The sequence below is a fragment of the Mesorhizobium sp. P2_F7 genome, from assembly GCF_056403695.1.
Genome location: NZ_JBFUFA010000011.1, coordinates 55,724 through 109,836, shown reverse-complemented (window position 1 = coordinate 109,836; position 54,113 = coordinate 55,724). Strand labels below are relative to the sequence as shown.

60 protein-coding genes and 2 tRNA genes (2 of these 62 running past the window's edge) are annotated in these 54,113 nt (G+C 62.2%); 42 read left to right on the top strand and 20 right to left on the bottom strand.

Features of this window, described 5'->3' with window-relative positions; translation table 11 throughout:
- From AC1DZ8_RS26780 to AC1DZ8_RS26770, 3 genes are all read left to right on the top strand, one after another.
- On the top strand, positions 1-522 hold the 3' portion of the coding sequence (locus AC1DZ8_RS26780) for a DinB family protein (RefSeq protein ID WP_477301855.1). Its footprint begins 6 nt before the window's first position; the window shows 522 of its 528 coding nt (coding positions 7-528); its start codon lies beyond the left edge, outside the window; it ends in the stop codon at positions 520-522.
- Positions 523-1,114: 592 nt separating this feature from the next.
- Positions 1,115-1,492, top strand: a complete 378-nt coding sequence (locus AC1DZ8_RS26775; RefSeq protein ID WP_477301853.1) for a hypothetical protein — start codon at positions 1,115-1,117, stop codon at positions 1,490-1,492.
- A 348-nt stretch (positions 1,493-1,840) separates the two neighbouring features.
- Complete coding sequence (locus tag AC1DZ8_RS26770; RefSeq protein WP_477301851.1) at positions 1,841-2,437, top strand: glutathione S-transferase family protein; 597 nt, start codon at positions 1,841-1,843, stop codon at positions 2,435-2,437.
- A 227-nt stretch (positions 2,438-2,664) separates the two neighbouring features.
- On the opposite strand, the gene AC1DZ8_RS26765 is transcribed toward AC1DZ8_RS26770, so the two are convergent.
- Positions 2,665-3,315 (bottom strand): outer membrane protein, encoded by a 651-nt coding sequence (locus tag AC1DZ8_RS26765; protein ID WP_477301849.1) that lies wholly within the window; start codon positions 3,313-3,315, stop codon positions 2,665-2,667.
- A 413-nt stretch (positions 3,316-3,728) separates the two neighbouring features.
- Between AC1DZ8_RS26765 and AC1DZ8_RS26760 the strand changes: the two genes are divergently transcribed.
- The 6 genes from AC1DZ8_RS26760 (at position 3,729) to AC1DZ8_RS26735 (ending at position 8,925) form a co-directional block, all read left to right on the top strand.
- Entirely contained in the window at positions 3,729-4,493 is a 765-nt protein-coding gene (locus tag AC1DZ8_RS26760; RefSeq protein WP_477301847.1) for an SDR family oxidoreductase, read from the top strand.
- Positions 4,490-6,559, top strand: coding sequence for an excinuclease ABC subunit UvrC (uvrC, locus tag AC1DZ8_RS26755; protein WP_477301845.1), 2,070 nt, complete (start codon positions 4,490-4,492; stop codon positions 6,557-6,559). Before AC1DZ8_RS26760 ends, uvrC begins: the two co-directional genes overlap by 4 nt.
- A 175-nt stretch (positions 6,560-6,734) precedes the next feature.
- Positions 6,735-7,331 carry a CDP-diacylglycerol--glycerol-3-phosphate 3-phosphatidyltransferase gene (pgsA, locus tag AC1DZ8_RS26750; protein ID WP_097573323.1) on the top strand — a complete coding sequence of 199 codons (597 nt, stop codon included), beginning with the start codon at positions 6,735-6,737 and terminating at the stop codon, positions 7,329-7,331.
- 1 nt (position 7,332) lies between these two features.
- The gene (gene moaD, locus AC1DZ8_RS26745) at positions 7,333-7,590 is read left to right on the top strand and encodes a molybdopterin converting factor subunit 1 (protein ID WP_477301843.1); all 258 of its coding nucleotides are present in this window, start codon (positions 7,333-7,335) and stop codon (positions 7,588-7,590) included.
- 4 nt (positions 7,591-7,594) lie between these two features.
- Positions 7,595-8,071: a molybdenum cofactor biosynthesis protein MoaE gene (locus AC1DZ8_RS26740; RefSeq protein WP_477301841.1), complete on the top strand. Its 477-nt coding sequence runs from the start codon at positions 7,595-7,597 to the stop codon at positions 8,069-8,071.
- Between the two features lie 86 nt (positions 8,072-8,157).
- Complete coding sequence (locus tag AC1DZ8_RS26735) at positions 8,158-8,925, top strand: YbaY family lipoprotein (protein WP_477301839.1); 768 nt, start codon at positions 8,158-8,160, stop codon at positions 8,923-8,925.
- Positions 8,926-8,928: 3 nt separating this feature from the next.
- On the opposite strand, the gene AC1DZ8_RS26730 is transcribed toward AC1DZ8_RS26735, so the two are convergent.
- Positions 8,929-9,405, bottom strand: a complete 477-nt coding sequence (locus AC1DZ8_RS26730; RefSeq protein ID WP_477301837.1) for a cupin domain-containing protein — start codon at positions 9,403-9,405, stop codon at positions 8,929-8,931.
- A 63-nt stretch (positions 9,406-9,468) separates the two neighbouring features.
- Between AC1DZ8_RS26730 and AC1DZ8_RS26725 the strand changes: the two genes are divergently transcribed.
- Positions 9,469-9,924: a MarR family winged helix-turn-helix transcriptional regulator gene (locus AC1DZ8_RS26725; protein WP_477301835.1), complete on the top strand. Its 456-nt coding sequence runs from the start codon at positions 9,469-9,471 to the stop codon at positions 9,922-9,924.
- A gap of 86 nt (positions 9,925-10,010) precedes the next feature.
- Here AC1DZ8_RS26725 and ndk read toward each other — a convergent pair whose 3' ends face one another.
- On the bottom strand, positions 10,011-10,433 hold the full coding sequence (gene ndk, locus AC1DZ8_RS26720) for a nucleoside-diphosphate kinase (protein ID WP_023701900.1): 423 nt from the start codon (positions 10,431-10,433) through the stop codon (positions 10,011-10,013).
- 268 nt (positions 10,434-10,701) lie between these two features.
- Here ndk and AC1DZ8_RS26715 point away from each other — a divergent pair, with 268 nt between their 5' ends.
- The gene (locus AC1DZ8_RS26715) at positions 10,702-10,854 is read left to right on the top strand and encodes a hypothetical protein (protein WP_477301833.1); all 153 of its coding nucleotides are present in this window, start codon (positions 10,702-10,704) and stop codon (positions 10,852-10,854) included.
- Between the two features lie 6 nt (positions 10,855-10,860).
- On the opposite strand, the gene bluB is transcribed toward AC1DZ8_RS26715, so the two are convergent.
- Both bluB and AC1DZ8_RS26705 read right to left on the bottom strand, forming a co-directional pair.
- The gene (bluB, locus tag AC1DZ8_RS26710; protein ID WP_477301831.1) at positions 10,861-11,496 is read right to left on the bottom strand and encodes a 5,6-dimethylbenzimidazole synthase; all 636 of its coding nucleotides are present in this window, start codon (positions 11,494-11,496) and stop codon (positions 10,861-10,863) included.
- 90 nt (positions 11,497-11,586) lie between these two features.
- The gene (locus AC1DZ8_RS26705) at positions 11,587-12,285 is read right to left on the bottom strand and encodes a glutathione S-transferase family protein (protein ID WP_477301829.1); all 699 of its coding nucleotides are present in this window, start codon (positions 12,283-12,285) and stop codon (positions 11,587-11,589) included.
- A gap of 70 nt (positions 12,286-12,355) precedes the next feature.
- Here AC1DZ8_RS26705 and AC1DZ8_RS26700 point away from each other — a divergent pair, with 70 nt between their 5' ends.
- The 7 genes from AC1DZ8_RS26700 to AC1DZ8_RS26670 all read left to right on the top strand — a co-directional run bounded on the left by AC1DZ8_RS26700 (position 12,356) and on the right by AC1DZ8_RS26670 (position 20,261).
- Positions 12,356-12,868, top strand: coding sequence for a DinB family protein (locus tag AC1DZ8_RS26700; protein WP_477301827.1), 513 nt, complete (start codon positions 12,356-12,358; stop codon positions 12,866-12,868).
- Positions 12,869-13,370: 502 nt separating this feature from the next.
- Positions 13,371-14,015 (top strand): hypothetical protein, encoded by a 645-nt coding sequence (locus AC1DZ8_RS26695; protein ID WP_477301825.1) that lies wholly within the window; start codon positions 13,371-13,373, stop codon positions 14,013-14,015.
- A 276-nt stretch (positions 14,016-14,291) separates the two neighbouring features.
- Positions 14,292-15,077 (top strand): GGDEF domain-containing protein, encoded by a 786-nt coding sequence (locus tag AC1DZ8_RS26690; RefSeq protein WP_477301824.1) that lies wholly within the window; start codon positions 14,292-14,294, stop codon positions 15,075-15,077.
- Between the two features lie 420 nt (positions 15,078-15,497).
- Positions 15,498-16,637, top strand: a complete 1,140-nt coding sequence (locus AC1DZ8_RS26685; RefSeq protein WP_477301822.1) for a C-type lectin domain-containing protein — start codon at positions 15,498-15,500, stop codon at positions 16,635-16,637.
- 659 nt (positions 16,638-17,296) lie between these two features.
- A complete protein-coding gene (locus AC1DZ8_RS26680) occupies positions 17,297-18,388 on the top strand; it encodes an acyltransferase family protein (protein ID WP_477301821.1) in 1,092 nt (363 codons plus the stop codon).
- Positions 18,389-18,466: 78 nt separating this feature from the next.
- Positions 18,467-19,210, top strand: coding sequence for a class I SAM-dependent methyltransferase (locus AC1DZ8_RS26675; RefSeq protein WP_477301819.1), 744 nt, complete (start codon positions 18,467-18,469; stop codon positions 19,208-19,210).
- 223 nt (positions 19,211-19,433) lie between these two features.
- The gene (locus AC1DZ8_RS26670; protein WP_477301817.1) at positions 19,434-20,261 is read left to right on the top strand and encodes a sterol desaturase family protein; all 828 of its coding nucleotides are present in this window, start codon (positions 19,434-19,436) and stop codon (positions 20,259-20,261) included.
- A 33-nt stretch (positions 20,262-20,294) separates the two neighbouring features.
- On the opposite strand, the gene AC1DZ8_RS26665 is transcribed toward AC1DZ8_RS26670, so the two are convergent.
- Positions 20,295-20,597: a DUF982 domain-containing protein gene (locus AC1DZ8_RS26665; protein ID WP_477301815.1), complete on the bottom strand. Its 303-nt coding sequence runs from the start codon at positions 20,595-20,597 to the stop codon at positions 20,295-20,297.
- Between the two features lie 167 nt (positions 20,598-20,764).
- Positions 20,765-22,846: an ATP-dependent helicase gene (locus tag AC1DZ8_RS26660; protein ID WP_477301813.1), complete on the bottom strand. Its 2,082-nt coding sequence runs from the start codon at positions 22,844-22,846 to the stop codon at positions 20,765-20,767.
- A gap of 486 nt (positions 22,847-23,332) precedes the next feature.
- On the opposite strand from AC1DZ8_RS26660, the gene AC1DZ8_RS26655 reads away from it, so the two are divergent.
- Positions 23,333-25,171: a BTAD domain-containing putative transcriptional regulator gene (locus tag AC1DZ8_RS26655; protein WP_477301811.1), complete on the top strand. Its 1,839-nt coding sequence runs from the start codon at positions 23,333-23,335 to the stop codon at positions 25,169-25,171.
- Between the two features lie 25 nt (positions 25,172-25,196).
- On the opposite strand, the gene AC1DZ8_RS26650 is transcribed toward AC1DZ8_RS26655, so the two are convergent.
- Positions 25,197-25,358, bottom strand: coding sequence for a hypothetical protein (locus AC1DZ8_RS26650; protein WP_477301809.1), 162 nt, complete (start codon positions 25,356-25,358; stop codon positions 25,197-25,199).
- A 137-nt stretch (positions 25,359-25,495) separates the two neighbouring features.
- Here AC1DZ8_RS26650 and AC1DZ8_RS26645 point away from each other — a divergent pair, with 137 nt between their 5' ends.
- Positions 25,496-25,654 carry a hypothetical protein gene (locus tag AC1DZ8_RS26645; RefSeq protein WP_477401873.1) on the top strand — a complete coding sequence of 53 codons (159 nt, stop codon included), beginning with the start codon at positions 25,496-25,498 and terminating at the stop codon, positions 25,652-25,654.
- A 28-nt stretch (positions 25,655-25,682) separates the two neighbouring features.
- Here the strand turns inward: AC1DZ8_RS26645 and AC1DZ8_RS26640 are convergent, their stop codons facing one another.
- On the bottom strand, positions 25,683-27,197 hold the full coding sequence (locus AC1DZ8_RS26640) for a cupin domain-containing protein (RefSeq protein WP_477301807.1): 1,515 nt from the start codon (positions 27,195-27,197) through the stop codon (positions 25,683-25,685).
- A 381-nt stretch (positions 27,198-27,578) separates the two neighbouring features.
- Positions 27,579-28,547, bottom strand: coding sequence for a LysR substrate-binding domain-containing protein (locus AC1DZ8_RS26635; RefSeq protein WP_477301805.1), 969 nt, complete (start codon positions 28,545-28,547; stop codon positions 27,579-27,581).
- 111 nt (positions 28,548-28,658) lie between these two features.
- Here AC1DZ8_RS26635 and AC1DZ8_RS26630 point away from each other — a divergent pair, with 111 nt between their 5' ends.
- From AC1DZ8_RS26630 to AC1DZ8_RS26595, 8 genes are all read left to right on the top strand, one after another.
- Positions 28,659-29,492 (top strand): hypothetical protein, encoded by an 834-nt coding sequence (locus AC1DZ8_RS26630; protein WP_477301803.1) that lies wholly within the window; start codon positions 28,659-28,661, stop codon positions 29,490-29,492.
- Between the two features lie 49 nt (positions 29,493-29,541).
- Positions 29,542-30,465: a DMT family transporter gene (locus tag AC1DZ8_RS26625; RefSeq protein WP_477301978.1), complete on the top strand. Its 924-nt coding sequence runs from the start codon at positions 29,542-29,544 to the stop codon at positions 30,463-30,465.
- Positions 30,458-30,676, top strand: a complete 219-nt coding sequence (locus tag AC1DZ8_RS26620; protein WP_477301801.1) for a hypothetical protein — start codon at positions 30,458-30,460, stop codon at positions 30,674-30,676. Before AC1DZ8_RS26625 ends, AC1DZ8_RS26620 begins: the two co-directional genes overlap by 8 nt.
- A 169-nt stretch (positions 30,677-30,845) precedes the next feature.
- Complete coding sequence (locus AC1DZ8_RS26615; RefSeq protein WP_477301799.1) at positions 30,846-31,292, top strand: Ros/MucR family transcriptional regulator; 447 nt, start codon at positions 30,846-30,848, stop codon at positions 31,290-31,292.
- 138 nt (positions 31,293-31,430) lie between these two features.
- Positions 31,431-33,308, top strand: a complete 1,878-nt coding sequence (locus tag AC1DZ8_RS26610; protein WP_477301797.1) for an ABC-F family ATP-binding cassette domain-containing protein — start codon at positions 31,431-31,433, stop codon at positions 33,306-33,308.
- Positions 33,309-33,589: 281 nt separating this feature from the next.
- Positions 33,590-33,886 (top strand): hypothetical protein, encoded by a 297-nt coding sequence (locus AC1DZ8_RS26605; RefSeq protein ID WP_477301795.1) that lies wholly within the window; start codon positions 33,590-33,592, stop codon positions 33,884-33,886.
- 17 nt (positions 33,887-33,903) lie between these two features.
- Entirely contained in the window at positions 33,904-34,101 is a 198-nt protein-coding gene (locus AC1DZ8_RS26600; protein WP_477301793.1) for a hypothetical protein, read from the top strand.
- Between the two features lie 42 nt (positions 34,102-34,143).
- Entirely contained in the window at positions 34,144-36,252 is a 2,109-nt protein-coding gene (locus tag AC1DZ8_RS26595) for a molybdopterin-containing oxidoreductase family protein (RefSeq protein WP_477301791.1), read from the top strand.
- Positions 36,253-36,313: 61 nt separating this feature from the next.
- Here the strand turns inward: AC1DZ8_RS26595 and AC1DZ8_RS26590 are convergent, their stop codons facing one another.
- Positions 36,314-36,820, bottom strand: a complete 507-nt coding sequence (locus AC1DZ8_RS26590) for an Lrp/AsnC family transcriptional regulator (protein ID WP_477301789.1) — start codon at positions 36,818-36,820, stop codon at positions 36,314-36,316.
- A 74-nt stretch (positions 36,821-36,894) separates the two neighbouring features.
- On the opposite strand from AC1DZ8_RS26590, the gene AC1DZ8_RS26585 reads away from it, so the two are divergent.
- The 6 genes from AC1DZ8_RS26585 to AC1DZ8_RS26560 all read left to right on the top strand — a co-directional run bounded on the left by AC1DZ8_RS26585 (position 36,895) and on the right by AC1DZ8_RS26560 (position 42,835).
- A complete protein-coding gene (locus AC1DZ8_RS26585; protein ID WP_477301787.1) occupies positions 36,895-38,103 on the top strand; it encodes a diaminopropionate ammonia-lyase in 1,209 nt (402 codons plus the stop codon).
- On the top strand, positions 38,100-39,326 hold the full coding sequence (locus tag AC1DZ8_RS26580) for an allantoate amidohydrolase (protein WP_477301785.1): 1,227 nt from the start codon (positions 38,100-38,102) through the stop codon (positions 39,324-39,326). The genes AC1DZ8_RS26585 and AC1DZ8_RS26580 overlap by 4 nt, the downstream gene beginning before the upstream one ends.
- Positions 39,327-39,340: 14 nt before the next feature.
- Positions 39,341-40,513, top strand: coding sequence for an amidohydrolase (locus AC1DZ8_RS26575; RefSeq protein WP_477301783.1), 1,173 nt, complete (start codon positions 39,341-39,343; stop codon positions 40,511-40,513).
- Positions 40,514-40,621: 108 nt separating this feature from the next.
- The gene (gene speB / locus AC1DZ8_RS26570; RefSeq protein WP_477301781.1) at positions 40,622-41,425 is read left to right on the top strand and encodes an agmatinase; all 804 of its coding nucleotides are present in this window, start codon (positions 40,622-40,624) and stop codon (positions 41,423-41,425) included.
- 63 nt (positions 41,426-41,488) lie between these two features.
- On the top strand, positions 41,489-42,271 hold the full coding sequence (gene dapB, locus AC1DZ8_RS26565; RefSeq protein ID WP_477301779.1) for a 4-hydroxy-tetrahydrodipicolinate reductase: 783 nt from the start codon (positions 41,489-41,491) through the stop codon (positions 42,269-42,271).
- A gap of 321 nt (positions 42,272-42,592) precedes the next feature.
- A complete protein-coding gene (locus AC1DZ8_RS26560) occupies positions 42,593-42,835 on the top strand; it encodes a DUF680 domain-containing protein (protein WP_477301777.1) in 243 nt (80 codons plus the stop codon).
- Positions 42,836-43,130: 295 nt separating this feature from the next.
- On the opposite strand, the gene AC1DZ8_RS26555 is transcribed toward AC1DZ8_RS26560, so the two are convergent.
- The 4 genes from AC1DZ8_RS26555 to purM are packed head-to-tail and all read right to left on the bottom strand — an operon-like array spanning position 43,131 to position 45,806.
- Complete coding sequence (locus AC1DZ8_RS26555; protein ID WP_477301775.1) at positions 43,131-43,646, bottom strand: SixA phosphatase family protein; 516 nt, start codon at positions 43,644-43,646, stop codon at positions 43,131-43,133.
- Positions 43,647-43,656: 10 nt separating this feature from the next.
- Positions 43,657-43,989, bottom strand: a complete 333-nt coding sequence (locus AC1DZ8_RS26550; RefSeq protein WP_477301773.1) for a hypothetical protein — start codon at positions 43,987-43,989, stop codon at positions 43,657-43,659.
- 33 nt (positions 43,990-44,022) lie between these two features.
- A complete protein-coding gene (purN, locus tag AC1DZ8_RS26545) occupies positions 44,023-44,730 on the bottom strand; it encodes a phosphoribosylglycinamide formyltransferase (RefSeq protein ID WP_477301771.1) in 708 nt (235 codons plus the stop codon).
- Entirely contained in the window at positions 44,727-45,806 is a 1,080-nt protein-coding gene (gene purM / locus AC1DZ8_RS26540; RefSeq protein ID WP_477301976.1) for a phosphoribosylformylglycinamidine cyclo-ligase, read from the bottom strand. Before purM ends, purN begins: the two co-directional genes overlap by 4 nt.
- 179 nt (positions 45,807-45,985) lie before the next feature.
- Between purM and AC1DZ8_RS26535 the strand changes: the two genes are divergently transcribed.
- From AC1DZ8_RS26535 to hdaA, 3 genes are read left to right on the top strand one after another with little or no spacing between them, the layout of a single operon-like run.
- The gene (locus AC1DZ8_RS26535; RefSeq protein WP_477301769.1) at positions 45,986-46,543 is read left to right on the top strand and encodes a CDP-alcohol phosphatidyltransferase family protein; all 558 of its coding nucleotides are present in this window, start codon (positions 45,986-45,988) and stop codon (positions 46,541-46,543) included.
- A complete protein-coding gene (locus AC1DZ8_RS26530) occupies positions 46,515-47,720 on the top strand; it encodes an AI-2E family transporter (protein WP_477301767.1) in 1,206 nt (401 codons plus the stop codon). Before AC1DZ8_RS26535 ends, AC1DZ8_RS26530 begins: the two co-directional genes overlap by 29 nt.
- Positions 47,721-47,722: 2 nt before the next feature.
- Entirely contained in the window at positions 47,723-48,427 is a 705-nt protein-coding gene (hdaA, locus tag AC1DZ8_RS26525; RefSeq protein ID WP_477301765.1) for a DnaA regulatory inactivator HdaA, read from the top strand.
- Positions 48,428-48,632: 205 nt separating this feature from the next.
- Here the strand turns inward: hdaA and AC1DZ8_RS26520 are convergent, their stop codons facing one another.
- Positions 48,633-48,893, bottom strand: a complete 261-nt coding sequence (locus AC1DZ8_RS26520; RefSeq protein ID WP_477301763.1) for a hypothetical protein — start codon at positions 48,891-48,893, stop codon at positions 48,633-48,635.
- Positions 48,894-48,980: 87 nt separating this feature from the next.
- Positions 48,981-49,136 carry a hypothetical protein gene (locus AC1DZ8_RS26515; RefSeq protein ID WP_477301761.1) on the bottom strand — a complete coding sequence of 52 codons (156 nt, stop codon included), beginning with the start codon at positions 49,134-49,136 and terminating at the stop codon, positions 48,981-48,983.
- Positions 49,137-49,168: 32 nt separating this feature from the next.
- On the opposite strand from AC1DZ8_RS26515, the gene AC1DZ8_RS26510 reads away from it, so the two are divergent.
- Positions 49,169-49,336 (top strand): hypothetical protein, encoded by a 168-nt coding sequence (locus AC1DZ8_RS26510; RefSeq protein WP_477301759.1) that lies wholly within the window; start codon positions 49,169-49,171, stop codon positions 49,334-49,336.
- A gap of 55 nt (positions 49,337-49,391) precedes the next feature.
- Here AC1DZ8_RS26510 and AC1DZ8_RS26505 read toward each other — a convergent pair whose 3' ends face one another.
- From AC1DZ8_RS26505 to AC1DZ8_RS26495, 3 genes are all read right to left on the bottom strand, one after another.
- Positions 49,392-49,700, bottom strand: a complete 309-nt coding sequence (locus AC1DZ8_RS26505) for a hypothetical protein (protein ID WP_477301757.1) — start codon at positions 49,698-49,700, stop codon at positions 49,392-49,394.
- A gap of 163 nt (positions 49,701-49,863) precedes the next feature.
- Positions 49,864-49,940: transfer RNA gene (locus AC1DZ8_RS26500), tRNA-Pro, on the bottom strand.
- A gap of 51 nt (positions 49,941-49,991) precedes the next feature.
- Positions 49,992-51,176, bottom strand: coding sequence for a flavin-containing monooxygenase (locus AC1DZ8_RS26495; RefSeq protein ID WP_477301974.1), 1,185 nt, complete (start codon positions 51,174-51,176; stop codon positions 49,992-49,994).
- Positions 51,177-51,349: 173 nt separating this feature from the next.
- Here AC1DZ8_RS26495 and AC1DZ8_RS26490 point away from each other — a divergent pair, with 173 nt between their 5' ends.
- The 4 genes from AC1DZ8_RS26490 to AC1DZ8_RS26475 form a co-directional block, all read left to right on the top strand.
- Positions 51,350-51,655, top strand: a complete 306-nt coding sequence (locus tag AC1DZ8_RS26490) for an ETC complex I subunit (RefSeq protein WP_477301755.1) — start codon at positions 51,350-51,352, stop codon at positions 51,653-51,655.
- A gap of 71 nt (positions 51,656-51,726) precedes the next feature.
- A tRNA-Arg gene (locus AC1DZ8_RS26485) sits at positions 51,727-51,803 on the top strand.
- 367 nt (positions 51,804-52,170) lie between these two features.
- On the top strand, positions 52,171-52,530 hold the full coding sequence (locus AC1DZ8_RS26480) for an ArsR/SmtB family transcription factor (RefSeq protein ID WP_477301752.1): 360 nt from the start codon (positions 52,171-52,173) through the stop codon (positions 52,528-52,530).
- A 281-nt stretch (positions 52,531-52,811) separates the two neighbouring features.
- Positions 52,812-54,113 carry the 5' portion of an FAD-binding oxidoreductase gene (locus AC1DZ8_RS26475; protein ID WP_477301750.1) on the top strand. It continues 138 nt past the right edge of the window, so only the first 1,302 of its 1,440 coding nucleotides appear in the window; it begins with the start codon at positions 52,812-52,814; the stop codon falls past the right edge of the window.

Sequence of the window (54,113 nt, the reverse complement as noted above, 5' to 3'; positions counted from 1 at the left end):
GCGCTGGATCTGCTTCGCAGTCTCTTCGTCTATCAAGCCTGGGCCAATGGCGAGTTGCTTGAGAAGCTCGCGGGTATGGATCAGCACAAGCATGCGAAGGAACGTCATGCGGCGATCCGTCTGCTCAACCACAATCTCGTCGTGTCGAGAATATTCACTGCGCATCTTTCCGGCACGCATCACGGCTACGCGTCAGACAATACTGAGGACACGCCGTCGCTCGATGAACTCGGCGCCGATGTCGCGGCGATGGATCGTTGGTATCTCGATTATCTGGAGACCGTGTCGCCGAAACTTCTGTCACAGCCTGTGCCCTTCATCTTCACCGACGGCGACAAGGCAATGATGTCGCGCCAGGAAATGCTGAGCCACGTCGTCACTCACGGCGTCTACCATCGCGGTGAGATCGGCCGCATCCTGGTGCAGATTGGTGTCACGCCGCCATGGGATACGTTTGCCGTACATCTGCATCAGAGTGAGCCTTCGCGTCGGCTGCAGCTGCGTGAGCCGGTAGGGGTGTAGCGCCTACACCCCTTGGATTCCAAGGGATGGCGGCTCCCAGCATGAGCGTTGCCGCGATCCTTCATCTATCCCTTTGTTCGCTGGGCATCTCCGGCGCGCCGAAGCTGGCGATCGCGCTTCTCGTCGGAAGATGTTCGGCACAACAAGATGGGTTCAGTTCCATCAAATGCTGTCTTTCAGAGCCTCAACCTAACCTCGCCGTATATACGAGTAAAAAGCTCGTATTCAATTTGGTGCTGTTTCTGCAGCCGTCAGGATGAAGCAAGATCAGCCTCTGCGGCGCGATGATTTTTGGCGATCTGATAAGCCACCGATGACCACACGAGTCCGACGGCGCTGCAAGAGAATGTGAGCTTGACGAGAAGATCGCATGAGTCGCGATGCACGAAATTTCTCTCGCAAAAGTTCGCTGTGACGCGCGAAGATTCTTTGCCGGTTTCTGTACCCACCATCGCGAACATGCTCTCGGTGTAACCGAAATTTAATCTGCGAAATTCAATGTAATGCTTCGCTGGCTAGACACACGCGAGTCAGGTATGAATTAACTTGCCGGGTCACTAACGGCCATCGGCACAAACTCAAGGGGCATCGCATGGCAAAGACCACGACGAAGGCGCCGGCGGCGAAAGCGCCGGCAAAGAAAGCGGCACCGAAAGCTGCCGCGAAACCTGCAGCAGTAAAGAAGGCAGCACCGAAGGCAGCGGCAAAGCCGGCAGCCAAGGCAGCGGCGAAGCCGGCAGCTAAGGCTGCGGCAAAACCCGCCGTCAAGGCAGCAGCGAAACCCGCCGCCAAGAAGCCGGCAGCCAAGGCAGCGGCGAAGCCTGCTGCGAAGGCAGCAGCCAAGAAGCCGGCAGCCAAGGCAGCGGCGAAGCCCGCCGCCAAGGCTCCGATGAAGGCCGCCGCCGCCAAGTCGACGGCAGCTGTGAAGAAGGCAGCACCGGCCAAGAAGCCAGCCGCCAAGAAGAAGTAACAGCGGACGACGTTCCATCTCAAAGCTCCCGGGAACTTTGCCGATTGGCAGATTCCCGGGAGCTTTTTTGTTGAGCTTTTGGTCTTGTCTTGATGCCTATCGTTCTCTCGAAATCGACGCCACTTCTGTGCGACATGCACTAGCCACTTCATTGTCGGCGGATTGGCTGCCTGGTTTTGCCCTTCTGGCAGTTGCCCCCTCGGAGAAGATCGGCCAACACTAAAACGGTCGCATTCGAGCGGGTTCGGGCGACGCGCTCTTGACCTCTGTTTTACGCGCGTCGTTCTCTCAAGACCGAACCCGCTTTTGAGCGACATACGCTGGCCGTCTGAAAACAGGGAACCGATCATGCCGAAGCTGCTCTACGCGTCCTCATCCCCCTACAGCTCCAAGGTGCGCATGGCAGCACTCTATGCCGGCATCGCCGTCGAGCTGGTGCCGGTCAAGACCGAGGACAAGCCCGCCGAACTGCTGACGGCCAATCCGCTCGGCAAGATCCCGGTGCTGGTGCTGGACGACGGCCGCTCGATCCACGACAGCCGCGCCATCACCCAGCATCTCAACCGCGCCTCGAAGAATCTGCTGTTGCCGCGCAATGCCGACAAGCGCCTCGAGGCCGAAGTGTTGGAGGCGCTGGCCGACGGCATTTGCGACTGCGCGCTGTCGATGGTCTATGAGCGGCGCACGCGGCCCGAGGAGATGGTCTACCAGCCCTGGCTCGATCGCCAGTGGACCAAGATCACCGCCGCACTCGACCTCCTCAACGCCAATCCGCCGAAACTGCCGAAGAAGATCACGCTCGGCCAGCTGGCGCTGCGCGCCTGCCTTGGCTATCTCTCGCTACGCTTCGCCGGCAAATGGGAAAAGGGCCGCGGCCGGCTGACCCGCTGGGCAGCGCGCTTCGATGAGAAGTTTCCGGGGCTGAAGGTGGCCGTGCCGGCGTGAGGCCAGCGCTTTTTCCTTCTCCCCTTGTGGGAGAAGGTGTCGCCGAAGGCGACGGATGAGGGGTGTTCCAGGGAACGCCAACGCCTCACTCCGCTGGAACACCCCTCATCCGTCTCGGCGCTGCGCGCCGATCCACCTTCTCCCACAGGGGGAGAAGGGAAAAATGCTGCCAACAAAAAAAGCCGGGCACGAGGCCCGGCTTTCTTGTGTCGTGGCTTGAACGACAGTTAGAACTTCATACCGACGCCGAAAGTGACGCGGTTGTCGCTTTCCTTGACCTTGGTGCCGACGCTGTCGAAGCTCTTGGAACCGAAGTCGGTGTAGCGGTACTCGACACGGCCGAACACATTGTCGGTGATCTTGATGTCGGTGCCGACGCCGGCCGTCCAGCCGAGCATGGTGCTGCTGTCGCTGTCGCCGGGGACCGAGACCTTCTGGTTCTTCAGGGCGCCACCGCCGGTGCCGTAGAGCAGGATTTCCGGGGTCACAGCATAGCCGAGACGGGCGCGCAGCGAGCCTTCGAAGCCGCCCTTGGAATTGACGCCGCCGCTGTCACCCTTGACGCCGTTGTAGCCGAGATCGGCTTCAGCACCGTACACGAAGTTTTCCTGCTGCCACTGATAGCCGCCGAAGACGCCGCCGACAAAGCCCTTGGTCTTGATGTCGGGGCCGCCGTCGTGGACCTTGGCATGACCGCTGAAACCGTAGCCGGCGCTGATACCGGCATAGGGGCCGGCCCAGGAAGCGACGGGGAGTTCGGCAACCGGGGCAGGTGCCGGGGGCTCTTCCGAGACGACGTCAGCGGCAAAAGCGGTGCCGCTGAGGGCGAAGAGCCCGAGCGCGACCGCGATTGGCGCGAATTTGAGATTGGATTGCATTGTTGTTTACTCCTTAAGCCACAAGACACGTAGGCTTGTTTGTCCTGAGCGCCATCAACCCGTCCGGGGGATGAAACGGATCTGGCACTCAACGGTTCCGAATGTCGTGTCAAAATGCGGCGGCAGCGAACCTGAAACTGGGTCATTCCCCGGCGCGAATGAGGCCGAAGCTTGACGTTGCATCTTCGCAACAGCGAAATGTCAGCACGCTTGCGATGCTGCACTGCACTCGGCTTGGTGCAAGGACTCCAGCGTCCTATATTGCGGACCTGCCGACCCGAATCCGGGTCGGGCCAAGGTGCTGAAAAGGCCGCTTCGCCACATTCCTGCCCCAGGTGGAAACGGCATTTAACACCTGGACGCGTCACAATGTGCCGGCTAGCGGATCAGAGGCGCCAATTGAGGATTGACAGATGATCGAAGCCGCCGGAACGGCGCTGGTGACGGGTGGGGCAAAGCGGATCGGCAAGGCGATCGTCCAGGATCTGGCCGCGCATGGCTTTGCCGTCGCCATCCATGCCAACCGCTCAGGCGCCGAAGCCGACGCGCTTGCCGCTGGTATCAGGGGCGAGGGCGGCCGCGCCGCCGTGGTCGCCGCCGACCTGACCGACATGAACGCCGTTGGCGATCTCGTCGGTCAGGCAGAGGCAGCGCTCGGCCCGGTCACGCTTCTGGTCAACAATGCGTCGCTGTTCGTTGACGACAGCGTCGAGGATTTCGACTGGGCCGCCTGGGACCGCCACTTCGCCATCCATGTGAAGACGCCGGCGCTGTTGGCGCAAAACTTCGCCCGTGCCTTGCCGCAAGGGCGGGAGGGGCTGATCGTCAACATCATCGACCAGCGCGTCTGGCGGCCGACGCCACGCTATTTCTCCTACGCGCTGTCGAAGTCGGCTTTGTGGACGCAGACTGAGATGCTGGCGCAGGCGCTCGGTCCGCGCATTCGCGTCAACGCCATCGGCCCTGGCCCGACGTTGAAGAATGCGCGCCAGGACGATCATGATTTCCAAAAGCAGGTCGACGGCCTGATCCTGAAGCGCGGCCCGCAATTGGCCGAATTCGGCGCCACCATCCGCTATCTCTGGGATGCGCGCTCGGTGACCGGCCAGATGATCGCGCTCGACGGCGGCCAGCATCTTGCATGGCAGACGCCGGATGTGACAGGCATGGTGGAATGAGTCCCGCAGACCAGAAAAACAAGACGCGCGCCGGCGCCGCTGACGATATGCCGCCTGAGATCGACCTCGAGGACGAGGCGGCCGAGGAGATCGTCGGGCCCGAGGCCACTGGGCCTGATGTCGCCTTCACCGCGATAGACTGGGCGCCGCATGCCGGTGACGCCGACGGCATGGTCGGCGCTGAGGTCATTCAGACGCTGGTCAAGCGGCTGCCCAATGCGCCCGGCGTCTACCGCATGATGAACGCCGCCGGCGACGTGCTTTATGTCGGCAAGGCGCGCAGCCTGAAGAAGCGCGTCACCAACTATGCGCAGGGCCGGTTCCACACCGCCCGCATCGGCCGCATGGTGCGCGAGACGTCGACGATGGAGTTCGTCGTCACCCGCACCGAGATCGAGGCGCTGCTGCTCGAAGCCAATCTTATCAAACGCTTGCGGCCGCGATTCAATGTGTTGATGCGGGACGACAAATCGTTCCCCTATATCCTGTTGACCGGCGATCACGTCTCGCCCGGCATCTACAAGCATCGCGGTGCGCGCTCGCGCAAGGGCGACTATTTCGGCCCGTTTGCCTCCGCTGGCGCGGTTGGCCGCACCATCAATTCGCTGCAGCGCGCCTTCCTGCTCAGGAGCTGCACCAATTCCTTCTACGAGAACCGCACCCGGCCGTGCCTGCTTTACCAGATCAAGCGTTGCGCCGGTCCCTGCACCGGCGAGATATCGCACGAGGGCTATGCCGAGCTGGTTTCCGAGGCGAAAGATTTCCTCTCCGGCCGCAGCCAGAAGGTAAAGACAGAGATCTCTGAAGCCATGCAGCAGGCGTCACAGGAGCTCGATTTCGAGCGCGCTGCCATCTATCGCGACCGGCTGGCCGCCCTGTCGCATGTGCAGAGCCATCAGGGCATCAACCCGGCCACGGTCGACGAGGCCGATGTCTTCGCCATCCACCAGGAGGGCGGCCAGGTCTGCATCCAGGTGTTCTTCTTCCGCACCGGCCAGAACTGGGGCAACCGCGCCTATTTCCCCAAGGCCGATCCGGCGCTGGAGGGGGCGGAAGTGCTGGGCTCGTTCCTGGCGCAGTTCTATGACGACAAACCGACGCCGCGGAACATTCTTCTGTCGCGAGCCGTCCAGGACCAGGAGCTGCTCGCCGAGGCGCTGTCCACCCGCGCCGGCCGCAAAGTGTCGATCTCGGTGCCGCAGCGCGGCGAGAAGAAGGATCTGACCGACAACGCGCTGCAAAATGCCCGCGAGGCGCTCGGCCGCCGGCTGGCCGAAACCTCGACCCAAGGCAGGCTGCTCGCCGGCTTTGCCGAGACCTTCGGCCTGCCGAAGCCGCCTGTGCGCATCGAGGTCTACGACAATTCGCACATTATGGGCACCAACGCCGTCGGCGCCATGGTCGTCGCCGGGCCGGAAGGTTTTGTGAAGAACCAGTACCGGAAGTTCAACATCCGCTCGACCGAGATCACGCCCGGTGACGACTTCGGCATGATGCGCGAGGTGATGGAACGGCGCTTTTCAAGGCTGCTGAAGGAGCACGGCGATGTCGCCGTGGCCGACGATGCGGCGGCAGGCGACGACATCGAGGAAGATATCTCCGGCAGCTTCCCGGCCTGGCCCGACGTCATCCTGATCGATGGCGGCCAGGGCCAGATGAGTGCGGTGCGCAAGATCCTCGCCGATCTCGGCATCGAGGACCGCGTCGTGGCGATCGGCATTGCCAAGGGCCAGGATCGCGACGCCGGCCGCGAGCGCTTCTTCGTCAGGGGCAGGGACTCGTTTTCGCTGCCGGTGCGCGATCCGGTGCTCTATTTCGTCCAGCGGCTGCGCGACGAGGTCCACCGCTTTGCCATCGGTTCGCACCGCGCGCGGCGCAAGAAGGAATTGGTCAAGAGCCCGCTCGACGAGATCGCCGGCATTGGTCCCGGCCGCAAGCGGGCGCTTTTGCTGGCCTTCGGCACCGCCAAGGCGGTCAGCCGCGCGGCGGTCGAGGATCTGGTCAAGGTCGACGGCATTTCCGAGCAGGTGGCGAAACTCGTCTACAATCATTTCCATGAGAATTGAGCGCCAGTGACACCGGGAGTGTCTGTGCGATCGAATGTCAGCTGCCGTCTTTTCTCAGAAGCCACTCGAATCCCTGCAATCGCGCGCTATTTTCGTCTGGCCAATCGAATCTCGGCTGTTGACCCCCTACATCCGGTTCTGATTTGAGTACGCAGGCAGAAAGAGTCCCCCCGATATGGCCCAGCGCGCGTTCAACCTGCCCAACATGCTCACCTATGCCCGCATTATCGCGGTGCCGCTGGTGGTGCTGTGCTTTTTTCTCGAAGGGCATCTGAAATCGAGCGACTTCGCCCGCTGGTCGGCGCTGATCATCTTCCTGCTGGCCTCGATCACAGATTATCTCGACGGCTATCTGGCGCGCGCCTGGCAGCAGACCTCCAACATCGGCAAGATGCTCGATCCGATAGCCGACAAATTGCTGGTCGCCACCTGCCTGCTGCTCTTGGCCGCCGACACCGACCGCCACGCCGGCATTGCCGGCTGGTCGCTGTGGGCGGCAATCATCATCCTGTGCCGCGAGATCCTGGTCTCGGGCCTGCGCGAGTATCTGGCGGCGCTGAAGGTCTCGGTCCCGGTGACGCAGCTCGCCAAATGGAAGACCGCCATCCAGATGGTCGCCATCGCCTTCCTGCTTGCCGGCCCCGCCGGCGACAAGATCTTCCCGCTCACAACGCAGACCGGGCTGGTGCTGCTGTGGATCGCCGCACTGGTCACGCTCTACACCGGCTACGACTATTTCCGCGCCGGCCTCAAGCACATCATGGACGAGTGAGATGACCACGCGGCTCATCTATTTTGCCTGGGTGCGCGAACGGATCGGCAAGCCCGAGGAAGACGTAGAACTCCCCGCCGGCACCGAGACGGTCGCCGATTTGCTGCGCTGGCTGAAATCGCGCGGCGAGGAGTATGAGCACGCGCTGCAATATCCCGAGGTGATCCGCGTTGCCATCAACCAGGAACACGTCGAGCATCGCGAGAAGATATCCGGCGCGCGCGAGATTGCGCTGTTTCCGCCGATGACCGGGGGCTGACACCATGTCCGGCGCGCCGACGGTGCGCATCCAGCGCGAGGATTTCGACGTCGCCGCCGAGATCGCGAAACTGACCGAGGGTCGCGCGGACATCGGCGCCGTGGTGTCCTTCTCAGGACTTTGCCGCGACGAGCAGGGCCAGCTGTCGGCACTCGAGCTCGAACATTACCCTGGCATGGCCGAGGCCGAGATCGGCCGCATCGCCGCCGAAGCCACAGCACGCTGGCCGCTGCAAGGGCTGACCGTCATCCATCGCCACGGCAAGATCGCGCCCGGCGAAAACATCGTGCTGGTGGTGGCGGCCTCCGCGCACCGGCAGGCGGCGTTCGAAGCGGCAAATTTCCTGATGGATTTCCTGAAATCGCGCGCGCCGTTCTGGAAGAAGGAACACCGCGTGGACGGCACCGATGGCGGCTGGGTCGAGGCCAAGGACGCCGACGACCAGGCTGCGGCGCGCTGGACACAGTCGCCACCGGACTGATCCGCAGCCGGAATATTGCCATGCAGCCGCCTTCCATTGACCGCATTCCCTTGGCCAAATCGCATCTGGCAAAAGGGAGCAAGGGCATGCTGGACAGGATCGCTGAGTTCTTTGTCTTCGGTTTTGTGCCGCTGGTCATCGGCATGCTGGCCGTTCCCGAGCTTTCCGTCGCCGCCGAGAGAACGCTGAAGGGCGAGGTGATGTATCGCGAGCGCATCGCGTTGCCGCCCAACGCCGTGCTTTCGGTGCAGCTGGCCGATGTGTCGCTGGCCGATGCACCGGCCGCCATTGTCGGCGAGCGCAAGGTGGCGCCGGCCGGCCAGGTGCCGATCAAGTTCGAGATCGGCTTCGACCCAACGGTGATCCGGCCCAACATGACCTACGCGCTGCAGGCGCGCATCACCGCCGACGACAAGCTGCTGTTCATCACCGATACACGCTATCAGGTCGATCCGCTCAGCGACGCGCCGCAGACCATCGTGCTGAAAATGGTGGCGCCGAGCGACAAGCCGACCTCGGCCTCGCTGTTCGATCAGAGCTGGCTGGTCGAATATATCGACGGCATCGGCGTGATTGCGCAGCCGAAGGCGACGTTCAGGGTCAGCGAAGCCGGCAAGGCGGGGGGCAGCGGCCCCTGCAACACGTATTTTGCCACCGCCAAGGTCGAGGGGTCGACGATCGCGGTCAGCGACATCGGCTCGACCTACAAGGCCTGCGCGCCGGATGTGATGGCAGAGGAAAAGGCGCTGTTCGACGCGCTGGCCAAGGCGGCGTCCTACCATGTCGACGGCGGCAAACTGATCATCGCCGACAAGGACGGCCGCGACATTTTGCGATTCAACGCAGCGAGCTGAGGCTCACGCCTGCGGTGGCGGCGGCGCCGGTGTCAGGCCGAACCGGCGCATCAGGTCCATGAGCCTGGCGCGGTCGGGCGGGCCGCCGGCGCTGAAGATGGCGAAGGCCTCGCGAAAATAGTCCGGGCCGATCGCCGCCGGTGTCACCACGCACAGCACCTTGGCGGTCTCGGCGGTATTGTTGTCGAAGCGATGGACCGCGCCGCGCGGAATGCACAACGCCTGGCCAGGCCCGATATCGTGCCGGTGTCCGTCGACGGTCAGCGTCAGCACGCCTTCGATCCCGTACATCGTTTCCTCATAGTGGTCGTGGCTGTGTGCCGGGGCAGGCAGGCGCTGCGAGCCGGCGACCGTCAGTTCGAACGCGGCGATGCTGCCGTTCGATTGGTCGCCGGTAACCAGGAAGCGCACGGCAAGGCCGCCATGGCTGATTGTCTCCTCGGCGGGATTGACGCGAACCTCGTTGGCCTTGTCTAGCATTTCATCCTCCTATGTGGTAAATCGAATTTACCCAATGAGTAAACTCAATTTACCAAGGTGTCAATGCCGCCGTCCACCGAAGATCCACCAAAGAAGCCGCCGCTGATCGGCGCGCTGCTGCGTGTGCCGGCCATGGCCATTCACCGCAAGCTGATCCGGGATCTTAGGGCATCGGGTTTCGACGATCTCAGCCCGCCACACATGGCGGTGATCCAATATCCCGGCCCGGATGGCCTTCGGCCGAGCGCGCTTGCCGAGCGCGCGGCGATGAGCAAGCAGGCGATGAATCAACTGCTGAAGACACTGGAAGCGACGGGTTACATCACCCGCTCGGCGGCACCCGACGAGAGCGGCGGCACCATCGTGCACTTCACCGACCGCGGGCGCGCCGCCTACCAGAAAATGGCCGACATCCTGCTCGACGTCGAACGGGAATGGGCCGAGGAACTTGGCGAGAAGCGTTTCACGGAGCTGAAAACGCTGCTCGGCGACCTCTGGGACACGCCGCTCATTCGCTGAGAGCGGCATGAGGCCGAAGCCGGGACTGGACCAAAGAAAAAGGCCGGCGAAACGCCGGCCTTTTGCATGCATTCCGTTCGGTCGACTCAGCCGACGATCTCGGTGTCGGAGAACCAGTACTTGATCTCCTGCGCGGCGGTTTCCGGAGCGTCGGAGCCGTGCACCGAATTCTCGCCGATCGACAGCGCGTGCACCTTGCGGATGGTGCCTTCGGCGGCGTTGGCCGGATTGGTGGCGCCCATCACTTCGCGGTTCCTGGCAATGGCGTTTTCGCCTTCCAGAACCTGCACGATGGTCGGCGCCGACGACATGAATTCCACCAGTTCGCCGAAGAACGGACGATCCTTGTGGACGGCGTAGAAGCCTTCAGCCTCACGGCGGCTCATCCACACACGGCGCGAAGCAATGACGCGCAGGCCAGCCTCTTCCAGCATCCTGGTGATGGCGCCGGTGAGGTTACGCCGCGTCGCGTCCGGCTTGATCATGGAAAAGGTGCGTTCGAGCGCCATGGGGTCGTCCTTGTCTTGAGATTGGAATGTGGAGTGGCGGGCTCTATACAAGCCGCCCGGCCCATTGCCAAGGGGAGGCGCTCCATGTCCTGGAACGGTGCCGCCATCGTAGGGGCGACAGATCGTCCGGGGCGAAGATGGACGGTTCGCAGGGGCGGGACTATAATCTCCAGGGAAATCAGTTGGACGGAAAGCCGGACACCGGAGGACCTTCTACGAGATGAACCGGCCCTATTTAAGACCCGGGGATATCAAGGGGATCCTGCTGATGGTTGCCCTCTTCGGCGGCCTGGTCGTTGCCATGCTGCTCGGGCTTACGAAGAACACGAATTTCGGCTTCGGCCCGGAATGGCAATGTACGCCGATGCCGAAGGGCGACCCGATCTGCGTCAGGCTCATCGCCAAGGATGAGGCGAAGTGACCGGAACTACCGCCTGATCACCACCGGCGGCCGCCGCTGCTCCCAGCCTTCGCGTTCCAGCGTCGGCACATCATGCTCCTCGCTGGCATAGCCGAGGCAGAAATAGCCGATCAGTGTCCATTCGGGCGGTGTATCGAGAATCTTGGCCATCTCGGCCGCATCGAGGATCGACACCCAGCCCATGCCGATCCCTTCCGCCCGCGCCGCCAGCCACAGCGTGTGCACCGCCATGACGGCCGAATAGTCGATGGTCGCCGGCATGGTCATGCGGCCGAGCCCGTGGCCCTGTTCCGTTGAGCGGTCGGCGAAAACCGCGAACTGGCAGGGTGCTTCATTGAGGCCGGCAAGCTTCAGCCTGGCATAGAGCGCCGCGCGCTCGCCCGAAAAGCATGCCAGCGCCTCGGCGTTGCAGCGCTCGAAAGAGTTTCTCACGGCGGCGCGCCGTTCGGCACTCTCGACCACCACGAAACGCCAGGGCTGGCTGAGCCCGACGGACGGCGCGATGCTGGCAAGCTCCAGCAGCCGTTCCAACGTCCCCTCGGGCAGAGCCGTCGGCTCGAAGCGCCGCACATCCCTGCGCCAGCGCAGCAGCGTGACGAGCCCGGCGCGAAAATCGTCGGCAAAATCGGGGGGTGGTGGCATGGCGATCGGGAGGCTTTTGTTGGGAATAGGCAGTAGGCAGTAGGGAATACAGCGCGGAGACCCTATTGCCTACTGCCTATTCCCTAATTCCTAGGCGGCTGCAGCCGCCTCCACCGTGTGGCCGAGGCCGCCATGGAGGTCGAGGCAGCGTCCGAACCATTGCGCAACGATATCGCTGTCGTCGACCAAGCGGTAGGGCGAGGTGATGCGTGCCCATTGCAGCGCGCCAAAGACGATGTAATCGGCATAGAGCGGCGAGGCGCCACCGATGAACGGCTGATAGCCGAGCATCGAGCGCAGCGGCTCCAGCGCGGCATGGAAACCTGCGAGCCCGGCATCGCGGCCGGCCGTCACCGCTTCCAGCGGCTTGCCGAAGCGCTGCTCGCGGCTGGCGCGGAAATAGGCGGCGTGCTCGTCGTCCTGCATGGCGTGGATGTCGAGCAATGCTGCCGTGGTGACATAGGGATGGATGGTGAGCTGTGACCAGCGCTCGATGAAACGCGCCATCGCCTTGCCGCCGTCGCCGGCAAAAAGCGTCGGCCGCTCGGGATAGGTCTCGTCCAGATAAAGCGCGATGGCGAAGGAATCGGCCATCACGCGATCGCCGTCGCGGATCACCGGCACGGTCTTCGAGACGCCGCCCTCGACCCTGGGCACGTCGAGCAAGCGTGTCGGCAGGCTGGATTTGTCCAGCCCTTTATGGGCAAGCGCCATGGAAATCTTCCAGCAATGCGGGCTGAACGGACGGGTCGTGTCGCGTCCGACGAGTTCATAGAACAGAATGGTCATTGGCGGCTGCGTCCTCGCGGTCTAATTAGGCGCCTGCGGCTGAAGCGGAACTGGTCGGCGGGAAGAAAAGATGAAACAGCATTTCATGATGTTTGCGGCCTACAATCAATGGGCCAATGGCCGCATCTACGATGCCGTCGCCGCGCTGGACGAAGAAGAGTTCAACCGCGATGTCGGGGCGTTTTTCGGCTCGATGATGGGCACCCTCAACCATCTGCTTGCCACCGACCGCATCTGGATGAAACGCTTCACCGGTGAGGGCGATGCACCGGCGAAGCTCGATGCCATCCTGCACCGTGCCTTGCCTGGCTTGAAGCTGGCGCGCGAGGCCGAGGACAGGCGGATCGTGGACTGGGTCGGGACCTTGAGCGAAAAGGCCTTGTCCGGCCGCTTCTCCTACATGACCGTTTCCGACATGCGCACCGTCTCGCAGCGGTTGGCGCCGGCCCTGGGCCACGTCTTCAACCACCAGACCCATCACCGCGGTCAGGCGCACACCATCCTGACCATTCTCGGGCGGCCTTCGGTATCGCTTGATCTGGCATTTTTCCAGCGCACTGACGAAGGGCGCGCCTACGCCTGATCTCCTGACCGCGCTTCCCGTTTGGGCGTCCCGTTTCACGGAAACGCCGAACCGTGCCGCTCATCGGTAGGCTGAAAAGCGTTCACATCTTCGTGGATTCGCGCCTGGGGGCACTCCCCTGCGGTCGATGCATTTGCGCCGACCGTCGACGCCCCGGCGACGAACAACGTCAAGCTCTGTACCCCCAGCCGGGCTTTGAAGATCCTGTCGGCACTGCCGATTTGTGGCCCTTCGGCGCTCGGAAGGGCACAGATACAACCTGCTCCAACTTACAGTAGAGGTTTTGTTGATGAAATTCGACAAAGTTTAAATATTGAAGCAAAAACCTATTTTTTTTTAGAAAATCAATACATTGATTGAGAACTACAATCTTGATCGTCAGAAAAAATAAAGAAACTCTAAGGAAGAGCCATGCGTAGCTCTACGTGCATAAGCATATGTCGTCTTAGGTGTTCTGACATGTTGCAGTGCACAAAGTAGAAGGGCAACAAAGGAGAGTGTCATGGCTAATATCACTCAGAAAATCGCTAGAACAATAGCGACGAGTGCAATTATCGTTATTTTTGCCGCTCCCGCGAATGCAGGTGGCGGAATTGGCGTCGGTGTTGGCGCATCTGTTGGCGGTGCTGGCGGTGTCAATGCCGGTGTTGGCGCCTCGATCGGCGGCAGCGGCGGTATCAATGCCGGTGCTGGGGCCACGGTCGGCGGCAGCGGCGGTGTCAAGGCCGGTGCCGGCGCCCAGGTTGGCGGCAGCAGCGGCGTTACTGCGGGCCTCGGCGCCTCAGTCGGCGGCAGCAGCGGCATCAACGCTGGTGCTGGCGCCAAGATTGGTGACGGCATCAAGGCTGGTGTTGGCGCCACGGTCGGCGGCAGCGGGGGTATCAATGCCGGTGTTGGCGTCAACGTCGGCAACGGCATCAACGTCGGTGTCGGCGTCGGCATTGGCGGAACGCCCGGCACGCCCGGTACCCCCGGCACTCCAGGAACTCCTGGAACACCAGGCACCCCTGGGGTGCCCGGTGTCGTTTCCAGCATGTCGAGCAGCCAGCTGACGCGCATGAAGAAGCGCTGCATCGATGTGCTCAGCAGCGAGGGCACCTACGACAGCGATCTGCGGCAGCTCTGCCTGATGATCTCCCGTCGCTGAGACGGGTTTCGCCGGGAGTGTCGAAACCAGCCGTGAGGCTTTACGACACTCTCCTACCGCATGCCCCGGACTTCCCGAGGGACATGCGCTGACGAGAAGCCTCCGGTCAGTCGGAAAGCCCGCCACGCAAGTGGCGGGCTTTTTGTGATCTCCGGCACCTTCACGGCGATCGGCCGTGCTTTCGATGGATTGTTAACCACATTACAATTGAAGGCAAGGTTTTAGGGTTTCGTTTGTGTTCCCACTGCAAAATGGCGAACACGGTGGGAGAATGGAATGCGGATCGATCTGTCGCCCACGAGTTGGGGCAGGGTCATAGCGGTCACAGTTGCCGGCACAGCGATCTGTATCGCGGCCGCCTTCTTCGTCGATTCCTACAATTTTCCGTCGCTGTCGCCCGAAGCGCTGCGCTGGGCGCAGCTCACCGACCTGCTGCTGCCGCTTGTGCTGGGTGGATCGTTCTTCTCTTTCCTGATGTACAAGATGCGCCAGCTGGCAATTGCCCAGAAGAACTTGAGCATCGTCGCGGCGACCGACAGCCTGACGGCGGTGTTCAACCGCGGCGCGTTTTCGATGCTGGTCGAAGCCTATCTCGAACAGGCGCGCCGCCAGACCGTCGTCAATGCTGGCGCCTTGCTGATCGTCGACGCCGATCATTTCAAGACCATCAACGATCGACTGGGCCATGATTGCGGCGATCAGGCGCTCAAGCTGATTGCGCAGACGATCAAGGCCCAGCTGCGCGGCGCCGACATTGTGGGGCGTATCGGCGGCGAGGAGTTCGCCATCTTCCTGCCTGGCGTCGACCCGTCGCAGTCGTGGCTGGTCGCCGAGGGGATCCGGCGGCGCATCCGCGAGGTCGAGTTTGCTCCGGGTGGACGACCTTGCCCGCTCTCGGTGAGCATCGGCGGCGTCGCCTTCAGCGGACCGACCACCTATGCCGACATGTTCCTGACGGCCGACCGGCACCTCTACAAGGCCAAGTCGAACGGCCGCGACCAGGTCAGTTTCGAGACAACCGGGCCGCGCGGCCTGCTGTCCGGGGATACGACGTTTCACTGAGGCGCCTGCGTCTACCTGGCGGCGAATGATGACCGGCCTGGTCAGGCTGATCATCTGGAGCTGTCCATCCACATACCGTCTGACAAACCTGAATGCGGTGTGCAACCCCTCGCCCGCCGAGTGCGATGTTGCGCTTCGGGTGCGCCGCATGAGGACGCGGCGGTTCCCTCAGCTGACTGCAGGCGACCGAGGTTCTTATCTTGGCCGAAACAGGCTGCTACCCGGTGCATCTCGCCTCTCACATCGTTCCGTTCCGATGGCCTTCCGTTCGATTCACCGCAGCATCGAGGAGATGGACTTGCCGAAGAGCTTGAAAGTGCCGCAAAGCCGATCGCGTAGATGCCACGGCCGGATCTGCAGATCGTCCTAGAACAGATTGGAATTGCCGCGTTTCTGAATGACCGTTAGCTTCCTCGAATCATGACCGATGTTTTCCAACACACCCTTGTCCATCCTATTGTGAGCGAGGCTCGCTATCTGCCGTTCGGTAAGAAGGACGCGAGGTGGAGTCCGGAAATGGTGGCGACCTCTCGCCGTTTGATCGCCGCCTACAAGGCGACAATGTTGCAAGAGAGCCCACTTAAACAGATCACGGACGATGACCTTTGGTCCGCGTTGATGCGCGACAATTTTGGTCAAATGCTGAGCTTCATAGACGCAGATGACGCAGAACAACTGTCGCGCTATCTGGTTGATTTCGGAAAAGAATACACTTGGTTTGGTGGGATTACCACTGGGATTGATGGTTATACATATTGGGACCAAAGCGAGAGTTTTGTTGCATACAGCTACTTTGACAAGTTGATCTGCCTAGGTGAGGCTCTCGGAGTTCTATCTGCGGAAACCCCCGAACAGGGGATCAGCGGGAAATGGGGCAAAAACATTCTCTTGGATCCAAACGATGTCGTGGACGCGATAGAGGCACGACTCGGCATACACATCGTTCCGCCGGAAGGCCCGGTTCACGTCGCCGGTCTGAGCGTTCGAGGTGGCCTACTCCACTATCGCCATATCAACGCCCTCTATCTGGCAACCCGCCTTCGGGATATTGCCGCACCCGAAGACCGGATTTGCGAATTTGGAGGGGGGCTCGGACTTGCTGCATTCTACCTTCGCCGGATGGGCCGCAAGGATATTACAATTTTCGATCTCCCTATTGTGAACATCCTGTCGGGCCACTTCTTGATTGGAACGCTAGGCCAGGAAGCCGTTTGCCTTGAAGGCGAGGACCCGCGCAAGGATGCAATCAAACTAAGAGCGAACTGGAATTGCGCTCGTGAGACAGACGGGACGTTTCGGGTCGCCGCCAATCAGGATTCTTTTCCGGAAATCAATCGCCGCATCTTTGATGAGTATGTGCGGCAGATTAAGCGTATCACGTCGGATTGCCTTCTCAGCATCAATCACGAAGGCGAACAATTCATCACCGAGAGCGCACGGCACCTTCATGTTTCAAGGCTGTTGGATGCTGACCGGAGTTTTCATCGCGTCTACAGGAGTCCCTACTGGCTCCGCAGAGGTTATGTGGAAGAGCTATACAGGATTGAGCGCGACACGTAGGCGGTTGCGACGAGTACCGGTCGAGACGGCTGATATGATCTCTGGCTACTGAATTTGGCTGTGCGCAAGGCCTCACGGCACTCGACGAATAGAGCAACCGCCATCTGACTATTATCAGAGCCGGCGCGCGTTTCAGTTGGTCGCAGTCCTAACAGCGGAAAGCCAGTGCCGTGTGCTCTACGCGATCCTCAATGGTGCCATGCCGTCCTTGCCCCAATCGTCGCGGTGCTCCCATTACCGCTGATGAGCTACCATCGAACGGCACAGCACGCCTTCGCGCATCGCTTCAGCGGCGTTCGACCAGCGCACGCCACCGTCTATCTCCCTGTGGTGGGTAGAAGCGCCGGCTCTGTCATTGCCTAGCCATCACAACCTTCAGTCCCAGCGACCAACCTCCGGCCTTTATGATCCGGCCGTCATGCGGCTGCGCGCATATTCAGCAGGCTTTTCGACCGGCTGCTGTCCTACGGTGCGACAGCGCATCTCTCTATCTTGGAGGGGTCCTGTGCAAGATACTCGCAAAAGTTGTCTTGCATTGTAAGATTGAAGATTTTCGTGGAAAGATTAAGAAGATCGAAGCGGATCCGATTGCTGCAATCACTAAATGGTGCGAAAATAGAAACTGATTAGCTGAGAGATGCTCAGCTTTCGGGGAATCTATGCCTAAAGTATTCTTTTCAATTCAGGGTCTACGTGGAGTCGCCGCGCTATTTGTCGTTTTTCATCATTACAATGGGACGTATATCGAGATTAATAGACTTACTGGCAGTGATACCCCGTGGCTCCTGTCATACGGCCATTTGTCGATTTTTGGCGCAGTGGGTGTTCCTATCTTCTTCGTGATCTCGGGCTTCGTTATCGGTATGCAGCGCTTTGAAACCGGCGCAGCCGGCGTCTATGACTTCATGGCAAAGCGGGTTGCTCGCATCGTCCCCTTGTATTGGTCAGCGACGTTGATTTTCGCCTGCTTTGTTGAGTGGACGCCAAATCGGCTGGTTCGATCCCTGCTGATGGTGGAGGGGTCGACAAGCGGTGACTTCCCTGTGTTAGGCCCGGGCTGGTCGCTGGAATACGAGATGTTTTTCTACATCTGCTTCGCCGTATTCGTAATCTCCGGCATAGCGGGGTCCAAGCGCGCGGGAATTACGATTTTGATCGCGCTCTTCGCACTCTTGATTCTGGCGAAAATGTTGACCGGTGCGCCGGTGCTTCGTTTTTTCGACCCCGTAATTCTGGAGTTCTGCGGCGGCGTGGTCGTCGCATCCACGATTCAGAACCGGAACGTGACCAGACCGTGGCCGCTCTATCTGGCCATTGGGACAGTGGTGCTGTTCATCTCGACGACACCGCTGGTCACGCAGTTTCCAAGCATCCGAACCATGTGGAGCGTTGGTGCTTTCTTTCTCGTCCTGGGGTTTGTTTCGGGTGAAGTGCGGGGTTGGGTCTTTATGCGGAGCCTGCCGTTTCAGAAACTCGGTTCTGCCAGCTACGCGATCTATCTCGTCCACACCATTCTGGCTTTCAGTCTGTTCAGATGGCCCATCTGGTATTGGCGCTGGTACGCGATAGTCGAGCCTCATCTCGGACTGATGCTCATGGTCGTCTGCGCCGCTGCTTGCGGACTGATCGTTCATTTCTGCTACGAGAAGCCGGTTAGTGCACTGCTGAAGCGATGGCTGCTGCGCCGCTCGTTTCTTATTGAGCGGCATCCGCTTCAGGCAGCGGTGCCTTCATCAACTGCTCATAGATAGGTCGAACCAATGACAACTCTAGAAGTCGCTCCCAAGTTTCTAGAAGTCGCCCCCAAATTGCCGGACGGGAGGCTATCAATGAGAGAAGCAATAATCCGGAGCGTGGCGTCGGATTTTTCGGTTGTTTCATCCGTCCATCAGGATGATCACATATTCAACTTCCTGATCAACCACGCTGGATTTCCATCTGATGAATCCAGGATCAGCTACTACTTCAGAGACGGGCAAACGTCCGCAATGAAGGTCAAGGGAATTTTGACGCGGCATCTTGGCCGCGGCCCCTTTTCGCTCTTTGAGTTTGCGTCCGGATATGGATGCGTGACGAGGCACCTTATAAAGGACAAAGACATCGACCTGGTCAGTTGCGATATTCATCCTCAAGCAATTTCTTTCCTGACGAACGAATTCAAGGCTAAGGCTGTTCAGTCGCGATCGATACCGGAAGAAGTGAATCCTGGCCGGCTTTATGATGCAGTCTTTGCGCTTTCGTTCTTTTCCCACATGCCTATAACAACCTGGTCGCGATGGCTGGTTCGTCTATTCAGCTTTGTGCGACCTGGGGGCATTTTGATTTTCACAACTCACGGTCCGCGATCGCTGCCTTTTCTTGGCATGGAGACACCTCCGTGTGAATTTGGCTTTCGGTTCGCATTGAACAGCGAACAGGCCGACATCCCACTTGAGGAATACGGCATGATGGCCATGGATCCCGGGTTTGTCGTCAAACATCTCAAGACGCTTGCCAATGCCGAGTTGCTCGACGATGAAGTGGACTCCTGGTGGGACCATCAAGACGTCTTTGTCGTCAGGAAACTCAGCTAAGTGCTTATGCGCGCAAAGGAGCGGATCGTAATAGCGAGGGCACGGGAATGGATTCAAATATCGCCGGATTTTATGCGAAGTGAGAGTGTAGCTATTACGACGCTTGCTTCAACGGCGAGCCAAAATTGACTCTGAAACTGACCTGATCTAGCCGTCAACAATCCGTTCATCCCTTGGCCGTTAATCTCCGGCGAGCCGATCTCCGGCTACAACGAGGGTAGGGGTGTCCGATCTCATAGACCTCAAGGCGGTGCTCATCATCGCGCTTATCTTCATTCCGCTGGAGCGGCTGTTGCCGCTGCATGCGGAGCAATCGCCAGCGCGCCGGCATTGGCTGAACGACGTCGTCTACCTTTTGTTCAACGGCATTGTCATCAAGATCGGCCTGCTCATCGTCATCGGCACAGCCATGCTGGTGCTCCACCGGTTTGTTCCGGCCGGACTTGCGCAGGCGGTGCAGTCGCAACCGGTCTGGCTGCAGGCGGTGGAGGTTCTGGTGCTGGCCGATGCCGGCTTCTACCTGGCGCATCGCGCCTTTCACGCCGTCCCGTTCCTGTGGCGCTTCCATTCGATCCACCACAGCATCGAGGAGATGGATTGGCTTGCCGCGCACCGCGTCCATCCTGTCGACCAGATCCTGACCAAATCGGCCTCGTTTCTGCCGGTCTTCGCGCTCGATTTTTCCAGCACCGCCATACTGATCTTCACACTGGTCTATCAGTGGCAGTCGCTGTTCATTCACTCGAACACGCGCATCAAGGTCGGACCGTTGAAATGGCTGCTGGCGTCACCGCAGTTTCATCACTGGCATCATGCCAATGAGCGTGAAGCCTGGGACAAGAATTTCGCCGGGCAGCTGCCTTTGCTCGACATGCTGGGCGGCACCTTGTTCATGCCAGACAGGATGCCGCAGAAATACGGCACCGATGACCCGGTCCCGCCGCTCTATCATCAGCAGCTTGCCTACCCGTTTGTCGGCAGCACCGAACGGCTCGCGCAGCCGGCGAGGCTGGCCGAAGCGTCACCGACGCCGGCCGGCAAGTCCGAGTGATCTTTTCTCCGGCTGGTCTGGTCCAGCCACGTCTCAGGCGGCGTAGCCGCCATAGCCACGCGCGACCGGCTTGACCGAGATGATTGGCTGGACAGGTGGCCACAGGATGCCCGCCGTCGCCGCAAAGGTGATCAGCGCATCGCGCGCGGCCTCGGTCGAGATTTCGCCGGCACGTGCCGCCTCGCACGCCTTTACCGCGGCGCCATAGCTCAGGCGCCGGCGCGACGGCGGAAATTCGGTCAGGAAATCATGCATTTCGAACAGCGAAGCGAGCATGCGTTTGTGGCCGGCGCCAACGCTAACGGCAACCGGGGTGAAGAACATCGCGTCGTGCATTCTGGCCTCTCTGGATGGGCGGAAGGGCGACGGCCGCCGCTCTCCGATCGCGGGTTGGACGCCAAAAAACGCGGCTGGCCGCCCGAGGTTCCCTAAGAGATGCCACGACAGAGAAATTTGCTTTTTGCGGCCGCTCCCCGTCTAGCATGTGCGGTTGCGGCCGGCGGCTATTTCCACATCCCGCGCATACGGGCGCCGAGGTCGACCCGCACATCAGGTCTGTGGCGCGGATCGTCCTTTGCGTGGACGCTCGCCCACGAGGTCTGCTCGAAGGCGCCGAGGATCGAGGCCGGGATGAAGCGGCTGCGTGAGGCGTAGACGTTGCGGTCGCCGCGCGCCGGCTGGTTGTGCGGATAAAAGCGCTGCGGTGTCACCAGGTGCAGGCCGTCCTTTGCCCGCGTCATCGCGACGTAAAGCAGCCGGCGCTCCTCCTCGATGTCTTCCTTGGTGCCGACGCCGAGATCGGCCGGGATGCAGCCATCGACGGTGTTGAGCACGAAGACGTTCTTCCACTCCTGGCCCTTGGCCGAATGGATGGTCGACAGGATCAGGTAGTCCTCGTCGCGATGCGGTGGCCCGGCCTGGTCGCTGGTTGCATCCGGCGGATCGAGCGTCAGCTCGGTCAGGAAGCGCTCGCGCGAGGCATAGCCGGAGGCGATTTGCTCGAGCTGCATGAGGTCGGCTCGCCGCGTCGTGGCGTCCTCATGCATGCGTTCCAGATGCGGCTCGTACCAGAGCCTGACCTGTTCGAGATCTGCCGGCCATTTGCCTGACCTGGCGCGCAAGCCGGAAAACAGGGAAACGAATGCCGGCCAGTCCTCCGCCGCGCGCTGCGGCGGCCGGTAGCGGGCCAGCCCCATCGCTTCGTCGAGCGATGTCGCCATGGCCTCGACGACGGCGCTGGCTGCCGAAGGGCCGATGCCGGGCAGGAGCTGCAGCACGCGAAAGCCGGCGACGCGGTCGCGCGGGTTCTCGGCAAAGCGCAGCACCGCCAGCACGTCCTTGACATGGGCGGCGTCGAGGAATTTCAGCCCGCCGAACTTGACGAACGGGATGTTGCGGCGCGTCAGCTCGATCTCCAGCGGCCCGCTGTGATGCGAGGCGCGAAACAGCACCGCTTGCGATTTCAGCACCGTGCCGGCCTCGCGCTCGGCAAGGATCGCCTGGCAGACGTAATTCGCCTGTTCGGCCTCGTCGCGCACGCTGACCAGTTTCGGCTTTTGCGAGGATTTGCGCTCCGACCACAGATTCTTGGTGAAGCGCTCCGACGCCTCGGAAATCACCGCATTGGCCGCAGCCAAAATGGTCTCGGTCGAGCGGTAGTTGCGCTCCAGCATGATGACGTCTGCGGCTCGCGCGAATTGCTGGGGGAAATCGAGGATGTTGCGCACTTCGGCGGCGCGAAATGAATAGATCGACTGCGCATCGTCGCCGACCACCGTCAGCCCGGCGCCGTCCGGCTTCAGCGCGATCAGGATCGAGGCCTGCAGCCTGTTGGTGTCCTGGTATTCGTCGACCAGCACGTGATCGAAACGGGAGGAGAGATGCGCGGCGATTTCAGGCTCGGCGGCCATCTGCGCCCAGTAGAGCAGGAGGTCGTCGTAATCGAGCACGTTCTGCGCCTGCTTGGCCTCGACATATCGGGCGAACAGCTCTTTCAGCTGTTCTGCCCACCCCGAGCACCAGGGAAACGCCGAACCGAGCACTTCGCCGAGCGGCGCTTGCGCGTTGACGGCGCGCGAATAGATCGCCAGGCAGGTCCCCTTGGTCGGAAAACGGCTTTCAGTCTTCGAAAAGCCGAGCTCATGGCGGGCAAGATTCATCAGGTCGGCGGAATCCTCGCGGTCGTGAATGGTAAAGGCGGGGTCGAGGCCGATCGTCAGCGCATAGTCGCGCAAGAGCCTCGCGCCGATGCCGTGAAACGTGCCCGCCCAAGCGAGCGCGTCGGCGATAACGGACGCGTCGCGGCCGAGCACGTCGCCGGCAATGCGTTCGACCCGTCTGGCCATTTCGCTGGCAGCGCGGCGCGAAAATGTCATCAGCAGGATGCGTCTCGGATCGGCGCCCTTGACGATCAGATGCGCAACCCGGTGGGCCAGCGTGTTGGTCTTGCCGGAGCCGGCGCCCGCGATCACCAGCAACGGCCCGGCGATCTGGCCGTCACCATGCTCGACCGCCAGCCGCTGCTCGGCGTTGAGCTTTGCGAGATAGGCGGGCTGCAGGGTCGAATCATTGATGGCGATAGTCATCGCCCATCAAGCATCGTTTCTGCTTTGTTCGCAACGGGATTGAGCAGCGTTGCGATGGAGCAGCAACGATCCAAGATCGTTGGAGGGAGGGATCTCATCTACGGTCGTCCTCGTCGGAGCGGCGGGTGGGCGCCTCTATGCGGAAACCGATTGCTGCCCTGTAAGCCACCCAAATGGCAGACGTGTATGTTTCTACTACGCCGCACAAAAATCGACCCAGGCCAAGCTTCGGCCTCGGCGACAGGTCGTTGGCGAAGACTTCGCTTGCCTTTCCCAAATCCTCTTTGACAGTGGACATTGGAGTTTCCCCTTGGATGTTGTTTAGTCGAGGGAGGCAACATCGAATTCGGGGCGTGAGCCGGCTGTGAAAAGTCTCGTGAAGATTGTGAAAAAAGCAGAAATTCAGAGTAAATCGCTATGAGCTTGGCGCGGCTCGACCTTCTGGGTGGGTTTCGTGTGACATCCCCGGAGGGGGAAATCGTAGGGGTGCCTGCCAAGAAGAACAGGGCACTTCTCGGCATCCTCGCGGTAGCGCCCAAGCAGGAGGTGACGCGTCACAAGCTGGCTGCTTTGCTATGGGGTGACCGAGGTGAGGAGCAGGCAAGGAACAGCCTGCGGCAGGCCCTGACGGCTATCCGCAAGGATTTTGCCGCACTCGAAACTGACGCCTTGGCACTCATAGGAGACCGTGTCGCGCTCAATCCGAAACTCGTCACGATCGACGTAGCGGAATTCATCGCAGCATCCGCGAGCAACGATGTGGCCGAGCTTCGGCAGGCAGCCGTCCTCTATGCCGGACCTTTTCTTGACGGTCTCAGCACAGCCGATAACGCTTTCGAGGACTGGCTGCGCGAAGCCCGTTCCGACCTGTCCATCCGCGCAACCAAGGTCTTCCAGTCACTGGCAGCCTCGATGACCGGTGCTGAGCGCGTCGCCATTGCCGAACGGCTGGTAGCTCTCGATCCACTGCGGGAAGCATCACATGTTGCGCTGATGCAGGCGCATATTGCCCTGAACCAGACAGCTCTGGCTATCAGGCAGTACGAGGTGTGCAAGATGCTGGTGAAGCGTGAGTTGGGAGCGGAGCCGGGTGATGAACTTCAGCAATTGCGCCGGACCATCGACGAGATATCGGCCAGAACGACACCAAATGCTCCCCCGGCCCGCAAGCCGGTCATCGCGGTTCTTCCATTCGAGAATATGAGCGGCGATCCCAGCCAGGAGTACTTCAGTGACGGGATCACGGAAGACATCATCACCGAACTCGGCCGCTTTGGCGAACTTCATGTCATAGCCCGCAATTCATCCTTTACGTTCAAGGGACGGACCATCGATGCCCCAACCATCGCCAGGCAACTGTCCGCCGACTACCTGCTTGACGGGAGCATCCGCCATGCAGGCAACAGGGTCCGGATCTCGGCGCGCTTCATTGAGGCCAGGTCCGGCAATCAAATATGGGCCGATCGATTTGATCGGGAACTGACGGCTATCTTTGAACTCCAGGATGAGATCGCGAGGAGCGTGGCCATCACCGTCGCCGGCACGATCCGGACGTCGGGCGTGGAGAAATCACGGCGCCTTCTGATCACCCAGCTTGATGCCTATCACCTGTATCTCCAGGCGCGCGTTCGCATGGCCCGCTACGACACTGTTCAGGAAGCCGTGCCCTTTCTGGTCAGGGCGATCGAGCTCGATCCCAATGTCGCCATGACTCACGCAATGATGGCGATCGTCCTGATAAACACTTGGTTGCTTGAGGGGGGTGAGGACACGCTCAACACTGCTCTAGCCCACGGTCGCCGAGCGCTTATGCTTGGGCCGCATGAGGCATGGAGCCATGTGGCGCTGGGTCATGCGCTGATGTTCAAGGGGCAACTGGATGAGGCGCTGGCCCATCTGGAACAGGGCGTGAGCCTCAATCCGAACGAGACCCGGTCGAAGGCGATACGGGGTTTGTGCCTCAGCTATCTCGGCAGGAATGAGGAAGCTCTGTCCGATCTGGACGACTGCATCGCCCGTGATCCCCTGACGTACGATTGGTTCTGGGATCTGCGCGGGCAGGTTCTTATGGTTCTCGGGCGCTATCCCGAGGCGATAACGTCCTATCGCAACCTCAATTCATATGCATTTTGGGCATATGGGTTTGTAGCGATCTGCCATTGGAGGATGGGCGACACGCTGCTCGCCGCCGACGCTGCCAGACAGTGCCTGGCGGCAAGGCCCGATGCGACCGTCAGCGCTATCCTGGTCGATCCGTATCGTGACCCAAAAGTCCTCGAGGACCTTCGCAGAGATCTTCTGGCGGTCGGCATACCCGACGGATGAACTCCGAAATCTGTGTGTGGGCGTATTATTTGGCTTGCACGCCCATCGCCGCCGGCTGGCGTAGCAAGGCGCGTTCGTCGCCGGGCATCGGTAGCGGATCGAAATCGTCGGGCACGGCGTCGATCGCCTCCTTGGCGACGCGATAGGTAGCATAGGCGACAAGGCCGGCAATGAGCAGACGGATCATGGTGCGATCTCCTTTGCTCAACCAACCGCAGAGGCGGCGTTTTGTTCCAGCCGGTGACGCGGCCCGATGCGGCGTGCAACCAAACCCGAACCACCTCGTTGCCTTTACGAAGGAGAGGGCAAGCCCAGGAGGTTGCCATGAAGAGGCTTCTGATTCTGTTTGCCGCCGGCTTGACACTCGCGGCCTGCGACAGCGACATCCAGCCAACCAAAGCCCCTGTGCTCGATCAAACCCCGCAGACGGATTCGGCGCCAAAGCCGGCAACTGGTGGCGAACAACCACCACCGGCGCAATAGATCGGGTCATCGCGGCCAGGATGAATCTTTACCGGCCCAGCAGATTTCGGGCGGCATGGAGCAGGGTGGACCAGCGCGATACGGCCTTGTCCAGTTCAAAGACGAGATAGCGCGCGGGTTCGGCGCCCACGGACTTCAGACCGTGCATTGCACCGGCAGGATGATAAAGCAGCGCCGGCGCCGAAACCACCTTGCCCAGCGTCTCAATCGCACCGGAAAACAGGACAATTGCCACGTCATAACGGTCGGCGTGGGGCGCGTAGCCGACGCCAGGCATTGCGATAGAGACATGACAGTGCAATCGATCGAGCCATCTGGTCCTTGCGTTGAGGACGGCTCCCCGGTTGCGCTTGCCGAGATCCGCAGCAGCAAACAGCATGTCTGAGCTCCGCACGAAGGCCAGCTTCGACGCTTCGCCGGGCGCATGGCCTCGCTCATTGCACCATTTGAGCATCGTGTAGAGCACTGGTTTGTCGCTGGCATTGACAAGCGTGTGCAGCTGGAAGGCGGGGTAATAGGCGAAATCGCCTGCGTTCATCGTCTCGCGTCGAACGCTCTCAGACCCGACATCGTCGGCAGTAATCAAGGCTGCTTGCCCCGAAACGACGACGAGGATTTCTTCTTCCACATGGGCGTGCAGTGAATGCGGCGTGGCGCCGGGCGCCAGTACCGATGAGTGCGCGTCCATGAATTCGATCTTGGCCGTGCGGCCGCGAAAGTGTGGCATCGAGGCGAAATGTGCCACCGGCTTGGCCGGCAGTTCGGGCAGGTCGAACACGGCATTCGGTATTGCGGCAAGCCTGCGCTTGCCGGGCGGTCTGGCGATCTGGTTGACACCGATCGGCGAGCGGCCGGAAACGACCAGTACCGGCGGTCTTGGCTCCGTCTTGAAATGAAACGGCCAGTCGAAGGTCTCGGGAATGAAAACCGGGCGGTCGGCGCGGGCATATTGCAGCAGCAAGGCGACGCGTGTGGTCGTCGACGGATTTTGCGAGCCATGCCAGACTCTGCCGTCAAAAACCAGCGCGGCACCATCGCCAACGTCGGGCTGAACGATTGTTGCGTCTTGAGCAAAACTCCGCGCTGCATCCAACACAGCCGCATCGGAATTTTCCGCCGGGTTCATTCCAAGCCTGGCTTTGATCTCCTGAATCGTGGCGCCATAGCGGTGCGAACCCCTGACGAATTTGAGGCCCGACGCTGAATTTGTGTTCTCCAGCCCGAGCCACACAGTCAGGAAGCCGCCATCGGCCGATGACGATTCAACATCGCAGTGGAACGGATGCTCTGTGTCGGGACGCCTGATGACGACATGCGCGGCCCACAGAATGATGTCTTCGCCGAGGACCGGACGTACCAGCTCAAGGATGCGCGGGTCGCTGGCGATCTTGTAGTAGTGACGATTGGCGACAGCGGACGCCTTGCTCCATACCTTCTTCTTCTGGCGTTCCTTGATCAGCCTGGGCAGAAGGCGGCCACGTTCCTTTCGGCTTAGAACCGGAAACGGGCCAGCGAAACCGTCGCGCTCGATGTCGTCGATCATCAATCAGCTCGCTTCAGGTGAACCCAATCGGAACCGATTGCCTGAGCCGAGAGTACGACAGGCGCGCATCGCAAAACAAGAGCGGGGAAGAAGGCCGGCGCCGCTTGGGAGGAAGCTGAAAGCGCCGGCCAAGCGGGAAAACAGGCCCGCCGCGCGATGGAAGATAGCTGAGTCTTTCCTCTGCGTCATGAGGTGAGCGCACAAGTCTCCTGGGCGGCCCGGACCAACTGCAAAAACCAACAGTAGAACCTGAAATTTTTTGCCGGAAATCATCGATCCGGTCGGACAGCTTTGCGAAAATACCCGAAGCCGTTGATAGGAAGCTATGGTGAAGTGCGAGAATAGTAGTGCGCTGGGCAATAACTCTCAGTAGAAGCGACCTCAGGCCATCGCCTGCCGCAGCACCGGGCCGCTGGCGATCTCGGCGTCCAGCTGACACTGCGTCAGCGCCGCCTCGGCCATGATCCACTGCTTGAACAATTCCACCTTGCGCGCATAAGGCGCGGTGACCGGGCTGACGAAATACCAGCCGGCGGTGTTGGGGTGATGCACGGCAAACGGCGCCACCAGCCGCTCGGCCCGGATGTCGCTCGCCATATAGGCGCGGTTGGCGACTGCAAAGCCCATGCCGGCATTGGCCGCCTCATAGGACATCATGCAGGAATCGAAATAGATGCTCTTGGCCTCGCCGAGCACGGAGCTCGCACCGGCAAAACCCAGCCACGACTGCCAGTTCTGCGTGCAGGTGTCGGAATGCAGCAGGGTGAAATACCTGAGGTCGTCCGGCGTCACCTTTGACAGCGGCCTGTCGCCGAGAATCTCGTGGAACAGCTTCCTGCTGCATACCGGCGTCAAATCCTCCTTGAACAGGAGGTCCGCCGTCAGGTCGGGAAAGCTGCCGTCTCCATAGCGGATCTCCAAGTCGAACTCGGAGGTGGCGAACTCATTCGTCGCATAGGAGGTCGAGACCCGCATCTCGATTTCGGGATATTGCTGCTGGAACAGCGGCAGGCGCGGAAACAGCCAGCGCGCGGCGAACGTCGGCAGCACCGAAATCTTGAGCACATGCGCCTGCGACTGTCCGGTCGCTTCCATGCTGGCCGCCACGATCCGCTCCAGCGCCTCGCGAACGCGCGACACATAGGTCTCGCCCTCGGGCGTCAGCGAAACCGCATTGCCGCCACGCTGGAAGATCTTGAAGCGCAGCTGGTCCTCGAGGCTTTTGACGCGCTGGCTGACCGCGGAAGCAGTAATGAACTGCTCTTCGCCGGCGCGCGTAAAGTTACGGTGCCGGGCGGCACTTTCGACAATCTTCAGCGAATTGAGGTTGACCTGACTGAGCAGACGCACGGGCTTCGACCTTAAGCTGGGCTTACACTAGCACCAGCATTCCTAATTTTACAGGGGTGGGGAAATTAATTGACAGTTTACCAAGTGATGCCCCCACCCTGGAGAAGTAGAATGAACGCCCATACCATTCCCGATTTGCGCTATGCGATGAGCCGTGAAGCCATTATCGGTCACGAAACAGCCTGGAAAGTGTCGAGTTTCGGCGTTGCGCAGTATCTGCACGGCTACGACCCGGCGTTGCTGGCGGCGATCGAGGAGGCGGCGTTGAAGCTCAAGTCCAGCCACGCCGTGCACAAGCATCTCGATCTGACCTTCATCACCGGCGCCGATCGCTTCATTCCGGAGATCAAGGAACTGCTGCATGACAAGCTGCGCCTGGAACGTCTGTCCGACATGATGGGCACCAAGCTCGAGCCTTACCCGCTGTCGATCGTTGGCTCAACGGTCACCTTCATGAATCCCAAGGACGGCGCGGTCGACTGGCATTGCGACGGTGTTCCGGTCACCGAACTCATTCCGTTGTCGATCAGCAGTCCGCTGGTTGGCGGCCATCTCGAAATCTACTGCGACGATTCCGAGACCGGCCGCGCCGTCCTCGAATCCGGCCGCGAGATCCCGCGCAACCGCATCATGCGCATCGACCACAAGATGAACTACGCGACGCTCGGGCAGTTTCTTGGCGTTCTGCACCGGACGGCGCCGATCCAGTTCGGTGAGCGCGTCACGCTGGTGCTCAACCAGCGCTCGGTGGCCAAGCCCTATGTCGATGACAACCGCATGTTTTATCTCGCGGCCGACAATGACCATGATCGCGAATGGGTCAACGAGCTGGCCGAAGACGTCTGGACAAACCAGCTGCCGGCCTATCGCCGCTTCGAGGAAGAACGTCCGGTTGCGGCGGCGACCGATGCGCCGTTCCCGGGCGGCTCAAGGGAATCATGGTAGCCTGAGCATAGAAGTGGACACCGGTTTGACCGTCGGTTCGGAAGAAGTCATGGTCGGCAATGGGGGCAGGGCGCCGTCCCGCCCTTCCCGGGATGGGTCGGGCTCGCCATCGGCGCTGGTTTTCGCCGTTGGCGCTGTCGCACTGTGGTCGACAAACGCACTGGTCGGCAAATCCCTGCTGGCCAGCCACCCGGTGTCTCTGGTGCAGTTGCTGCAGTTTTGCGGAGCGGCACTGGTGTTCGCCGTCATCCATTTGGCGAGCCGCAAGGAGGCAGTGCCGGAAAACGCAGCCACGGGTGTGCGGGCGGTCGCGGTCGGCATCATCGGCCTAGTCGGTACCATGGTGCTGCAATACATCGCCTTTGCCTCCATGCCGGTGATCGAGGCCAATCTCGTCGCCTACACCTGGCCGCTGATGGTTGCGGCGGCGGTCATAGTGCTGGGCAAGCCGCAGCGCCCGGTGCTTCTTGGCTTGACTGCCGTGCTCGGCTTTATCGGCGTGGCGCTGGTGATCTCGGGTGGCCGCGGCCAGCCATTTCTCCAGGGCAGCATCGTCGGCTATCTCGCCGCCTTCGGCTCGGCACTGTGCATGGCGTTCTATTCGATCGCGGTCGCGCGCCTGGCCACACCGTCGGAGCGTTTGCTCTTGCCTTCGGCACTGGTCGGCGTCGGCCTGACCTTGCTGTGGTGTGTTCACGACGGCGCGGCTTGGCCAACTGGAGCTGACCTCCTGCTTGGCCTCTATCTCGGCGCCGGCCCGATGGGGCTGGGCTATTATTTCTGGTCGCGCGCCTTGAAGCTCGAAGGCGGCGGCAAGGTTGCTGTCGTCGCCTATCTGACGCCGATTGCCTCGACGCTGCTGCTGACGCTATCCGGTGAGAGCCTGACGCTGACCGCGATTGCCGGTGCGGTCCTCGTCATCGGCAGTTGCATTGCGGTGGGCATAGAACGCTCGGAGGCTGAACATGCTTGACGACGATGAACGCCTTGCCAGACAGGAAGCATTCTGGCTGATCAAGGAGTTCGGCGCCGAGGCGCCGCTCTATGCCGCGATGAAAGCCGAAAAGGCGATTGAGCAAAAAGACTTCGGACGGTGCGCCCGCTGGAAACGTATTCTAGAGATATTGGCCGACTCCAGACCCGTCAGCACCGCAACGGCGAAATCGGCGGCTTCGAAGTATTAGATTTTCTAATTTGCAACGTTGCAACCGGATGTGGAAACATCCTCCGGCACCGATTCTCGATGATTTACTGACGCTTAACGACCCGTTGGGGGGTGCTGTTAAGTGGATACATCGAGAACACTCTTCAAAAAAAAGCCGGCAACTGCATCACCGGCGGGAGAAAAACAAATTGCACACTCTCGACAACAAGACTGCTATTGAACTGACCGCCGACATTGTATCGGCCTATGTCGGCAACAATCCACTGCCAGCTGCTAGTCTACCGGATTTGATCGCAAGCGTTAGCGCATCGGTCCGCAAGTTGGGCAATGCGGTTGCCGTGGAGAGCCCTGCGCTCAACCCGGCCGTCAATCCGAAGCGTTCGGTGTTTCCTGACCACATCGTCTGCCTTGAGGATGGCAAGAAATTCAAGTCGCTGAAGCGCCACTTGATGACCGATCATGGCCTCAGCCCGGACGAGTATCGCACCAAATGGAGCCTGCCGTCGGACTATCCGATGGTGGCGCCGAACTACTCCGCGACCCGTTCGGCATTGGCCAAATCCTCGGGCCTTGGTCGCAAGCCAGCCGTTCCGGCCGCCGCGGCCAAGGTGACGAAGCGCAAGCCAAAGGCCTGAACTAGGCGGTCTCTGAAAGTTAGTCTGCTGTTTGCAGTCATGGACGGCGCGCTTCAGGCGCGCCGTTTTCATGCCTTGTGCTACCAGTCACGCCCCAAGCCCTTGCGAAGCGCCGCCCTCCCGTGCAAAAGCCCCGGCATGCTTATCATCAACGACCTATCGCTCCGCATGGCCGGACGCTTGCTTCTCGACCATGCGTCGCTGACCTTGCCGGCCGGCACCAAGGCCGGCCTCGTCGGCCGCAACGGCACCGGCAAGACGACCTTGTTCAAGGCGATCACCGGCGATTTCCCCTCCGAGACCGGCTCGATCAGCCTGCCCAAGAACACCCGCATCGGCCAGGTGGCGCAGGAAGCGCCGGGCACCGAGGAGCCGCTGATCGAGATCGTGCTCAAGGCCGACCTCGAGCGCTCAGCACTGCTTGAGGAGGAAAAGACCGCCACCGATGCGCATCGCATCGCCGACATCCATATGCGGCTGGCCGACATCGACGCGCACTCGGCCGAGTCGCGCGCGGCCACCATCCTTGCCGGCCTCGGCTTCGATGATGCCGCGCAGCGGCGCCCGGCCTCGTCCTTCTCCGGCGGATGGCGCATGCGCGTGGCGCTCGCCGCGGTGCTGTTTGCCGAGCCCGACCTTCTGCTGCTCGACGAGCCGACCAACTATCTCGATCTCGAAGGCACGTTGTGGCTGGAGAACTATGTGTCGAAGTATCCGCACACGGTGCTTCTGATCTCGCACGACCGCGACCTGCTCAACCGCGCCGTCAACTCCATCGTCCATCTCGACCAGAAGAAGCTGACCTTCTGGCGCGGCGGCTACGACCAGTTCGAGCGCCAGTATACCGAGCAAAAGGAGTTGCAGGAGAAGGGCCGCGTCAAGCAGGAAGCCGCCCGCAAGCATATGGAGTCCTTCGTCGAGCGCTTCCGCGCCAAGGCTTCCAAGGCCAGGCAGGCGCAGTCGCGCATCAAGGCGCTGGAGAAGATGAAGCCGATCGCCGCGATCGTGAACGATACGGTGCGGCCGTTCTCCTTCCCTGAGCCGGTGAAGACGGTGGCTTCGCCGATCGTTGCGCTCAACAACGTCAATGTCGGCTACACCGAAGGCCAGCCGATCCTGAAGAAGATGACGCTGCGCATCGACGCCGACGACCGCATCGCGCTGCTCGGCGCCAACGGCAACGGCAAGTCGACCTTCGCCAAGCTTTTGTCGGGCCGGCTGAAGCAGGAGAGCGGCACCATGACGGTGGCGCCGGGCCTGAAAGTGGCGATCTTCGCCCAGCATCAGCTCGACGATCTCAGGCCGGACGAAAACGCCTACGAGCATGTCCGTCGGCTGATGCCGGAGGCGCCGGAATCCAAGGTGCGCGGCCGCGTCGCCCAGTTCGGCCTGACCACCGAAAAGATGAACACCGCCGCCAAGGACCTGTCCGGTGGCGAGAAGGCGCGGCTGCTGATGGGCCTGTCGGCCTTCGAAGGTCCGAACCTGTTCATCCTCGATGAGCCAACCAACCATCTCGACATCGACAGCCGCGAATCCTTGATCCACGCGCTGAATGAATTCCCCGGCGCCGTCATCCTGATCTCGCACGACCGCCACTTGCTGGAGGCGACGGCCGACCGGCTGTGGCTGGTCAAGGATGGCGCGGTCAACCCGTATGATGGCGACCTCGAAGACTACAAGACGCTGGTCACCGGCGTGTCCGGCGACCGTCGCGGCAAGCGCGAGGCCGAGAAGGCATCAAAGGCCGATCGCCGCCGCGATGCGGCCGCGCGCCGCGCCGCCTTCGAGCCGCTGGCCAAGGAAATCCGCGCCACCGAGGCGCTGATGGACCGCATTCGCAAGCGCATCGACCTGATCGAGGACGAACTCGCCAATCCGGCCGTCTATGAGAAGGATCCGTCGACGGCGACGAGGCTGGCGAAGGAGCGTTCGCAGCTGGCGCAGCAGCTTGCCGGCCACGAGGAGAAGTGGCTGACCATGTCGGCCGAGTATGAGGAAGGCACGGCGGAGTGAGCGCGTAATCTCCCACCTTGTGGGGGAGATGCCCGGCAGGGCAGAGGGGGGCGCTGTCCCGCCGTCCTGTCAGCCTTTTCTCAACCACCCGCTGCCGGCTTCGGTGACAAATGGATGGGGCTCAATAGGTCTCGATCCTTCGCGCCCCCCTCTGTCCTGCCGGACATCTCCCCCACGAGGGGGGAGATTGGCTAATCATTGGCCCTACACGCCGTCTCGACATCCCGCTAATCTCACGTCCGGATAAGCTGGGAGCGCCTATGTCAGTCTTTGATGACTTGATGAACGAATTTGCACCCGAGGACGGCTTCTTCCTCGGCATTCACCGACGCCAGTTCGATCCTGTCGCGGCTGAGCGCGCACTGCAGATTTTGCGGCGAGTTGAATTCGGGACCGATCACGGCGCGAATTACCAACTCATCAGCATCCTATACGAAGCCGGCGTGCAGCTCGAGATCTACGCGCATCACAATCGTGACGATCAAGAGTTCAACAAATACTACAGCCTGCTCTTCTCCGAGATTGCCGACTTGTTCAATGCAGTCGGCGAGTTAGGCGAGGCCATGCGCGGGAACTAGCGGTCGGAGCGCTGTCGATGTCCAAGGCACTGTGGATCGAAGCCGGCAAGATACTGGCGGTAGACCCCAAAGCTGTCGTCAAATGCCCCGACTGTGGCGAGGCGGATCTGGAGATTTTCGATACTCCGGCAGACGCAACCCATATCGAGCGCCACATGCGTTGCCCGAGATGTGGCGCCTACAATGCGCTGCTCAAGCGCACCGATGGCCTGTAACTGGCCCTACACGCCGCGCCCGAAACTAGCTAGACAAGCCCCATGAACCAGCACGCCAAGCTCCGCATCGGCCACTCCGCCTGTCCGCATGATTGCCCGTCGACCTGCGCGCTCGAGGTTGAACTGCTCGACGGCAACCGCATCGGCCGCGTCCATGGCGCCAAGTCCAACACCTACACATCGGGCGTCGTCTGCGCCAAGGTCGCGCGCTATGCCGACCGTGTCCACCATCCGGACCGGCTGCTGAAGCCGCTGGTGCGCGCCGGCGCCAAGGGCGACGGCGTCTGGAAGGAATCTAGCTGGGAAGCGGCACTCGACCTCGTTGCTGAAAAATTCATCGCGGCCGAGGAAAAATACGGCTCGGAGACGGTCTGGCCTTACTATTATGCCGGCACGATGGGGCTGGTGCAGCGCGACGGCATCGACCGGCTGCGCCATGCGAAAAAATACTCCGGCTTCTTCGGATCGATCTGCACCAACCTGGCCTGGACCGGCTGGATGATGGGGGCGGGCGCCTTGCGTGGGCCTGACCCGCGCGAAATGGCCAAGTCCGACTGCGTGGTGATCTGGGGCACCAATGCCGTGGTCACGCAGGTCAATGTGATGACCCACGCCATCAAGGCTCGCAAAGAGCGCGGCGCCAGGATCGTCGTCATCGACGTCTACGAGAACGCGACGATGAAGCAGGCCGATATGGGCCTGGTGCTGAAGCCCGGCACCGACGGCGCGCTCGCCTGCGCGGTTATGCATGTCCTGTTCAGGGAAGGCCTGGCCGACCGCGCCTACCTCGAAAAGTACACCGATGATCCGAAGGGGCTGGAGGCGCATCTGAAAACGCGCACGGCGGAATGGGCCTCCGCCATCACCGGCCTTGCCGTCGCCGAGATCGAAGCCTTTGCGCGATTGGTTGGCACGACCAAAAAGACCTATTTCCGCCTCGGCTATGGCTTTGCCCGCCAGCGCAACGGTTCGGTCAACATGCACGCGGCGTCCTGCATCGCCGCCGTCACCGGCGCCTGGCAATATGAGGGCGGCGGCGCTTTCCACTCCAATTCCGGCATCTTCAAGCTGAACCAGGATGTGTTGGAAGGGACCGCGATGCGCGATCCCTCGATCCGCCATCTCGACCAGTCGCGCATCGGCCCGGTGCTGACGGGCGCCAAGGACGCGCTGTTCGGCGGCCCGCCGGTGACGGCAATGCTGATCCAGAACACCAACCCGGTGAATGTCGCGCCCGAGCAGCGGCTGGTGAAACAGGGTTTCCTGCGCGACGACCTCTTCACCTGCGTGCACGAGCAGTTCATGACCGACACGGCAAAACTCGCCGATGTCGTGCTGCCGGCAACGATGTTTCTCGAGCACGACGACGTCTACAAAGGTGGTGGCAACCAGCACATCACGCTTGGTCCCAAGCTGATCGACCCGCCGGAAGGGCCGCGCACCAACCATTTCGTCATCGAGCAATTGGCCGAACGTCTCGGCGTCGCCGACCGGCCGGGCTTTGGCCTGACCGAGCAGCAGCATATCGACATCATCCTGGGTAAGCGCGGGCTGGGCACCTTCGCCAGCCTGAAGGAAGACAAATGGGTCGACCTGCAGCCGGATTTCGAGGCGGCCCACTTCATCGAAGGCTTCGGCCACGCCGACAAGAAATTCCACTTCCGCGCCAACTGGAGCGGGCAGGCGGCGCCCAACCGGCCGCCGGAAAGCATGGGCCTGTTCGGACCGGTAGCGGAGCTGCCGGAATTTCCCGACCATGTCGACCTGATCGAGGTGGCGGACGCCGAGCATCCGTTCCGGCTGACGACATCGCCGGCGCGCAATTTTCTGAATTCGACATTCTCGGAAACACCGGTGTCGCGAGCCAAGGAGAGGCGGCCGGAATTGTTGTTGCACCCGGACGATGCCGCAGCGCTTGGATTGGGCGATGGCGACCGCATCGAGGTCGGCAACCGGCGCGGCGAGGTGGTGCTGCACGCCAAACTGTTCGACGGCATCAAGCGCGGCGTGGTTATCGCCGAAGGCATCTGGCCGAACAGCGCCCACGAACGCGGCGAGGGCATCAACGTGCTCACCGGCGCCGATGCGCCGGCGCCCTATGGCGGCGCGGCCTTCCACGACAACAAGGTCTGGCTGCGGCCGGCCGGCTAAAGCAATTCCAGGAAAAGTGTGAAGCGGTTTTCCGTCCGGAATTGCGAAAAAATGAGACCTATTATCCCGGCAAGGGCACCGTCAGGCCAACCTTGACGCGGTCCATGGCAACGAAGGTGCGGAATTTTCGCACATTCTTGCTGTCGAAAAACAGTTTGCGCGTCAGCGCCTCATAGGCGCCCATGTCGGCCACGGTGATGACCAGGATGAAGTCGGCCTCGCCGGTGACGTAGTAGCATTGCTGCACTTCGGGCGCCGCCGAGAATTGCCGCTTGGCCGCGTCGATCAGGTCCGAGCGTTCGCTCTCCAGCTCGACCTCGACGAAGATGGTGATGGGCTGGCCGACCGCCGCCGGCTCGACGACAGCGACATTGCCGGCGATGACGCCGGATTGTTCCATGCGCTTGATGCGCCGTTGCACTGCCGGCGCCGACAGGTTGACGGCTTCACCGATCAGCCGCTGCGGTGTGGTGTTGTCCCGTTGCAGGATGGCAAGGATGGCGAGGTCGAAACTGTCGAGTGAGGGCGATGCAGGCAATGGAGGTATCCCGGCGAAACAAACTTGCATTCCGAAGGTCCAATTACAGCGCTCTTTGCGCCTTGGCTGCAATATGATTTCGTCTGATCCCAAGGAGGCCGTTCGTGTTCCTGCTCAACAATAATGTGTTGCATCGCCGGCCGCTCGATCCGGTCGATGCCGAAACGCTGGGGCTTGCCGGTGCCGACACGGTCGAGCGATTTCTCGCCCATCGCGACAATCATCGGGTAACGCCGCTGCATGCCTTGCCGGCGCTGGCTGACGAACTCGGCCTCGGCGCCATCCACATCAAGGATGAAGGCTTTCGCCTCGGCCTTGGCAGCTTCAAGGCGCTGGGCGGCGCCTATGCCGTCTTCCGCCTGGTGCTGGAGGAGGCGAGCCGGTCGCTCGGTCGGCCCGTCGACGTGGACGATCTCGACCGGCCCGAAGTCCGCGCGGTCGCTGCCGGCATGACGGTTGCCTGCGCCACCGATGGCAATCACGGCCGCTCGGTTGCGCAAGGGGCGCAGCTTGTTGGCGCCAAGGCGGCAATCTTCGTTCACGCCGGCGTCAGCGAGGAGCGCATCGCCGCAATTGCGCGCTATGGCGCCGAGATGATCCGCGTCGACGGCAATTACGACGACTCGGTGAGGCAGGCAGCTGAGGTTTCCGCCGAGAAAGGCTGGACCGTGGTGTCAGACACATCCTGGCCGGGCTACGAACGCATCCCCGGTTTGGTCATGCAGGGCTACACCGCGATCGTGCGCGAAGCCTTGCGCCAGTTGCCGCAGCCGCCAACCCATGTGTTCGTGCAGGCCGGTGTCGGCGGCATCGCCGCTGCCGTGGCAGGCCATCTCGCCATCGTGTTGGGCGATGCCAGGCCGACCTTCATCGTCGTCGAACCCGCTCGCGCGGCTTGCGTTGTCGCGGCCGCCCAGGCAGGTCGCGTAGTCAAGGCGGCGCATGGCGAGCCGACGGTGATGGCGATGCTCGAATGCTATGAAGCCTCTCCGGTCGCCTGGCGCGTGCTGGCGCGTGTTGCCGACGCTTTCATGACGGTGGACGAGGACGAGGCCGTCACGGTGATGCGCCGGCTGGCGCAGCCGGTTGGTGCCGATCCGGCGATCGTTTCAGGCGAAAGCGGTGGCGTCGGTCTTGCCGGTCTGATCCGGGCGATGGCCGACCACAAGGTCGAACTCGGGCTCGACGGCAAATCCCGCGTGCTGCTGATCAACACCGAAGGCGCCACCGACCCGCATCGCTATGCCGAGCTTGTCGGGCAAACCCCTGCCGGTGTGTTGGGCGGCAAGCTGATGGCCGAGGCCTTGTCATGATCGGAGTTGATGCACAGCGCCTGCTTGGTCGCATCCAAGAACTCGGCACCGTTGGCCGTGACGGGGAGGGGCGGCTGATCCGGCTCGCCGCCTCCGACACCGACAGACAGGGCCGCGACCTCTTCGTCGGCTGGCTCAAGCAGGCCGGGCTCGATGTCGCCATCGACCGGGTCGGCAATATTTTCGGCATTTGGCAAAGCCCCGACAATGCCGGACAGGCGCCGCTGCTCATCGGTTCGCACATCGACACCGTCATCGACGCCGGCATCTACGATGGCTGCTATGGCGTGCTCGCCGGGCTGGAGGTGATCGAGACACTGAAGGCTTCGGGCTTTTCGCCCTCGCGCCCGGTTGCGGTCGCCGCCTTCACCAATGAGGAAGGCGTGCGCTACACGCCCGACATGATGGGCTCGTTGGTCCATGCCGGTGGTGCCGGCGCGGACGCGATGTTGGCCGCCATCGGCACCGACGGTAGCGTGCTTGGAGAAGAACTCGCCAGCATCGGCTATGCCGGCGACCGCGAGCCCGGCTTCCTCAAGCCGCACGCCTATCTCGAACTGCATATCGAGCAGGGGCCGGTGCTGGAACGCGAACGCGTGCCGATTGGCGCGGTCGAGAATTTGCAGGGCATTTCCTGGCAGCGCATCACCATCGACGGCGCCGCCAACCATGCCGGCACCACACCGATGTCGATGCGCAGCGATGCCGGCCATGCCGCCGCCCGTGTCATCACCTTCCTGCACGATCGGGCGAAGGCTTCGAATGGGCCGACCGTGGCTACTGTCGGCACGATGCGCTTCGAGCCGAATGCCATCAACGTCATTCCCGCTCGCGCCGTCTTCACCATCGACCTGCGCGATCCCGACGAACAGCGCCTGCAGGCGCATGAGGTGGCCCTTGCCGCCTATCTCGAGGAGCTTGCCGTTGCGGAGAACGTCACGATCTCGGTCGAGCGGCTGGCCCGCTCCGAACCGGTGCTGTTCGATATCGGCATCGTCAAACGGATCGAGGCCGCCGCGAAAAGCCGCGGCCTTGGCGTCAGGCGCATGACATCGGGCGCCGGCCATGATGCGCAGATGATGGCCCGCATGGCGCCCGCGGCGATGATCTTCGTGCCGAGCGCCGGCGGCATCAGCCACAATCCGCGCGAACATACCGACGATGCCGAGCTTGTCGCCGGCGCCAACATCCTGCTTGATGTCGCAAGTGAGCTTGCAAAATAGGTTGGGGGAAAAACATGGCTGAGCTCGATCGTGACGCGCTGAAGCAGGAGATGACCGGCTGGCGGCGCGACCTGCACGCGCATCCCGAATTCGGTTTCGACGAAAAGCGCACCGCCGCCTTCGTCGCCGCCAAGCTGCGTGAATTCGGGCTGGACGATGTCACCGAGGGCGTCGGCGGCACCGGCGTCGTCGGCACGCTGAAGCGCGGCAGCGGCAACCGGGTGATTGCGCTCAGGGCCGACATGGACGCGCTGCGCATCACCGAGCAGTCGACGGCGGCCTATCGTTCGCAAAATACCGGCTTCATGCATGCCTGCGGCCATGACGGCCACACCACCATGCTGCTCGGCGCGGCAAAACTGCTGGCCGCCGAGGGCGGGTTCGACGGCACTGTGCGCTTCGTCTTCCAGCCGGCTGAGGAATGGGGCAAGGGCGCGATGGCGATGCTCGATGACGGGCTGATGCAGCGTTTTCCCTTCGACGAGATTTTTGGCCTGCACAACATGCCCGGCCTGCCCATCGGGCGTCTCGAAACCCGCGTCGGTCCGTTCATGTCGGCGGAGGACAATTTCGAGATCGTGCTCAGGGGGATTGGCGGCCATGCGGCGAGGCCGCATTCGGGCAATGAGACGCTGGTCGCCGCCTGCGCACTGGTCACCAATCTGCAGACCATCGTCTCGCGCCGGTTGAGCCCGGCCGATATAGCGGTGGTTTCGGTGACCGAGCTGATCACCGACGGCACCCGCAACGCATTGCCCGGTCTCGCCCGCATTCTGGGTGACGCCCGAAGTTTTCGCCCCGAGGTCAGTGCCGAGATCGAGCGGCAGATGCGGGTCATCACGGCGGGCACGGCCAACGCTTACAACGTTGCCGCCGAGGTCACTTACAGCAGGGAATTCGTGCCGCTGCAGAATGATGCCGAACTGGTCGACGAGGCCTTTGCCGCCGCACGGCGCGTTTTGCCTGACAATGCCGTCGGCGTCGCGGCGGAGCCGATGACCGGCTCGGAGGATTTCGCTCGCTTTCTCGACCACGTGCCGGGCTGTTTCGTCTTCCTCGGCAATGGCGAGGCCTCGGCGCCGTTGCACAATTCCAGCTACGACTTCAACGATGACGGGCTGTTGCATGGCACCAATTTCCACGCCGCCATCGTCAGGCAAAGATTGGGTGGCCAAGCCGGGACGTGATGGCGGCCTGGTAGCGTCTCGACCTTGGCTGCTGGCCCAAGCGGCTGAGGTATCGCCAGCCAGCTCCCGGGTTTAGTGAGATTGCCTGTTGCCGGAGATCGCACGCCAATGGCCAGGGTTTCGCTTCTGGGAATACCGCATGACGACAACTCGTCCTATCTCAAGGGGCCGGCTGCCGCACCGGCTTTGATTCGCCGCGAGCTCGCCAGCGATGCGCACTCCTCATGGAGCGAAACCGGCTTCGATGTGGCGGACAGTTTTCTCGACCATGGCGACATTGATTTTTCCGGCGCCAGCGACCCGTGGGAGCGGATCGAGGCCGAGGTCGGCCGCGCCATGGATGCCGGCCATCCGCTGATCAGCCTCGGCGGCGACCACGCGATCGCCTGGCCGGTGCTGCGCGCCGTACGCCGCCGCCACCCCAGGCTGACAATCGTGCAGATCGACGCCCACCCGGACATCTACGATGCCTATCAGGGCAACAAGCGCTCGCACACTTCGTCCTTCGCCCGCATCCTGGAAGAGGGGCTGGTCGACCGGCTGATCCAGATCGGCTTGCGCACGCTCAACGACGAGCTTCGTGACCAGCTCGAGCGCTTCGGCGTCGAGGTCTTCGAGGCGCGTCATTTCAGCGAGGATCTGCGGCTCGACATCAGGACGCCGGTCTATCTCTCGGTGGATCTCGACGGCCTCGATCCGGCCTGTGCGCCCGGCGTCTCGCACCGCGAACCCGGTGGTCTTACAACCCGGCAAGTGATCAACCTGATCCAGCGAATCGACCAGCCGATCGTCGGCGCCGATGTTGTCGAATACAATGTGAACCAGGACGTCTCCAACCTGACGGCGCTGGTTGCCGCCAAGCTGGTCAAGGAAATTGCTGGCATGATGGTCAAGACCAATGGCGCTGCTTGAATCAATCTGGCAAGGCGGCATGCCAGACCATTGTTCGGTAAAGCATTCCCAACGAAAGCGGCCATGCCGCACCCAGTGAAAATAGCCATAGCCGGCGCGCTTGGCCGTATGGGCAGGCAGATGGTGGAAGCCGTCGAGGCCGACCCCAGGCTGGCGCTTGTCGCCCGCTTTCACAGGCCGGGCAGCGCCGGTGAAGGCCTGGTCGAGCGTGACGAGGCGCTGGCGCTTGCCGATGTCGTCATCGACTTCACCGCGCCGGCAGCCTCCGTCGAACTGGCAGAGGCCTGCGCCGCGCGTGGCGGCCCGGCGCTGGTCATCGGCTCGACCGGCTTTGAGCCGGCCGAACTCGCCGCCATCGCTACCGCTTCGAAGTCCGTCGCCATCGTGCGCTCCGGCAGCTATTCGCTCGGCCTCAACATGCTGGCCGGGCTGGTCGAACAGGCGGCGCGGTCGCTTGGTCCCGACACCGACATCGAAATCCTCGAAGCGCATCACCGCTTCAAGGTCGATGCGCCGTCTGGCACGGCGCTGATGCTGGGCGAGGCGGCGGCGCGAGGGCGCGGCGTGATCGTCGACGATGTGGCGAGACGCGCTCGCGACGGCGTCACAGGTCCGCGCCCTGCCGGCGAGATCGGCTTTGCCGTGCTGCGTGGCGGCAGCATCGTCGGCGAGCACAGTGTGAGCTTCCTCAGCCAAGGCGAGACGCTCACGCTTTCGCATTCCGCCGGTGACCGCTCGATGTTCGCGCGCGGCGCCATTGCGGCGGCACTGTGGGTGGTGGAACGTCCGCACGGCGAATACGACATGCGCGACGTTCTGGGGTTCGACAGAAGGGCCGGGCACTGACCCTGCCAATCCCTTGCAAGGCTGCGGTTGTCGCTGTTTTCCCGCCATCGACGCACTGTATCGTGATCGATGAACGCCGGCTCAGCGATTGGTCGCGCCTTATAGCAAGTGCTAGAACTTAACTACATGATATCACAATAGAAAATTCCAGCCGCCGCGTCATCTGGTGGATTTCAAGATCGAACTGAACGGTTCGGTTCGCACATTTTAGTGATTGGAAATGGCAGCAAGACAGACCCATCTCGGGTTGGTCCGAGCGACGCGAATTCCTCCCAAGGCACGCCACTAGACGGACAGGACCAGATATCTGGAGTACTTAAAATGACCAAGATCGCTCTTACCGCTGCTGCCCTCCTCGTTGCCACCGGCACCGCTTTCGCAAGCAGCGACCACTACGGCTCTGACGGTGTCAACCAGCCTGCTGTGACCGCGTCGACCACTCCGGCCGGCAACATAGACCACAGCTATACGGCCTCGATCGGCAAGCCGGCCACCTTCGGCGGCTTCACGATCAAGGGCGACTCTAACCAGCCGCAATCCGGCCAGGGCATCTGGGGCCGTTGATTTCCAGCGAGATCTACGACCACAAAGAGCGGTGGGCTTGGCCCGCCGCTCTTGTTTTTTGTGCAGCCGGCTTGGCTTCCGCGCGGTCTGAATCAACTCGGCAGCAATCTATTCTATCTTCTTGTTTGCACGGCATCTTTCTAGGCCAAGCTTGGCGACCTTCGTTCGCGGCCGGCCCGTTTGAGCGCTACTGATACAGGAGGGCGGCGGATTATCTCCCCCCTTGAGGGGGAGATGTCGCCGAAGGCGACAGAGGGGGTCGCTGCGCGTCAAGCGCCAGCATTTTTCGCAAGCGCTACGCCAAATCCTTCGGCCGGATGCAATGCGTCAGCCGGGCTGTGCCGAAGGCGAGGTCTGCCCAGTCGTCGTCGACGACAAAGCGAGCAAGGGCGCCGGTCGGGAATTTCTCTTCAAGCTTGCTGAGAGCCCCGGCATCCGATCGCGGACCGGCAAGCCGGCGCGCCAAATCCTCCAGGCCGGGATTATGGCCAAGCACCAGGAGACAGCCGGCCGATGCGATTGCCTGTTGCACCTCGGCCAGAATGTCTGCGGCAGTGGCTTCGAAGAGAGCCTCGGCAAACTCCGCCGGCACTCTCGCCGGCAGTTCGGCCGAGACCAGCCGCCATGTCTCACGCGTGCGCAGCGCCGGTGACACCAGCGCCAGATCGGGCAGCCAGTCGCGTCTGGCCAGCTCGCGCCCCATCCGCGGCGCAGCCTTCAGCCCGCGGGGCCCGAGCGGCCGGTCGAAATCAGCAAGCGCCGGATCGTCCCAACTCGACTTGGCATGGCGCAGCAGGAGCAGCTGTTTCATCGCTTACATCTCAGGACCAGGGAATGTTGAGTTGGAAATCTTTGCCATATCCGCCACCATACTTGGCGCCCGTAGCGACATCGAAAGCTGCCAACAAAGTGTCGAAGATGAACAGGCCGACACGCTTCTCGTCCTTGTCCCATTTGACGGCAATATCCGCTTCCGCGATCGCCCAGGCGCCTGATCGAATATGAATCGCGCCGATGATCGTCCCGGCGGCCTGGCCGTTCACTTCGCACAGGTAAAAATACGCTGTGGCGTTTGGCGGTCCATCGGTATCGTCGTATTCAAAGACGCCGGCGAGGTCGCCTTTTCTTCGGATCGCGCTGTCAAAGATATCCAAGGGCTTCAGGTCCCGACCTGCGTCCTGAAATTCTTACGGCGTGATCCGCGCCAGCTGTTCGAGATCACGCTCCTCGCGCAGCGGGTCGGGCGCCATCACCACGGAGGTGGCGTTGTCGGCGTCGTCGGCGAAATGCGCCAGCACGGTGCGGCCGCCTTCCATGCGTGCCTTGCCGTCGGCGACCAGCCCGAGCGCCAGTGCGTAGAGCCGGTGCTCGGCCTTCAGCACACGGGCGGCAAGCGTGTCCTCATTGTCGCCGACCATCACCGGCACCGCGGCTTGCGCGATGATCGGGCCGTCATCCATCTCGGGCGTGACGAAATGCACCGTGCAGCCATGGATGCGCATGCCGGCGCGCAGGGCGCGTGCATGCGTGTCCAGGCCCTTGAAGGCCGGCAGCAGGGCAGGGTGGATGTTCAGCATGCGTCCTTGCCACTTCTCGACCAGGCCGCGGGACAGGATGCGCAAATAGCCGGCCAGCGCCACGATCTCGGCATTGAACGCAACCAGCGCGGCGTCGATCGCCGCATCATGGGCTTCCTTGCTGGCATGATCGGAGCGCACGATGACCTTGGTCGGGATGCCGCGCGCGGCTGCAATGCCGAGGCCGGCGGCGTTCACCCGGTCGGAAATGACGCCGACGATCTCGGCGGGATAGGCCGGATCGCTCGCCGCCGCGATCAGCGCCGTCATGTTGGAGCCGCGTCCCGAGATCAAGACAACCGTGCGTTTCCTGCTCATAGGCCGATCGAGCCCCGATAAATGACGCCGGCGTCGCGGCGCGGCACGATGCGGCCGATTGGCGTCACCGTCTCGCCGGCCTCCTGCAGCACGGCGGCGACCTGCGCGGCCTGGCCGGAGGCGACGACGAGGATCATGCCGATGCCGCAGTTGAAGGTGCGCATCATCTCTTCCGGCGCCACGCCGCCGGTTTTCGCCAGCCAGGAAAACACCGGCGGCACATCGATGGCATTGAGGTCGAGTTCGGCGGAAAAATCCTTGGGCAGGACACGCGGAATGTTTTCGGGAAAGCCGCCGCCGGTGATGTGGGCCAGCGCCCTGATGCCATGCGTGTTGCGGATCGCCTTCAGGATCGACTTCACATAGATGCGGGTCGGCTCGAGCAGCGCCTCGGCCAGCGTCGCCTCGTCGTTGAACGGCGCCGGATCGCTCCAGGCAAGGCCGCTGACGCCGACAATTCGGCGCACCAGCGAAAAGCCGTTCGAATGCAGGCCCGACGAGGCGAGGCCCAAAAGCACATCGCCCTCGACGATATCGTCGGTCGGCAGCAGTTGGCCGCGTTCGGCCGCGCCCACGGCAAAACCGGCAAGATCATAATCCTTGTCGTGATACATGCCGGGCATTTCAGCGGTTTCGCCGCCGATCAGCGCGCAGCCGGCCTGCCGGCAGCCCATTGCGATGCCGCCGACGATCGCCGCCCCCTGGTCGGGGTCGAGCTTGCCGGTGGCGAAATAGTCGAGGAAGAACAGTGGCTCGGCGCCTTGGACGACGATGTCGTTGACGCACATGGCGACGAGGTCGATGCCGATCGTGTCGTGCTTGCCGGCATCGATGGCGATCTTCAGCTTGGTGCCGACGCCGTCGTTGGCGGCGACCAGCACCGGGTCCGTGAAGCCGGCGGCCTTGAGGTCGAACAGGCCGCCAAAGCCGCCGATTTCGCCATCGGCGCCCGGCCGCCGCGTCGCGCGCACCAGCGGCTTGATCTTTTCAACCATGAGGTTGCCGGCATCGATGTCGACACCCGCCTCGGCATAGGTGAGCCCGTTCTTGCGCTTGGCCTGGTCGCCCTTGCTCATCGTCGGCGCATCCCTGTTTCCCTTGCGGGCTCTTCGCATGAATGGTTTCGGGGGGCAAGGAGGGTGACAGCCCAATCTCCCCCCTTGTGGGGGAGATCAGATGCTTCGCCGCCTCGCTACTTGCGCCCACCTGCCATCTCCCGCATCTATCTCCCAACAAGCCACGACGGGACACACGATTGACCATCCCCAATCTGATCACCATCCTGCGCTTCCTGCTGGTCCCGGCCGTGGTGCTGGCGATGCTGAACATGCGCTGGGACTGGGCCTTTGCCGGCTTTCTCGTTGCCGGCATTTCCGATGGCGTCGACGGCTTCATCGCCCGCCGCTTCAACCAGCAGTCGAAGCTCGGCGCCTATCTCGATCCGATGGCAGACAAGGTGCTGCTGGTCTCGGTGTTCGTGGTCATGGGCTTCATCGGGCAACTGCCGCTGTGGCTGGTGGTCACCATGGTGTCGCGCGATGCGCTGATCATCTGCGCCGTGCTTTTGTCCACCGTCATGGCGCATCCGGTCGAGATGAAGCCGCTTTACGTGTCGAAGGCCAACACCGCCGTCCAGATCGTGCTGGCGGCGGTGGTGCTGGGCGAACTCGCCTTTTCGATCCACCTCGACCCGCTCCGGCCCGCGCTCATAATCCTGTCCGGGGTCTTGACCGTGGCTTCGGCCGCGGCCTATCTCGTGGCTTGGCTGAGGCATATGAGCGGCTATGGCGAAGGCTCCACCCCGGGCACCTGATCGAGAATCCATCGAAGTTGCGGCCGAGGCAGCGGCCGCGGGCGAAGCTGCGTCCCTGGCGTTCCGCCGCCAGATCTTCTTCTGGCTGGGAACCGCCGTCTTCCTGGCCCTGTTCCTCTACATCTTCTCCGGCATCCTGCTGCCCTTCGTCGCCGGCATGGTGCTTGCCTATTTCCTCGATCCGGTCGCCGACCGGCTGCAGCGCCTCGGCCTCTCCCGGCTGATGGCGACGGTGGTCATCCTCATTACCTTCATCGTCCTGCTGGTGCTGGCCTTCGTCATCCTGGTCCCGGTGCTGGCGACGCAAATGGCCGATTTCGCCGGCAAGCTGCCGGAATATTTGACCCGCCTGCAGTCGCTGATCACCAGCTTCGATCCGAAATGGCTGGAGCAGAAATTCGGCGTCAATGCCAATGGCCTGCGCGACGGGCTGAATTCGCTGCTGACCTCGGGCTTCGGCCTGCTGAGCACCGTCTTCACCTCGATCTGGAGTTCCGGTGTGGCGCTGGTCTCGGTGGTCAGCCTGTTCGTCGTCACCCCGGTCGTTGCCTTCTACATGCTGCTCGACTGGGACCGCATGGTTGCAATCATCGACAGTTGGGTGCCGCGCGACTATGTCGGGACGGTCAGGGCGATATCCAGGGACATCAACACCGCGACCGCCGGCTTCGTGCGCGGCCAGGGCACGCTCTGCCTGGTGCTCGGTGGCATGTACGCCACCGGCCTGACACTGACCGGGTTGAATTTCGGCATTCTCATCGGCTTGTTCGCCGGGCTGATCTCCTTCATCCCCTATGTCGGCTCGCTGACCGGGCTGGTGCTGGCCGTCGGCGTCGCCTTCGTTCAGTTCTGGCCGGACTGGACCATGGTGGCGTTGGTCGCCGGCGTGTTCTTCGTCGGCCAGTTCATCGAGGGCAACATCCTGCAGCCCAGGCTGGTCGGCAAGAGCGTCGGTCTGCATCCGGTCTGGCTGATGTTCGCGCTGTTTGCCTTCGGCGCCCTGTTCGGCTTCGTCGGCCTGTTGATCGCCGTGCCGGCCTCGGCCGCGGTTGCCGTGCTGGTGCGCTTTGCCATCGCCCGCTATCTGGAATCGCCGCTCTACAAGGGGCACGCCACTGAGCCCGTCCCGCCGCTGCCCGCCGATCGCGGCGGCGGTCACCGGACGCGGCGCGGCTGACCGTGGCCGACCAGAGAACCGAACCGCCGCGCCAGCTACCGCTCGATCTCGGCCATGGCACAGGCTACTCGCGCGACGAACTGGTGGTGTCGGCCACCAACCGCGAGGCAGCGACCCTGGTCGACCGCTGGCCGGACTGGCCCTCGCCGGTGATCGTGCTGGCCGGCCCGGCCGGTTCCGGCAAAACGCATCTGGGCTCGATCTGGCACGCACGGGCCAACGCCGTGGCGGTCGATGCAAGCCGCATCGGCAATGCCATCGCCGGGCTCGGCGGCAGGCCGGCGCTGATCGACGATGTCGACAAGGCAGCCATCGACGAGGCGGGCTTGTTCCATCTCATCAATGAAGTGCGCGGCGCCGGGTCCACCTTGCTGTTGACGGCGCGGCGTTTTCCCGCTGCCTGGGGTGTAAAACTGCCCGACCTTGCCTCGCGGCTGAAGGCGGCAGCGACCGTCGAGATCCACGAACCCGACGACCTGCTCCTGGCCGGCGTCATCACCAAATTGTTCGCTGACCGCCAGGTCGAGGTCGAGCAGCATGTCGTGCAATATCTCGTGCGCCGCATCGAACGCTCGCTGGCCACCGCCATGCGGGTGGTCGAACGGCTCGATCGCACCGCGCTCGAACGCAAGATGCCGATCACCCGTGCGCTGGCCGCTGAGATCGTCAGTGCGATGGACGAGGGGCAGGGCGAGTTGGAGATTTAGAGGCACCACCCAGCCACTGTCCCATTTCGGGATGGAAGCGTTGGCATCCATCTTGCAACGCTGCGCCTGCCGGCTGACCCCGGTCCTGATCGCGTTCCTGATCGGGTTGTAGGCTCGCCGGGAGTGATGATTGGGGTTCTCGCCCGGCGAGCTTACCATCACCTGGAGTGGTCGCCTGAGTGTCCTGTAAAAGGGCGCGCGGCTTCTACCCCCACAACGGCGCCAGATACCGGACCAGCAGGTAGACCGCTGTATGCGCCGCCACGTAGCAGGCAGCGACGACGACAAAGAAGGCCATGCTGGCGGGCCACGACCGGGGAGGGCCCTGCCTCTTGCTCGGCCGGTTGTTCCAAATCCACAGGGCAGCACAAATAATGGCCCAGACGACCACGAACGGAATCGCGATGCCGATATAGGCGAAGTAGGCAGGGCCTATCAGCGACAGCCATGCCTCGAGACCAAGCATCCAGAATCTCCCCTTTGCCAAAGTCCAGACCGCCGGCAGCGATGGACGCGAGGGGATTATCCGAGCGGAGCGCCTTGCGTCAAATCTTCAGCACGGGCCGAACGGCCGCTTCTCGATGAGATACCGCAAGCCTTCGGCGACATCCTCCAGCGCTACGACCTTCGCCACGACCGACCAGGCTGCTTGCCAGGCCGACGCGCTTTCGGTGAGCAGCAAAAACCTTGATGTCCGTGCGGCGCTCAAGATCTTACGCCGATGCCGTCGATGACGGCGCCATGGCCTTCGCTGATACGATTGACCCCTCTGCCCAAATGCGGATGCCAGATGGTTTCAATGAGGGCTGGATCGCATTCCCGGCCAATGGCGAGAGGATGGGGATGGTCAAAGGCGCCATCAGGCTGGCCGACGTGATTGCGGGCCTCATTGCCGGTGCGGGCGCCTAGGTCAGCCTAGGCCCCGGCCGACAAAACCGGCCGGAGCATGGCTAATGCGATCAGATCAACCGCAGACCCTGACCTGCTCGATGACCCTGTGGTGATGGCGCCAGTGCTTGACCAGTTCGATATGGCAGCGGTGATGGCGGTGGTGGCGACGCCACTGACCGTCATAGCCCTGGTTGTCGCTATATTCATCGTCGTCGTAGATTTTTTGGCGGTCGTGATGGCGGCGAATTCGTATTTGATCATTGTCCGATGAATATTGGTCGCCGTCATCGGACTGGATGATCAGGCTGGTGGCTTGTGTCGGTGCAATCAAAGCTGCCGTTCCGGCAAAAGCGATCATGGAAGCGATTATCAGGGTTTTCACTATGGCTCTCCTTGGGTCGAATAATACTCAACTCGCGGGAGAGCTTCGCGTTCCAATACAAATTTCAGGGTCGGCCGAAGCAGCCTGCCGGGCGCGGATGCGTACGGCCACGCGCCGGCACTGAGGCGCTGTTGGCGACAGGCAAACTTGCGGGGGAGAAAAATGGTCGGAGTGGAGAGATTCGAACTCCCGACCCTCTGGTCCCAAACCAGATGCGCTACCAGGCTGCGCTACACTCCGAGGCCCTGCGGCGTATAAGGTTCCGGGCCCTGCCGCGCAACCCCTAAAACGTCAAGCCGGCGTTGGCGGTCTGCGCTCGCGCGCAATCCTGGCGGCGATCGCCTTGGCCTGTATGCGGGCATTGGCGAAGCAGCCGCGGATGCTCGGCCGCATGCCGGTGAACCAAAGGCCCGGCAGCTTCGGGTCCTGGTCGGCGCCGTTGAACAGCGGCACGCCCTTTTCGTCGAGCACGCCGAGCTTGCCTAGCATGGTCTCGAGCCCAGTGCGGTAGCCGGTCGCCGCGATCACGATATCGGGCTGGATCGTCACGCCATTGTCGAAAATGACCGTGTCGCGGGTGAATTCCCGCACGGTCGGCAGCACGATGATCCGGCCGTCCTTGATGGCGTCGACGGCGCCGTCATCCGTGGCGATGGCGGTATAATCCGACGCCAGCCGGCTTGCCCCGCCCAAAGGCGTCGGCGGCAGGCCGAAGGCGGCGAGGTCACCGAAGACCAGCCGCTGCGTCGCTGCCATCACCGCATCGGCAAGCTTGAACGGCAGCCGCGCCAGCATCGGCGAGAAGCGGTGGACGGCGATCTGGCCGATGCGCTTGGGCAGCAGCGCCGGGCCGTTTCGCGCTGACAGCCAGATCTGCGCCGTATCCACCCGCGCCAGATGGTTGAGCGCGTCGAAACCGGAATTGCCCGCGCCGACGACCAGCACTTTCCTGCCGGCATAGTCACTGGCGTCGCCGAACTCTGCCGAATGGATGATGCGCCCGGCAAAGGCCTTCATGCCCGTCCAGGCCGGGATGACGGGCTGCCGGTCGCGCCCGGTGGCGATGACGACATGGCGCGCCAGTCGCGGCCCGGCGCCGGTCCGCACAAGCCAGTGGTCACCGTCGAAGGCGATCTCATCGACCGAGACGCCGAACTCGACCGGCAGCCGGTGCATGGCGCGGAATTCGTTGAGATGGCGGATGACCGCGCTTCGGTGCGGAAAGGCAAGGGTACCGGCGGGAAACGAGACGCCCGGAAGTGCCGAGAGATCGCGATGCGTGTTGAGGTGAAGCTGTGCGTGGCGCCGGTGCCATGGCTCGGCCAGCCGGGCTTCCTTTTCCAGCACCATCACTGGTACGCCGGCCTTGAGCAGCGCGTGGGCTGCGGTCAGCCCGGCCCCGCCGGCGCCGATGACGATCACGCCGTCGAAAATCGCTTGCTGGCCGGCCTCAGCGTGCAAAATCCCCGCGTCCATGCCTCTATGGGTCGCTATCATGACCATGACTTTTGATGCCACGCCAGTGTATCGGGCCTATGCCGCTTCCGAAGCGGCGCCGTTGCAGGCCGCTTCGGCCTTGCCGTCGGCAGTGTTGCACAGTATTGACTGAAATAAGGCGGCGCTGCCGCCAACGCAGCCACGAGGTGCCCATGTCCGCGCGTATTTTCAGCCCAGCCAAAACCGCGATGCAGTCCGGCAAGGCCAAGACCGGCCATTGGGTGCTGGAATTCGATCCCGCCCAGCGCAAGAGAATCGACCCGCTGATGGGCTACACCACATCGGGCGACATGCTGAGCCAGATCCGGCTCACCTTCGACACCAGGGAAGAGGCGGTGGCCTACGCCGAAAAGCAGGGACTGGCCTTCCGTGTCGAGGAGCCGAAGGAGACCAAGCGCCGGCAGATTTCCTATGCGGAAAATTTCCGCTATGACCGCAGGATTCCCTGGACGCATTGACCGGCATTGCCGGGGTAGCGTCCGGCGAAGACATCAGCCGGCCAAGATATAAAATGGCTTGTCCGGCCAGCGGTCCCGTAGCTCAGCTGGATAGAGCACCGGCCTTCTAAGCCGATGGTCACAGGTTCGAATCCTGTCGGGATCGCCAATAATTCAACGGCTTAGCTCGGGCGCTGTTCCACGAAATCCCACATCTCACCCTTTGTTTCCGCGGGGCGCGAAGTGGCCGTTGGCGCCATCCCTGGGGTGCCTGAAAAGCAGTTTTGCCGGTAGTAACGTTATGGTCTTGTGGAAAGAACGCGACGCTGGTAGGCTTTGGTCCGAAGTTGGCTAGGACTTTAGTCTGGTTATTTGGCTGGATTTTTGGTTTGTGCCAGCTGGGACTTGGCGCTGGTTTTGTATGTCGCCCCGGTTGAGTGGGCATGACGCGGCGAAATCATCGCAAAGGTGGGTTTATGGCTCTGCTGGCGCCTTTGCCCCATGGCGCTGGGTGAGCGCAAAAATATGTGGAATCGATGATTTCGAAAAAACTTGCCGCCAATGCGGAAACCGCCGCCGCCTTTCTCAACTTGCTGGGAAATGAGAAGCGGCTTTTGATCATGAACCATCTGGCCGTCGGCGAACTTTCGGTCGGTGTCCTTGCCGAGAGAGTTCAACTCAGCCAATCGGCCCTGTCGCAGCATCTTGCCAAGCTCCGCGCCTTCGGCCTTGTCGACACCCGTCGCGACCGCCAAATGGTCTACTATTCCTGCTCGTCCGGTGCGGCGCGCGAACTGCTTGCCATGCTGGATGGCTTCCTGGCGACCGAAAGACCGCTTGCGGGGCCGGGGCCGCATTACGTCGCCGAAAGGCTACGCCGGGCGCGAGCAGCCTGAGGGCAGGCATCGGCTTGGATTGGTTGGCCTTAGGCCGGGCTTCATTGCCGCTAACGCGCGAAGTCGATGTCGGCGCGTCCCGGCGCTGATCGCTAGTATTTTTTCCGATTTTTGCAGCTCTCTCCAGCGTTGGGTCGTCCATCCGGCCAGACTGCACGCTGTCGGGCGCCAACATGGGCGCAGCGCCGGTCCGTGCCGAACTTGCGCGATTTCTAATATAGGAGCACAGTTCGAAGCGTCGGGGGGAGAACGGCTCACAAGCAAAAAATCGGGAGGAAACCATGAACAGCATGAGCCTCACCACGCTTGAACGCGGCAAGACGACCGTCGACGCTGCGGTCCTTGAAGCGCTTTCGGCACAATTGCGCGGCACACTGCTTCATGCGGGCGACGCCGCCTACGACGAAGCGCGCACCGTCTGGAATGCCACGATCGACCGGCGCCCGGGTCTCATTGTGTGTTGCGTCGGCGCCTCCGACGTCATCAGTGCCGTGAATTTCGCGCGGGAAAACAGGCTTCTCGTCTCCGTGCGCGGCGGCGGCCACAACATTGCTGGCAGTGCCGTCTGTGACGGCGGCCTGATGATCGATCTGTCGGCCATGAAGTCGGTGCGGGTCGATGTCGTGGCGCGGCGGGTATGGGTCGGGCCCGGTGCCACGCTCGTCGATGTCGACCGGGAAACGCAGGCTTTTGGCCTGGTGGTGCCGACGGGTATCAACTCGACCACCGGCATATCAGGCTTGACGCTGGGTGGCGGCTTCGGCTGGATCACCCGCAAATTCGGCCTGACCATCGACAATCTTGTTTCAGCCGATGTGGTCACCGCCGATGGCAAGTTGCTGCGCGCCAGCCAGAAGGACAATCCGGACCTCTTCTGGGCGCTGCGTGGCGGCGGCGGTAATTTCGGCGTCGTCACGGCGTTTGAGTTCCAACTCCATCAGATGGGTCCGCAGGTTCTGTCGGGGCTCGTCGTCCATCCCTTCGCCGATGCCGAAAATGTGCTGCGGGACTATCGCAAGGCGCTCGAAACCGCGCCTGACGAACTGACCTGCTGGGTGGTCATGCGGCAGGCTCCGCCGCTACCGTTCTTGCCGACCGAATGGCATGGCAAGGAGGTGCTGGTTTTGGCCATGTGCTATTGCGGCGACATCCAGGCGGGCGAAAAGGCGACGCAGAAGCTCCGCGCCATCGGCACGCCGATTGCCGATGTCGTCGGCCCCAACCCGTTCACCGGCTGGCAGCAGGCCTTCGACCCGCTGCTGACGCCCGGCGCCCGCAACTACTGGAAGAGCCATGACTTCACGGAGCTTTCCGACAGCGCGATCGAGATCACGACAGCGGCGATATCCCGGCTTCCGGGTCCCGAATGCGAAATATTCTTCGGCCATGTCGGCGGGGCGGCGGGTCGCGTCAAGGCGGATGAAACGGCGTTCCCACAGCGCAGCTCGCATTTCGTCATGAACGTCCACGCCCGCTGGCGCGAACCGGCAATGGACAAGGCCTGCATCGACTGGGCCCGCGGTATCTATGAAGCGGCGAGGCCTTATGCAGCCGGCACGGCCTATGTGAACTTCATGCCGGAG

Coding starts and splice junctions, on each gene's coding strand:
- AC1DZ8_RS26775 (WP_477301853.1), top strand. CDS start 1,115: ATGGCAAAGACCACGACGAAGGCGCCGGCGGCGAAAGCGCCGGCAAAG.
- AC1DZ8_RS26770 (WP_477301851.1), top strand. CDS start 1,841: ATGCCGAAGCTGCTCTACGCGTCCTCATCCCCCTACAGCTCCAAGGTG.
- AC1DZ8_RS26765 (WP_477301849.1), bottom strand. CDS start 3,315: ATGCAATCCAATCTCAAATTCGCGCCAATCGCGGTCGCGCTCGGGCTC.
- AC1DZ8_RS26760 (WP_477301847.1), top strand. CDS start 3,729: ATGATCGAAGCCGCCGGAACGGCGCTGGTGACGGGTGGGGCAAAGCGG.
- uvrC (WP_477301845.1), top strand. CDS start 4,490: ATGAGTCCCGCAGACCAGAAAAACAAGACGCGCGCCGGCGCCGCTGAC.
- pgsA (WP_097573323.1), top strand. CDS start 6,735: ATGGCCCAGCGCGCGTTCAACCTGCCCAACATGCTCACCTATGCCCGC.
- moaD (WP_477301843.1), top strand. CDS start 7,333: ATGACCACGCGGCTCATCTATTTTGCCTGGGTGCGCGAACGGATCGGC.
- AC1DZ8_RS26740 (WP_477301841.1), top strand. CDS start 7,595: ATGTCCGGCGCGCCGACGGTGCGCATCCAGCGCGAGGATTTCGACGTC.
- AC1DZ8_RS26735 (WP_477301839.1), top strand. CDS start 8,158: ATGCTGGACAGGATCGCTGAGTTCTTTGTCTTCGGTTTTGTGCCGCTG.
- AC1DZ8_RS26730 (WP_477301837.1), bottom strand. CDS start 9,405: ATGCTAGACAAGGCCAACGAGGTTCGCGTCAATCCCGCCGAGGAGACA.
- AC1DZ8_RS26725 (WP_477301835.1), top strand. CDS start 9,469: ATGCCGCCGTCCACCGAAGATCCACCAAAGAAGCCGCCGCTGATCGGC.
- ndk (WP_023701900.1), bottom strand. CDS start 10,433: ATGGCGCTCGAACGCACCTTTTCCATGATCAAGCCGGACGCGACGCGG.
- AC1DZ8_RS26715 (WP_477301833.1), top strand. CDS start 10,702: ATGGTTGCCCTCTTCGGCGGCCTGGTCGTTGCCATGCTGCTCGGGCTT.
- bluB (WP_477301831.1), bottom strand. CDS start 11,496: ATGCCACCACCCCCCGATTTTGCCGACGATTTTCGCGCCGGGCTCGTC.
- AC1DZ8_RS26705 (WP_477301829.1), bottom strand. CDS start 12,285: ATGACCATTCTGTTCTATGAACTCGTCGGACGCGACACGACCCGTCCG.
- AC1DZ8_RS26700 (WP_477301827.1), top strand. CDS start 12,356: ATGAAACAGCATTTCATGATGTTTGCGGCCTACAATCAATGGGCCAAT.
- AC1DZ8_RS26695 (WP_477301825.1), top strand. CDS start 13,371: ATGGCTAATATCACTCAGAAAATCGCTAGAACAATAGCGACGAGTGCA.
- AC1DZ8_RS26690 (WP_477301824.1), top strand. CDS start 14,292: ATGCGGATCGATCTGTCGCCCACGAGTTGGGGCAGGGTCATAGCGGTC.
- AC1DZ8_RS26685 (WP_477301822.1), top strand. CDS start 15,498: ATGACCGATGTTTTCCAACACACCCTTGTCCATCCTATTGTGAGCGAG.
- AC1DZ8_RS26680 (WP_477301821.1), top strand. CDS start 17,297: ATGCCTAAAGTATTCTTTTCAATTCAGGGTCTACGTGGAGTCGCCGCG.
- AC1DZ8_RS26675 (WP_477301819.1), top strand. CDS start 18,467: ATGAGAGAAGCAATAATCCGGAGCGTGGCGTCGGATTTTTCGGTTGTT.
- AC1DZ8_RS26665 (WP_477301815.1), bottom strand. CDS start 20,597: ATGCACGACGCGATGTTCTTCACCCCGGTTGCCGTTAGCGTTGGCGCC.
- AC1DZ8_RS26660 (WP_477301813.1), bottom strand. CDS start 22,846: ATGACTATCGCCATCAATGATTCGACCCTGCAGCCCGCCTATCTCGCA.
- AC1DZ8_RS26650 (WP_477301809.1), bottom strand. CDS start 25,358: ATGATCCGTCTGCTCATTGCCGGCCTTGTCGCCTATGCTACCTATCGC.
- AC1DZ8_RS26645 (WP_477401873.1), top strand. CDS start 25,496: ATGAAGAGGCTTCTGATTCTGTTTGCCGCCGGCTTGACACTCGCGGCC.
- AC1DZ8_RS26640 (WP_477301807.1), bottom strand. CDS start 27,197: ATGATCGACGACATCGAGCGCGACGGTTTCGCTGGCCCGTTTCCGGTT.
- AC1DZ8_RS26630 (WP_477301803.1), top strand. CDS start 28,659: ATGAACGCCCATACCATTCCCGATTTGCGCTATGCGATGAGCCGTGAA.
- AC1DZ8_RS26625 (WP_477301978.1), top strand. CDS start 29,542: ATGGTCGGCAATGGGGGCAGGGCGCCGTCCCGCCCTTCCCGGGATGGG.
- AC1DZ8_RS26620 (WP_477301801.1), top strand. CDS start 30,458: ATGCTTGACGACGATGAACGCCTTGCCAGACAGGAAGCATTCTGGCTG.
- AC1DZ8_RS26610 (WP_477301797.1), top strand. CDS start 31,431: ATGCTTATCATCAACGACCTATCGCTCCGCATGGCCGGACGCTTGCTT.
- AC1DZ8_RS26605 (WP_477301795.1), top strand. CDS start 33,590: ATGAACGAATTTGCACCCGAGGACGGCTTCTTCCTCGGCATTCACCGA.
- AC1DZ8_RS26600 (WP_477301793.1), top strand. CDS start 33,904: ATGTCCAAGGCACTGTGGATCGAAGCCGGCAAGATACTGGCGGTAGAC.
- AC1DZ8_RS26595 (WP_477301791.1), top strand. CDS start 34,144: ATGAACCAGCACGCCAAGCTCCGCATCGGCCACTCCGCCTGTCCGCAT.
- AC1DZ8_RS26590 (WP_477301789.1), bottom strand. CDS start 36,820: ATGCAAGTTTGTTTCGCCGGGATACCTCCATTGCCTGCATCGCCCTCA.
- AC1DZ8_RS26580 (WP_477301785.1), top strand. CDS start 38,100: ATGATCGGAGTTGATGCACAGCGCCTGCTTGGTCGCATCCAAGAACTC.
- AC1DZ8_RS26575 (WP_477301783.1), top strand. CDS start 39,341: ATGGCTGAGCTCGATCGTGACGCGCTGAAGCAGGAGATGACCGGCTGG.
- speB (WP_477301781.1), top strand. CDS start 40,622: ATGGCCAGGGTTTCGCTTCTGGGAATACCGCATGACGACAACTCGTCC.
- dapB (WP_477301779.1), top strand. CDS start 41,489: ATGCCGCACCCAGTGAAAATAGCCATAGCCGGCGCGCTTGGCCGTATG.
- AC1DZ8_RS26560 (WP_477301777.1), top strand. CDS start 42,593: ATGACCAAGATCGCTCTTACCGCTGCTGCCCTCCTCGTTGCCACCGGC.
- AC1DZ8_RS26555 (WP_477301775.1), bottom strand. CDS start 43,646: ATGAAACAGCTGCTCCTGCTGCGCCATGCCAAGTCGAGTTGGGACGAT.
- purN (WP_477301771.1), bottom strand. CDS start 44,730: ATGAGCAGGAAACGCACGGTTGTCTTGATCTCGGGACGCGGCTCCAAC.
- purM (WP_477301976.1), bottom strand. CDS start 45,806: ATGAGCAAGGGCGACCAGGCCAAGCGCAAGAACGGGCTCACCTATGCC.
- AC1DZ8_RS26530 (WP_477301767.1), top strand. CDS start 46,515: ATGGCGAAGGCTCCACCCCGGGCACCTGATCGAGAATCCATCGAAGTT.
- AC1DZ8_RS26520 (WP_477301763.1), bottom strand. CDS start 48,893: ATGCTTGGTCTCGAGGCATGGCTGTCGCTGATAGGCCCTGCCTACTTC.
- AC1DZ8_RS26510 (WP_477301759.1), top strand. CDS start 49,169: ATGGCCTTCGCTGATACGATTGACCCCTCTGCCCAAATGCGGATGCCA.
- AC1DZ8_RS26495 (WP_477301974.1), bottom strand. CDS start 51,176: ATGGACGCGGGGATTTTGCACGCTGAGGCCGGCCAGCAAGCGATTTTC.
- AC1DZ8_RS26490 (WP_477301755.1), top strand. CDS start 51,350: ATGTCCGCGCGTATTTTCAGCCCAGCCAAAACCGCGATGCAGTCCGGC.
- AC1DZ8_RS26480 (WP_477301752.1), top strand. CDS start 52,171: ATGATTTCGAAAAAACTTGCCGCCAATGCGGAAACCGCCGCCGCCTTT.